We start from the raw sequence: 41,285 nt of genomic DNA, 5'->3' as shown, positions 1-41,285 counted from the left end.
CCGCGTCCAAGCCTCAAATGTGTAAACGATGTCCCCGGTTTCAGATGTAAACGATGTCTACGGTTCTACACCCCGATGGCAGTAGGTCAGTCACAACATCTGTGGCTGATATACCGTCATCGGGGGCAAGCCCCCTCCCACATTGGATCTTCAGTGGATCGGAGATTCAGCCCTCATCACCCTCGTCATCATCCCCACCATCGACCTTCATCCCCAGCTCCTTGATCTTGCGCGTCAGGGTATTACGGCCCCAACCCAGCAGCACGGCAGCGTCGCGACGGCGCCCGGCGGTGTGCTTCAGGGCGGTTTCGATCATGATCCGCTCAAACGCAGGCACGGCGCTGTCCAGCAGGTTCGACTGGCCGCGTGCCAGGGCCTGATCGGCCCATTGGCGCAGCGCCTGTTCCCAGTTGGTGACGGGGGCAGAGTCCTGCGGCAGGCTCAACAGCTCCGGCGGCAGGTCGCTGATGTGCACTTCGCGCCCGGACGCCATCACGGTGATCCAGCGACAGGTGTTCTCCAGCTGGCGCACGTTGCCCGGCCACGGCAGGTTCTTGAGGTATTCCTCGGTCTCGCTTTTCAGCAGCTTCGGCTCGACGGCCAGCTCCTGGGCGGCGCGGCTGAGGAAGTGGCGGGCGAGGGTCGGGATGTCTTCGCGACGGTCCGACATGCGCGGAATATGGATGCGGATCACGTTGAGGCGGTGGAACAAGTCCTCACGGAATTTGCCCGCGTGCACCAGGGTTTCCAGGTTCTGGTGAGTTGCCGCGATGATGCGCACATCAACTTTGACCGGCGTGTGCCCGCCCACCCGATAGAACTCGCCATCCGCCAGCACGCGCAACAGGCGGGTCTGGGTATCGGCCGGCATGTCGCCGATTTCATCGAGGAACAGGGTGCCGCCGTCGGCCTGTTCAAAGCGGCCGCGACGCAGGTTGGCCGCGCCGGTAAACGCCCCTTTCTCATGGCCGAACAGCTCGGACTCCATCAAGTCCTTCGGGATCGCCGCCATGTTCAGCGCGATAAACGGCGAGGCCGCCCGTGGGCTGTGACGGTGCAGGGCATGGGCCACCAGCTCTTTACCGGTACCCGATTCGCCGTTGATCAGCACGGTGATGTTGGAGTGGCTCAAGCGCCCGATGGCGCGAAACACTTCCTGCATCGCCGGCGCTTCGCCGATGATCTCCGGGGTGCGGGTCAGGGCGGGCGGAGCTTCTTGGTTCTGCTGCTCCTGGGCGTGCTGGTTGGCGCGCTTGACCAGCGCCACCGCCTCGTCCACGTCGAACGGCTTGGGCAGGTATTCAAAGGCGCCGCCCTGATAGGACGCGACAGCGCTGTCCAGGTCCGAGTGCGCGGTCATGATGATCACCGGCAAGCGTGGGTGCTGCTCGCGAATCCGCGCGAGGAGGTCCAGGCCACTGGCGCCGGGCATGCGGATGTCGGAGATGATCACGTCGGGCTGCTGGCGAGCCAGGCGGCTCATCACCCCGTCCGCGCTGTCGAAGCTCTGGGTGGTCATGCCTTCCTGTTGCAAGGCTTTCTCGAGGACCCAGCGGATAGAACGGTCGTCATCGACGATCCAGACGGTTTCACTACGGCTCATGTCGATGGGGCTCCTTGTTCCAGAGGCAAAAAGATCGAGAAGGTGGTGTGGCCAGGATGGCTCTCACATTCGATCAGACCCTGGTGCTGGCTGATGATGTTCTGGGTAATGGCCAGGCCCAGCCCGGTACCGTCCGGGCGGCCGCTGACCATGGGAAAGAAGATGGTTTCCTGGAGTTCCGCAGGAATACCTGGGCCGTTGTCGATGATCTCGACTTTGGTCACCAGGCGATGGCGCACATGGCCGATGGTGAACTGGCGCAGGGCGCGGGTGCGCAGGCTGATGCGGCCCAGGCGCAGCTCGTTCTGGCTGCTGATGGCCTGCATGGCGTTGCGCACGATATTGAGCACTGCCTGGATCATCTGTTCGCGGTCGATCAATACGTCGGGAATGCTCGGGTCGTAGTCGCGCACCAAGGTGATGCAGCCCTGGCTTTCGGCTTCTACCAGGTGACACACGCGTTCGAGCACTTCGTGCACGTTGGTCATCGCCAGCGATGGCAGCTTGTTGGAGCCGAGCATGCGGTCCACCAGGTTACGCAGGCGGTCGGCCTCTTCGATGATGACGTTGGTGTAGTCCTTGAGGTGTTCCTCTGGCAGCTCGCGGGCCAGCAGTTGTGCCGCACCACGAATGCCGCCCAGGGGGTTCTTGATTTCGTGCGCCAGGCCGCGCACCAGCATCTTGCTGGTTTCCTGCTTGGACAGTTGCGCTTCTTCCTTGGTGATGCGCAGCAGGCGGTCGCGGGGGTGCACTTCCAGCAGCAGCAAGGTCGCACCGTTGCTCAGGATAGGGGTCACGGCGTAGTCGACCGTCAGCGTCTGGCCGGTAAGCGCAGTGAGCATGGCTTCGCGCTTGGTGAACGGGTGTGCTTGCTCCACTGCCTGGCGCAATGAACTCAGGGCTTCGGCCGACTCGGTGAACAATTCACTGATGAACTGCCCATGGCTGCGCTGGCCGCTGATGGCCAGGAGCATCTCTGCCGCCGGGTTCATATACTCAAGGCGCAAGTCGTCATTGAGCAGGATGGTCGCGGTGGTCAGGTTGTCGAGTAGCAAACGGTGCAGTGCATCGCTGATGGTCATTGGGACCTCTTTTGGAGCAAGGCGCGGGCTTGAGGCACACGCTGATACAAGGAAAATGCAAAAACCAAACCAAGGCTCCGAAAAGAAGCGTGCAAGCCCTGAAATGGGGGATTTAGGCGCGAAACTGTGGCGTTCTGCCAGCTTGCTCGGGAAGTTTCGAACCAAAATGGGCTGACCAGGTGGGAAGGGTGCAGCCTATCGCACCAATATAGTGCGGTTTTATGAAGGTTGTTCAGGAAGTGGCGAGTGGATCGTTTTCGGGGCGCGGTGAAAACGATCCGGAGTGGGGGATGGATCAGTGTTGTTCGGAAAGTGGCATGCCCGGACGGCCCGCGTAAAAGACCAGCAGCTCGACCGGGGTGTTGCCGGTAATACCACGATGTTCAATGCCTACCATCTCGGCCAGGGTTTGCCCTTGCCTCAAGGTGCGCGTCAGTCCGCCCTTACGGGTTTCAACGGTTAGTTCTCCCGAAACGATGTAGGCGGCATTCGGCATTGGGTGAGTGTGCCAGGGCAATTGCGTGTGCGCAGGGATCTTGAGGCGTATGAGCGTCAGTTGCGGCGGACCTGAGGGGTAGGCTTTGTAAGGTGTGCCATCCCATGACGCGCTGCGTTCAAGCAACACCTCTTTTTCGATGTGTACGGCGTTCTTTGGGTGGGTGCCGCAGCCAAGCAACGACAAACCCACCGCTGCTGCAATCAAGCACTTGAGGGTGATCATGGTTCCATCCTGTTCGATAAATGAACAGTCAGGCTATGGCTACCGGCCTCGGTGAAGATGCAGGACGGGTCCTCAAATCAAGTAGGTCCAGTGCACAGTTCGGCCGTGGCGCGGATCATCGCCAGCTGACGCAACGGATCGTTCAGCGGCTCATGCACGGCCTCGGCCAACCATTGTGGGCACTGCGGGTCGGTACGCTGCGGGGTGAAGTCAGCCAATTGCTGCAGCAGGCGTTTCTGCAGCTCGTCCAATTGCGGGCGGATCTGTTTCACCAGGTCGGGGCGTGGATCGTCAGGTGCCTTGCCCTGGAATTGCCAGTCGGAGAGGTGGGTGTACTGCACCAGTTTGTTGGCTTCGATCTGCGCCGAGAAGAACTGCTCGGCAGCGCCAGGTGGCAGCTTGTAGCTCGGTGCCTGGGCGGCGACGCTGGCGATCACCTCTTGTTCGCGCTTTTTATCTTCTACAGGCTTTTTGCTGTCCCATTTGCTCAGTGCGACCTGATCGGCAATCTCCAAGCGTTCGGCGATGCTGTTGAGCAGCGGTTCGAGCGCGGGTGGCGCGGCACTCGCAGTGGCACTGACGAACAACAGAGCGAACACAAATCGAAACTTCAAGGGTGATCTCCTGTGGGAGGGGGCTTGCTCCCGGTGGGGGTGTATCAGTTGACCTCTATTTGACTGAACCACCGCCATCGGGAGCAAGCCCCCTCCCACATTTAGATTGGGTTTGCAGGTTTTGAGCGGCGTCAGTCAGAGGCTACCTTAACTTGCGTGGTTGCCTACAGGTGCGCCAGAATCTGCCGGCTTGTACGGCTGGCTTGTCGTCTCTAAGGTTGCTCGGTCGCTGCTCATCAGCGATCAGGTTTAGTAGCCTGAGGGTTAAGTTAAGCTCGTACCGCGCCGATCTTATGGCGGCTGTGTGCAGGGCATCTTCGGATGCGCCGGTTTTTGCTTAACTTCCCCGGTCTACTAACCTGCGCATAGCTGCCACCCCTATCGTTTAGTAGCGAGTCGATGGCGGCCTCATTCGAGGAAGTTAAGACATGTTCAAGCTGTGATAATCCCCAGGCAAAAAAAAGACCTCCCGAAGGAGGTCTTTTTTTGTCACGCCGCTCTAAGAAGCAGCGCTACCGGATCAGCAGCTGTAGTACAGCTCGTATTCCAGTGGGTGTACGAAGGTACGCACCTTGATTTCTTCTTCGCTTTTCAGGCCGATGTAAGCGTCGATGAAGTCGTCGCTGAATACGCCGCCTTTGGTCAGGAACGCACGGCCCTTGTCCAGCTCTTCCAGAGCTTCTTTCAGGCTGCCACACACTTGTGGGATCTCTTTGGCCTCTTCAGGCGGCAGGTCGTACAAGTTTTTGTCGGCGGCGTCGCCAGGGTGGATCTTGTTCTGGATACCGTCCAGGCCGGCCATGACCAGGGCAGCGAAGGCCAGGTATGGGTTGGCTGCTGGATCCGGGAAGCGGGCTTCGATACGGCGAGCACGAGGGCTGGACACGTAAGGAATACGGATCGACGCGGAACGGTTACGTGCCGAGTAGGCCAGCATTACCGGTGCTTCGAAACCTGGGACCAGACGCTTGTAGGAGTTGGTCGACGGGTTGGTGAAGCCGTTCAGGGCCTTACCGTGCTTGATGATACCGCCGATGAAGTACAGGGCAGTGTCGGACAGGCCGGCATAACCTTCGCCAGCGAAGGTGTTCTTGCCATCTTTGGCGATGGACAGGTGAACGTGCATACCCGAACCGTTATCGCCGTACAGAGGCTTAGGCATGAAGGTAGCGGTACGGCCGTAAGCAACGGCGGTGTTGTGTACGCAGTACTTCAGGGTCTGTACTTCGTCAGCCTTGGCAACCAGGGTGTTGAACTTCACACCGATTTCGTTCTGACCGGCAGTGGCCACTTCGTGGTGGTGCACTTCGATGACCAGGCCCATGTCTTCCATGGCGTTGCACATGGAGGTACGGATTTCGTGGTCGTGGTCGAACGGCGGAACTGGGAAGTAGCCCCCTTTGATACCTGGACGGTGGCCATGGTTGCCGCCTTCCACGTCTTGGTCGGACATCCAGGAGCCTTGTTCGGAGTAGATCTTGAACATGGAACCGGAGATGTCGGACTTGAACTTAACCTGGTCGAAGATGAAGAATTCTGGCTCTGGGCCCACGAATACGGTGTCACCGATACCGGTGGACTTCAGGTATTCCTCGGCACGCTTGGCGATCGCACGTGGGTCGCGGTCGTAGCCTTGCATGGTCGAAGGCTCGATCACGTCGCAGACGAGGATCAGGGTTGGCTCTTCGGTGAACGGGTCAAGTACGGCAGTGCTGTCGTCCGGCATCAGGATCATGTCGGAGGCTTCGATGCCTTTCCAGCCGGCGATGGAGGAACCGTCGAACATTTTGCCTTCTTCGAAGAAAGCATCATCCAGCGCATCGCGAGCCGGCATGGTCACGTGGTGCTGAGTGCCTTTGGTGTCCGTGAAGCGCAGATCAATCCATTTAACGTCATGATCTTTGATGAGTTGAACCGACTTCGACATAGTGTCCTCCGGGTGGCTTCGGGCTGGGGTAGTGGAGTTAGCCCTTAGAATGTGGGTGATGCCGGCGCGGATAGTCCGCCATGGCAACCTGCCTCACAAGAGAGCAAATTGCATGCCAGTGCGCCAACATGGGTTTTTTGCTCCAAAAACGCCCCTATAACGGTGCATTGCGACAAAAGCGCAAAAAACGCGCACCTCAATGTGGCGCAAAAGCGCGCAAATGCACCTATTTAGTGCGTAGCGCTTGTTGTGCATATTAACTGGTTAAACCTTGAGCGATTTCCGCTATAATCCGCGCCCCCCTTTTTCAGCAGGCCCGGCGCGCGCTGTTTCCATGAAATTAATCGTTAAAGTCTTCCCCGAGATCACCATCAAAAGCCGACCGGTACGGACGCGTTTCATCCGTCAGTTGGCCAAGAACATCCGTGCCGTGCTCCGCGATCTGGACCCGGCTGTGGTGGTGAACGGCGTGTGGGACAATCTCGAGCTGGAAACCCGTATCACCGAGCCCAAAGCCTTGAAGGACATGACCGAGCGCCTGAGCTGCATGCCGGGCATCGCGCATTTCCTGCAGGTGGATGAGTACCCGCTGGGCGACTTCGACGACATCACCGAGAAGTGCAAGCAGCACTATGGTCAGTCACTTGAAGGTAAGATTTTTTCGGTGCGCTGCAAGCGTGCCGGCAAGCACACCTTCAGCTCCATGGACGTCGAGAAATACGTCGGCAGCAAGCTGCGTCGCGAGTGCGGCGCCGCCGGAATTTCCCTGAAAGCGCCGCAAATTGAAGTGCGCATGGAAATTCGCGACCAACGGTTGTTTGTGATCCACAGCCAGCACGACAGCATCGGCGGCTACCCGCTGGGCGCCCTGGAACAGACCCTGGTCCTGATGTCCGGCGGTTTCGATTCCACGGTGGCGGCCTACCAGATCATGCGCCGCGGCCTGATGAGCCACTTCTGCTTCTTTAACCTGGGCGGACGTGCACATGAATTGGGCGTGATGGAAGTCGCGCACTTTATCTGGAAGAAGTACGGCAGCTCCCAACGCGTGCTATTTGTAAGCGTGCCCTTCGAGGAAGTGCTGGGCGAAATTCTCGGCAAAGTCGATAACAGTCATATGGGCGTAGTTTTGAAGCGTATGATGTTGCGCGCTGCGTCCCGGATTGCCGACCAGTTGCAGATTGATGCGCTGGTGACTGGTGAAGCGATCTCCCAGGTCTCCAGCCAGACGCTGCCGAACCTGTCGCTGATCGACTGCGTCACCGAAAAGCTGGTGTTGCGCCCGCTGATCGCCAGCCACAAGCAGGACATCATCGACCTGGCAGAAGAAATCGGCACCGCTGACTTTGCCAAGCATATGCCTGAATATTGCGGGGTCATCTCGGTGAACCCCAAGACCCACGCCAAGCGCAACCGCGTGGAGTACGAAGAACAACAGTTTGATATGGCGATTCTGGAGCGTGCGCTCGAGAACGCCAAGCTGGTCCCGATCGATCGCGTTATCGACGAACTGGGCCAGGATGTGCAGATCGAAGAAGTCAGCGAAGCCCTGGCCGGCCAGATCGTCGTCGACATCCGTCACCCGGATGCCGCCGAAGATGAGCCGCTGGAAATCGCCGGCATCGACGTACAAACGCTGCCGTTTTATGCATTGAACGCGCGTTTCAAGGAACTGGATAACAGCCGTCAGTACCTGCTGTATTGCGACAAAGGCGTGATGAGTCGCCTGCATGCCCACCATTTGCTCAGTGAGGGGTATGCCAATGTGCGCGTTTATCGACCGAGCTAAGAGCCCGGGGCTGTTTGCCTGTGGCCTGCGTCACCGGCCCCCCGACTCTGCCGTCAAGCTGTAACGGCAAGGCCTGACTCTACTGTTAATCGCTGCCACGACCTGTCAGCACACCGAATCCTCTGATCGAGATACACAAGTGATCGAAAATCTACGTAACATCGCCATCATTGCTCACGTTGACCATGGTAAAACCACCCTGGTAGACAAACTCCTGCGTCAATCCGGCACCTTGGAGCGCAACGAGCTCAACGACGAGCGCGTGATGGACTCCAACGACCAGGAAAAAGAGCGCGGTATTACCATCCTGGCTAAAAACACCGCGATCAACTGGAACGGCTACCACATCAACATCGTGGATACCCCGGGCCACGCCGACTTCGGCGGCGAAGTAGAACGCGTAATGTCGATGGTTGACTCCGTTCTGCTGCTGGTTGACGCTCAAGACGGCCCTATGCCGCAAACCCGTTTCGTGACCAAGAAGGCTTTCGAAGCCGGCCTGCGTCCGATCGTGTGCATCAACAAGGTTGACCGTCCAGGCGCGCGTCCGGACTGGGTTCTGGACCAGATCTTCGACCTGTTCGACAACCTGGGTGCCACCGAAGAACAGCTGGACTTCAAAGTCGTCTACGCCTCGGCCCTGAACGGCATTGCCGGTCTGGAACACACCGACATGGCTGAAGACATGACCCCGCTGTACCAGTCGATCGTCGACAACGTACCGGCTCCAAAAGTTGACCGTGAAGGCCCGTTCCAGATGCAAATCTCGGCACTGGACTACAACAGCTTCCTGGGTGTTATCGGCGTTGGCCGTATCGCGCGTGGTAGCGTCAAGCCGAACACCCCGGTTGTTGCTATCGGCGCCGACGGCAAGAAACGCAACGGTCGTATCCTGAAGCTGATGGGTCACCACGGTCTGCACCGTATCGACGTTGAAGAAGCGTTCGCCGGCGACATCGTGTGCGTGAGCGGTATGGACTCGCTGTTCATCTCCGACACCCTGTGCCAGCCGGACAACGTCGAGGCGATGAAGCCTCTGACCGTTGACGAGCCAACCGTTTCCATGACCTTCCAGGTAAACGACTCGCCTTTTTGCGGTAAAGAAGGCAAGTTCGTGACGTCCCGTAACATCAAGGAACGTCTGGACAAAGAGCTGCTGTACAACGTTGCTCTGCGCGTTGAAGAAGGCGACTCGGCCGACAAGTTCAAGGTTTCCGGCCGTGGTGAGCTGCACCTCTCGGTACTGATCGAAACCATGCGTCGGGAAGGCTTCGAAATGGGCGTTGGTCGTCCAGAAGTGATCATCCGTCAAGTTGACGGCGTGAAGCAGGAACCGTTCGAAAACGTCACCATCGACACCCCTGAAGAATCCCAGGGCAAGGTCATGGAAGAGATGGGCCTGCGTAAGGGCGACCTGACCAACATGGTGCCGGATGGCAAAGGCCGTGTACGTCTGGAATACAACATCCCTGCTCGCGGTCTGATCGGTTTCCGTAACCAGTTCCTGACCCTGACCAACGGTGCTGGCATCCTGACCTCGATCTTCGATCGCTACGACACCATGAAGTCCGGCGACATGTCCGGCCGTCAGAACGGTGTTCTGGTCTCGGTAGAAACCGGTAAGGCGCTGACCTACTCCCTGGAAACCCTCCAGGCGCGTGGCAAGCTGTTCGTTGAACACGGTCAAGAGATCTACAACGGCCAGATCGTTGGTCTGAACAGCCGTGACAACGACATGGGCGTCAACCCAACCAAAGGCAAGAAGCTCGACAACATGCGTGCTTCGGGTAAAGACGAAACCATCGCTCTGGTTCCACCTGTTCGCTTCACCCTGGAACAGGCCCTGGAATTCATCCAGGACGACGAGCTGTGCGAAGTCACGCCTAAGTCGATCCGCCTGCGTAAGAAAATCCTGGACGAAGGCGAGCGTACCCGCGCTGCCAAGAAAGCCAAGAACTGAGTTAACTCAGGCTGAATGAAAAACGCCCCCGGTCGAAAGGCCGGGGGCGTTTTTTTGTGCCTGCAGTTTATGTGCAGAGCGCGCTCTTGTAGTGAGCGGGCTTGCCCCGCGCTGGGTGGCGAAGCCGCCCCAAAACTTGATACCTCGTTCTAACTGGAGAAACGCTGTGCCTGGGTCGGGGCGGCTTCGCCCCCCAGCGCGGGGCAAGCCCGCTCACTACAGGGAATCAGAACTTATCGAGGGTCTTGAACTTGGTCTCGCGCACCACTTCCTTCGGCTTATACGCACAGTACCCCGGGCGCGGCCCGATTTTCGGGTGGTTGCGGCAGGTATCCGGGCGCTTGTCATAAATAGTGCAGAAGCGCGTCTTACGATCCAGGTACAGGCAGTCGTTGTTGCTCATGCGCTGCAGGGTAAAGATCTCGGATTTGGAATTGAAACGCTCGACGATGCCTTCCTTCTGCAACCGTTTGGCGATGTTCTTCGGCGGGTCGCCGCGCTCGAATTCATCGACGATGCCGATGCGGATCAGGTCCTTGATCTTCACTTCGACCGGCAGCGTGCAGCAGCTGGACACGCAACCACCGCACATATGCGCGGAATATTTCTGCCACGTTTCAAGACGGTCGAGTTCCGCGGCGGCGATCAATTGAGGCTTCATCAGGGTTCCAAAGGTGGGGCTGTATCCGGGCGCGCGATCATACCGGGATTGGTGATTTTTTGAACAATATTTTGCTGTTTTCAGCTCAAAGGTTTGCCGGCGGGCTGAACGGGCACGACCCCTGCATCTAATTCGCGTAAAGGTGAATGAGTTAAAAAACTGCCGAACCAGAGCGTCTACCGTCTGTCAGACCGTCTAGGCTCTAGCAACTCCTTCTATCTCGCCCGAGGTCGCAATTGATGTCTCAGGAACCACTTGCACGAGAAGCAGAGGTAGCCGCATTTCGCGATGCCGTCTTGACCAAACTCACCTACGCGGTGGGCAAGGACCCGGATCACGCCTTCGACCATGACTGGTTCGAAGCCATTGCCCTGGCCGCACGCGACCAGATGGTCGACCACTGGATGGACCATACCCGGCGGATTTACCGCAAAGGCCAGAAGCGGGTGTATTACCTCTCGCTGGAATTCCTTATCGGTCGTTTGCTCTACGACAGCCTGAGCAACCTTGGCGTGCTCGAAATCGCGCGCGAAGCACTGTCCGAGCTGGGCGTCGACCTGGAGCGCATCCGCCTGCTGGAGCCCGACGCGGCGCTCGGCAACGGTGGCCTGGGCCGCTTGGCGGCGTGCTTTATGGAGAGCATGTCGACCTTGGGCATTGCCGGCCACGGTTATGGCATCCGTTATGAACACGGCTTGTTCCGCCAGGCGATTGTCGATGGCTGGCAACAGGAGCAGACCGAACGTTGGCTGGATTTCGGCAACCCGTGGGAGTTTGAACGGGCCGAAGTGATTTACCCGATCGGCTTTGGCGGCAGCGTCGAAACGCTGCCGGATGCCGCCGGCAAGCAAATCCAAGTGTGGTCGCCGAGCGAAACCGTACGCGCCGTTGCCTACGACACGCCCGTCGTCGGCTGGCGTGGCGCCAGCGTCAACACCCTGCGCCTGTGGCGTGCTCGGGCGGTGGAAGACTTGCACCTGGAGCGCTTCAACGCCGGTGACCACTTGGGCGCTGTCGCCGAAGTGGCCCGCGCTGAAAGCATCTCCCGAGTGCTTTACCCGGCCGACAGCACCGAAGCGGGGCAGGAGCTGCGCCTGCGCCAGGAATATTTCTTCGTCTCCGCGTCCCTGCAGGACCTGCTGCGCCGCCACAAAAACATGCACGGCTCAGTGCTGAGCCTGGGCGAGCACGCCGCGATCCAACTCAACGACACCCACCCGTCGATCGCCGTGGCTGAGTTGATGCGCCAATTGGTCGACCTGCACGACATTCCATGGGAAGCCGCCTGGGATGTGACGGTCGAAACCTTGTCGTACACCAACCACACCCTGCTGCCTGAAGCGCTGGAAACCTGGCCGGTCGGCCTGATGGAACGCATGCTGCCCCGGCACATGCAGATCATCTACCTGATCAACGCCCAGCATATCGACTCGCTGCGCGCCAAAGGCATCCACGACTTTGATGTGCTGCGCGCCGTGTCGCTGATCGAAGAAGACAATGGCCGTCGCGTGCGCATGGGCAACCTGGCATTCCTCGGTTCCCACAGCGTCAATGGCGTGTCCGGCCTGCACACCCAGCTGATGCGCAGCACGGTGTTTTCCGAATTGCACAAGCTGTACCCGGACCGTATCAACAACAAAACCAACGGCATCACCTTCCGCCGCTGGCTGTACCAGGCCAACCCGAAGCTCACCCAGATGCTGGTGGAGGCATTGGGCCCGGATATTCTCGACAACATGGAAACCCGCCTGGGCGAATTGGAAACCTTCGCCGAGAAGCAGACTTTCCGCAAAGCCTTCGCCGACCAACGTTTGCACAGCAAGCGCGCGCTGGCCGACATCATTCACGAGCGCCTGGGGATTGCGATCAACCCGGCGGCGATGTTCGATGTGCAGGTCAAGCGCATCCATGAATACAAACGCCAACTGCTGAACCTGCTGCACACCGTGGCGCTGTACCAGGCCATTCGTGCCGAACCTGGCACCGATTGGGTGCCGCGCGTGAAGATCTTCGCGGGCAAGGCAGCGGCGAGTTATCACCAAGCCAAGTTGATCATCAAGCTGACCAACGACATCGCCCGCACCGTCAATAACGACCCGACGGTGCGCGGGTTGCTGAAGGTGGTGTTCCTGCCTAACTACAACGTCAGCCTGGCGGAAAGCATCATCCCAGCGGCGGATTTGTCGGAGCAGATTTCCACGGCCGGCTTTGAAGCCTCGGGCACCAGTAACATGAAGTTCGGCCTCAATGGCGCGCTGACCATTGGCACCATGGACGGCGCCAACGTGGAAATGCACGAGCGCGTGGGCGCCGATCACATGTTTATCTTCGGCCTCAGTGCGCAGCAGGTGGAAGCCCGCAAGCATGCCGGTGAATTCAACGCCGGGCCGGACATCGCCGCGTCCCATCGTCTCAACGATGTGCTGCAAGCGATCCGCGGCGGGGTGTTCTCGCCGGATGACCCGGGCCGCTATGTGGGCTTGATCGACGGGTTGATCGACTACGACCGCTTCCTGGTGTGTGCCGACTTCGATTCCTATTGGGATGCCCAGGCGCGGGTCGAAGCGCATTGGCATGACTCCAAGGCGTGGTGGCGTTCGGCGGTACTCAATACCGCGCGTATGGGCTGGTTCTCTTCGGACCGGACGATCCGCGAGTACGCTACTGAGATCTGGAAAGCGCTCGACTAAACACGGCTGATCCCAAGGTGTGGGAGGGGGCTTGCCCCCGATAGCAGAGTGTCAGTTTGCAGATATGTCGACTGGTGCACCGCTATCGGGGGCAAGCCCCCTCCCACATTGGGCCCGCGTCGATATACTGAGCGCCGGTTTGCCTAGGGAATATCGACCATGCAATGGATTTTCATGCTGATTGGCCTGGTGCTCGGCTGGACGCTCGATGAGTCGTTCAGTGATGCGGGCATCGGTGCGCTGCTGGGGTTGGGCATTGGCCAGGCGATTCGCCTGGCGAAGCTGTCGGCCCAGGCGGACCAGCAGGCTCGTCAGTTGGAAACCACGCAGAAATCCCTGATAGCCCTGGGTGAGCGCCTGCGCCAACTGGAAGTGCCCACGCCCACGCCTGCGAGCACTGCGTTTGCTGAACCCTCTATTGCGCAACCAACACCTGTCGCTAAGACGCCCGAGCTGGTGTGGGAACTGCCTGCCGAGCTGACGCCCGTCGCGGTGGTCGCCGAGCCGAGCCAACCGCTGCCGGACGATGTCTGGACGCCCGCCCCGACCCCGCGCCTGCAAGAGCCCGCCATTCCCCGTGGCCCCAACCTGATCGAGCGTGCCATCAGTGGCGCGCGCAACTGGCTGTTTGGCGGCAATACCGTGTTGCGGGTCGGCGTGGTGCTGTTGTTCCTCGGCCTGGCCTTCCTGCTGCGCTATGCCACCGAGGGCATGGTAGTGCCGATCGAGGTGCGCTACGCCGGCGTCGCCGCCGCTGCATTGGGCCTGCTCGGCCTGGGCTGGTGGCTGCGCCTGCGTAACAGCCATTATGGCTTGATGCTGCAAGGCACCGGTATCGCCGTGCTGTACCTCACGGTGTTTGCCGCGATGCGTTTGCACCCGCTGATTGATCCGAGCGCGGCGCTTGGGCTGCTGGTGGCGGTCACGGTGTTTTCGGCGATCCTGGCGATTACCCAGGATGCACTCGGGCTCGCGTGCGCAGCGGCGCTCGGCGGTTTTGCCGCACCGATCCTCACGTCGACCGGCGCCGGTAACCATGTCGCATTGTTCAGTTACTTCGCCCTGCTCAACGCCGGCATTCTTGCCATCGCCTGGTTCAAGGCTTGGCGGCTGCTCAACCTCATCGGTTTTGTCGGCACCTTTGGTATTGGCTTCGCCTGGGGCATGCGTTCCTACACACCGGAACTGCTGTGGAGTACCGAGCCGTTCCTGATCCTGTTTTTCCTGATGTACCTGGCCATCGGCCTGTTGTTCGCCCGGCGCAAATTGCTCGAGCTGCGCGACGCGCCTGAGGATGACAGCCGTGGCGCGCTGCTACGCTGGTCGGCGGCCAAAGGTGATTATGTCGACGGCAGCATGCTGTTCGGCCCGCCGCTCGTGGGCTTCGGCCTGCAGTTCGCCCTGGTGCAGCACCTGGAATTTGCCGCAGCGTTCAGCGCCTTGGGCCTGGGCATCCTCTACATGGGCCTGGCCCGACTGCTGAGCGGCGGGCGTGCCTTGCTGCTGGCGGAAACTTGCCTGGCCTTGGGCGTAATCTTTGCCAGCCTGGCGATCCCCCTGGGCCTCGACGCACGTTGGACGGCGGCGGCCTGGGCGGTGGAAGGTGCCGGCATCTTCTGGCTCGGCTTGCGCCAGCAGCGGCCATTGGCGCGGGCCTTTGGCGTGTTGCTGCAAGTGGGCTCGGCGCTGGCGTTCCTCAGTGAACTGCGCGTCGGTGAACAGGCGTTGCTCGACGGCGCTCCGCTGGGGGCGTTGCTGTTGGGCGCGGCGCTGTTGTTCAGCTTTGATCAGCTGCGTAAGGCTTCGCCCGAGCAGGCGGCGGATTGGGAGCGCAAAGGTCTGCCCGTGCTGGCGAGCCTTGGCTTGAGCTTTTTGTACCTGCTCGCGCCCTTGCTGTTGCAGACCCAAGGCACCGCCATCAGTTGGGCCATCGCTGGGCTGGTGACGCTGGTCATCGGTCTGCGCATCGGCTCGCGTACCTTCCTGTTCACCGCGTTTGCCGTGCAATTGTTGGGCGGCGCGTTGTTCCTGCTGCGATTGCAAGGTGGTGACGGGGTCGCTGTGTTCAATGCGGGCTGGAGTGGTTTGTTGACCGCTTCACTGATCGGCCTGGCCTTGATCGGCGGCATGCTGCTGGCGGCACGCGATGACAGGGTGCGCGGCGATGTCCGACTGCTGCGCGGGTTGTCGGTGGTGCTGCTGGCGGGTCTTGTACTGATCAATCTTGCCGTGTTGTTCGTGCTGCCATGGGAAAGCGCCAGCGGCGTGTGGGCGGCCAGCGGTTTGTTGATTATCTGGCTGAGCCTTTACCTGCAACAACGCGTCAGCTTTGTGTTCGGCTTGCTGCTGCAACTGATCGGCGGCGGGTCTTTCCTGCTGGCGGTACCCGAATTGCTCGGGCCATTAACCCGCGAGGGTTTGCGTCCGCTGGCCCACAGCGGTTTCTGGACGCCGATGGTGCTGGGCCTGGCCGCACTGGTCGGCGCCTGGCGCTTGCAGCGCGAACCGCATGCGCCGGTGTTTGCCGTATTGAAACTGCAACGCCTGTCCGACCTGCTGTTGGTGTGGGGCGCGGCGTGGTGGACGTTGGCGCTGGTCAGCGAAGTGTTGCGCTTTATCCCACAGGAATTGCAGGGAGCGTTCCTGCTGGGCGGCGCGGCGATCAGCGTGGCGATCTGGATGCTGCTGGCATCGCGTTTGAACTGGGCGTCGCTGGGCACATTGTGCACGTTGCTGATGCCGGCGGTGGGCGTGGTGTTGCTGGTGTGCGCGCATACCTATTACCACCCGGCGGCGCAGTACGGCTGGCTGGCATGGCCGGCGGTGTTTGCGGTGCATTTCATCTCGCTGCGGCGTTTGGCGGCGATCGCTCCCGCCAAGGCGCTGAGCGTGGCCCACGTGCTGGGCTGCTGGATGCTGATCGGCCTGTTGGCGCTGGAGTTGCGCTACGGTCTGCTGAGGCTGTCGGCCGAATACAACGCCTGGCGCTGGCTGGGGTGGGCGATTCTGCCAAGCCTGTATCTCGTGCTGGCTGCTGCGCCGCGCAATTGGCCATGGCCGGTGGCGGCGTATCCAAAGGAGTATCGAGTGTTGGCGGCCTTGCCATTGGCGGTGCTGATGCTCGGCTGGTTCTGGCTGGCGAACAGCTTCAGCGACGGCACGGCCAAGCCGCTGCCCTTTGTGCCGCTGATCAACCCGCTGGACCTGGGCCTGTTGTTCGCGCTGCTGGGTGTGTACCTGTGGTCCCGCAGTGTGGCGCCACAGCGCGGGCCGCGCGCCGAGCTGATCGCCCAGGGTGTCGCGGGCGTCTCGCTGTTTGCTTTCTTTACCGCGCTGGTGATGCGCACCGCCCATCATTGGGGCGGCGTGCCGTTTCACTTGGACGCGTTGCTTGAGTCCATGCTGGTACAGGCAGGCCTGTCGATCGTCTGGACCTTGATCGCCCTCGGCCTGATGATCGGCGGCCACCTGCGCCATCGTCGTGACGTGTGGCTGATCGGCGCGGCGCTGATTGCGGTGGTGGTGGCCAAGCTGTTCTTTGTCGAACTGAGCAACCGCGGCGGCCTGGCGCGGATCGTGTCGTTTATCGGTGTGGGCGGGTTGTTGCTGGTGGTAGGTTACTTTGCACCACTGCCGCCCAAGCGTGCCGAACCTGCGTTGGAAACTGAAGGAGCATCCTCTTGATCGGTAAGTTGAGCGTGGTCGTGGTCGGCTTGTGTACGGCCTTGTCAGTGTGGGCGCAGGAAACGCCTGCCGACTTCCCCACCCAGGTGCCACTGAGCATCAGCGGCAGTGGGCCCTGGTATCGCCTGGAACTGCCGCTGGCCGTGCAATTGAATGCGCGCCAGGCTGATCTCAGCGATGTGCGGGTATTCAACGCTGCCGGCGAGCCGCAAGCCTACGCGTTATCGCGTCAGTCCTCACAGCGCACCGAAAGCCGCAATGTCACCGACGTTAAGTGGTTTCCGCTGTACGCCGCCGACACCCAGCAAGCCTTGCCCGACGTGGTGATGAAGGCCACCACCGCAGGCACCCTGGTTGAAATCAAGCCGTCCACCGCGACGAAACCCGGCAAGCAAGTGTTGCGTGGCTGGGTGCTGGACGCCAGTGCAATCAAGGCGCCGCTGCAGCAACTGAGCCTGGACTGGAGCCGCGAGCAGGAGGGCTTCCAGCGTTTCAGCATTGAAGCCAGTGATGACTTGCAGCACTGGGACGCCTGGGGCGATGGGCAGGTGGCACGCTTGTCGTTCGCCGACGAACGGGTCGAGCAGCATGACGTGAGCCTGCCTGGGCAACCGGCGCGTTACTTGCGGCTGGTCTGGCAAGGCCAGGCGGCGCCATTGCTGACCTCGGCCAAGCTGGTGAGCGCGACCAGTAGCAGCTTGCCGCTGCCATGGGTCTGGTCGCAGCCGTTGGCAGGCATGCGGCTCAAGGCCGGTGAATACAGTTGGCAGTTGCCCATGGGGCTGAGTATCGAGCGGCTGCGCATCGAGTTGAAGCAACCCAACACGTTGGCGCCCGTGACGTTGGCGGGGCGCAGGGACAGCAAACAAGCGTGGCAGCCGCTGAGCAACGGTTTGCTGTATCGCCTGACCCAGAATGGCAAAGACGTGGTGCAGGATGAACTGCAGCTGCCGGGCCAACCGGTTGCCGAGCTGAAATTGCAGGTGGATGAACGCGGCGGTGGCCTGGGCGTTGAAGCCCCGGCGCTGCGTTTTGCGGTGCGCGCCACGCAATTGGTGTTTCTGGCTCGGGGTGAGCCGCCGTTTACGCTGGCGCTGGGGAGTGCGTCGGCCAAGGCGGCGAACCTTCCGCTTTCCACCCTGATCCCGGACTACAACGCCGAGCGTCTCAAGACAGTGGGGCAGGCCAAGGTTGTCGGTGAAGTGGTGGTCACGTCACCTGCCACCGCCGCTGCTGTCGAGGCCGGAACGGACTGGAAAAAGCTCGGCCTCTGGGCCGTGCTGCTGCTCGGCGTGGCGGCACTGGGCGCCATGGCCTACAGTTTGCTGCGCAAGCCGCCGGTGGCACGTTAAATAAAGTCCATGAACTCTATTGGGTTTAAATCCTCTGATAGGAGGAAATACGCCCCGACTCGCGCTAAACTGCGCGGGTTTTTAGCCCCCCATTCTCCGGAGCCTTCCATGTCCCGCGTTACCTTGAGTCGCTATTTGATTGAGCAGACCCGCAGCAACAACACGCCTGCCGATCTGCGCTTCCTTATCGAAGTGGTGGCGCGTGCCTGCAAGGAAATCAGCCACGCCGTGTCCAAAGGCGCACTGGGTGGTGTCCTGGGCAGCATGGGCACTGAAAACGTGCAAGGCGAAGTGCAGAAGAAGCTCGACGTCATCTCCAACGAGATCCTGCTCGAAGCCAACGAATGGGGCGGTCACCTGGCCGGCATGGCGTCCGAAGAAATGGACAATGCCTACCAGATCCCGGGCAAATACCCGAAAGGCGCGTACCTGCTGGTGTTCGACCCACTGGACGGCTCGTCCAACATCGACATCAACGCACCGGTTGGCACCATCTTCTCGGTACTGCGTTGCCCGAACGAATACCTGAGCCAGAACGAAGCCCTGAACGAAAAGGCCTTCCTGCAGCCAGGCACCGAGCAGGTCGCTGCCGGTTACGCCATCTACGGCCCACAGACCATGCTGGTGCTGACCCTGGGCGACGGCGTCAAAGGCTTCACCCTGGACCGCGAAATGGGCAGCTTCGTACTGACCCACGAAGACATCACCATTCCTGCATCCACCCAGGAATTTGCGATCAACATGTCCAACCAGCGCCACTGGGAAGAGCCGGTCACGCGTTACGTGGGCGAGTTGATGGCGGGCGAAGAAGGCCCGTTGAAGAAGAACTTCAACATGCGTTGGGTCGCCGCGATGGTGGCTGACGTGCACCGTATCCTGACGCGGGGTGGCTTGTTCATGTACCCACGTGACAGCCGCGAGCCGTCCAAGCCAGGCAAACTGCGCCTGATGTACGAAGCCAACCCAATGTCCTTCCTGGTCGAGCAAGCGGGCGGCGCGTCCACCGACGGCCACCAGCGCATTCTCGACATTCAGCCCGAAGGCCTGCACCAGCGTGTGGCGGTGTTCTTGGGTTCCAAGGAAGAAGTTGAGCGCGTGACGGCCTACCACAAGAAGTAAGTCTTCGCGATAAGTGATCGGCATTGTTGTGAGCCGGTTCACCCTTGAAGAAGCCCCGAAACGTTTCAGCGTTTTCGGGGCTTTTTTGTTTTTGCTCATCGGGAACCAGAAACCTCTTTTCCCTTCTAAGCTTCTGGCAGACCCCCATGCTGCTCAGTCCCTCCAGGAGTTTTTCCATGTCGTTACGCCGTCTCTCCCTGCTGGCTTTTTGCGTGCTGTTGGCCGCTTGCAGCAAGGTCAACCAAGAAAATTATCAAAAATTGTCGGCTGGCATGGCCAAGACAGAGGTCGAGTCGTTGCTGGGCAAGCCGACTGATTGTTCCGGCGCACTGGGCATGTCCAGTTGCACCTGGGGCGATAAAAACAGCTTTATCAGCGTTCAATATGCCGGTGACAAGGTTCTGATGTTTTCCGGGCAAGGCCTGAAGTAAACCGGGGCGAAAGCCTGCGGGAGAAGAAGAATGATCCGTTTTGTTTTGTTCCTTTGCGCCAGCCTGTTTTTGGCGGGCTGCGCCAGCCATTCTGGCGATGATCTGCAACCCAAGACCGCGAACAACGTCAACCTCAAGCGTTACCAGGGCACCTGGTATGAGTTGGCGCGATTGCCGATGTACTTCCAACGCAACTGCGCACAGTCCGAGGCGCGCTACACGCTGCTGCCGGATGGCGATATGTCGGTGTTCAACCGCTGCCTGACTACCGAATGGAAGTGGGAAGAAGCCAAGGGCACGGCCACGCCGCAAGTGCCGGGCAAGACCGACAAGCTCTGGGTGGAATTCAATAACTGGTTTACCGCCCTATTGCCGGGCGTTGCCAAGGGCGATTACTGGGTGCTGTACGTCAGCGATGACTACAAGACCGCGATTGTCGGCAGCCCGAGCCGGCGTTACATGTGGATCTTGTCGCGCACGCCGACGGTCAATGCGGACACCCGCGAAGACCTGCTGAGCAGGGCGCGGCAGCAGGGGTATGACACCACACGGCTGATCTGGCGCACGTCGGACAAGCAGATGGCGAAGACCTCGCAGTAGCTCTGGATCAGCGCCAATCCAATGTGGGAGGGGGCTTGCTCCCGATTGCAATGTGTCAGTCAGCACGTCTGAAACTGATACACCGCCATCGGGAGCAAGCCCCCTCCCACATGGGTTATGGGTTGCCGGTTAGCCCAGCAAATCCCTCAAGACCTGCGTGAACGCCCGGCCGCTTTCTTCCTCGCCGGCATGATGCCCGTCCCGCACCACCCACTTGCCGTTGACCAGCACATCACGCACTTGCCGATCACCGCCTGCGAACAGCCAGCGATTGAGAATCCCGTCCTCTGTCGCTGTCGCCAGGTAAGGGTCGTTACCGTCCAGCACAATCCAATCCGCACGCTTACCCACTGCCAACTGACCAATCGGTTGTCCCAATGCCTGGGCACCACCGTCCAGCGCGGCATCAAACAGCGTGCGGCCGACCATCGGTTGATCGCTGCGATACAAGCGATTGCGCCGTTGATCACGCAAGCGCTGCCCATATTCCAGCCAACGCAGTTCTTCCACCACGCTCAGTGATACGTGGCTGTCGGAACCGATGCCCATGCGTCCGCCCTGGGCGAGGTAGTCCACCGCCGGGAAAATCCCGTCACCCAGGTTGGCCTCGGTGGTCAGGCACAAGCCGGCAACTGCACGGCTCTTGGCCATCCGTGTCACTTCGTCTGCGTCGGCATGCGTGGCGTGCACCAGGCACCAGCGTTCATCGATGTCGACATTGTCATAGAGCCATTGCAGCGGGCGCTTGCCGCTCCAGGCCAGGCAGTCGTCGACTTCTTTCTGTTGTTCGGCGATGTGGATATGCACCGGGCACGCCTTGTCGCTGGCGGCTAGCACGTCACTGATTTGCTGTGGCGTGACCGCGCGCAACGAGTGGAAGCACAGGCCCAACTGCTGCGCCGGTTGCGCCGCGAGGACCGGCTGCAGGCGTGCTTGCAGGTCCAGGTAGTGTTCAGTGCTGTTGATAAACCGGCGCTGGCCCTCATTGGGCGCCTGGCCGCCAAAACCGGAATGGGTATAGAGCACCGGCACCAGCGTCAGGCCGATCCCGCTGCTGGCCGCTGCCTGGCTGATCTGGCGCGACAGTTCCGTGCGGTCGGCATACGGCTGGCCGCTGACGTCATGGTGCACATAGTGAAACTCGGCCACGGACGTGTAGCCGGCCTTGAGCATCTCGATGTACAGCTGGCGCGCGATCACCTGCAATTGATCCGGGTTGATCTTGCCCACCATGCGGTACATCAGGTCGCGCCAGGTCCAGAAACTGTCATTCGGGTTGCCGGCGACTTCGGCCAAACCGGCCATGGCACGTTGGAATGCATGGGAGTGCAGGTTCGGCATGCCCGCCAATACCGGGCCTCTCAGCCGTTCGGCACCCTCTGCGCTGGCATTGGCCTCAACCTGTGTCAGCAGCCCATCGGCGCTGACTTCAAGACGTACATAATTGGCCCATCCATTAGGCAGCAGCGCGCGTTCGGCAAAGAAAGCGGACATGATCAAGGCACCCCGGTCGTGTGTTTATTTGTATATACATATACAGACGTTTGCCTGCTCGGTAAACTCCGGCAATCTATGCATCTTTTCCCCCTGCAAGGATTCCCTGTGCCGACTCCGCCCGCCAAGTCTTCACTGGCTGCCCACATGGACGAAAGTCCGGCGCCCTTGTATGCCCGTGTCAAACAGATGATCAGCCAGCAGATCCTCAACGGCAACTGGCCGCCCCATTACCGCGTGCCGTCGGAGAGCGAACTGGTCAGCCAGCTGGGTTTCAGCCGCATGACCATCAACCGCGCCCTGCGCGAGCTCACCGCCGAAGGTCTGCTGGTGCGCATGCAAGGCGTGGGCACCTTCGTCGCCGAGCCCAAGAGCCAATCCGCGCTGTTTGAAGTGCACAACATTGCCGATGAGATCGCCTCTCGCGGTCATCGCCATACGTGCCAGGTCATTACCCTGGGTGAAGAGGCCGCCGGTTCCGAGCGCGCTGTCGCCCTGGAAATGCGCGAAGGCGGTCGGGTGTTCCACTCGCTGATCGTGCATTTCGAAAACGATATCCCTGTGCAAATCGAAGACCGCTTCGTCAACGCCCTGGTCGCGCCGGAATACCTGCAGCAGGATTTCACCCAACAGACGCCCTATGCCTATTTGAACCAGGTGGCGCCGCTGACCGAAGGTGAGCACGTGGTTGAAGCCATCCTCGCCGACGCCGCCGAATGCAAGTTGCTGCAGATCGAGCCTACCGAGCCATGCCTGTTGATTCGCAGGCGCACCTGGTCTGGCCGTCAGCCGGTGACTGCCGCGCGTTTGATCCACCCCGGTTCCCGTCATAGCTTGGAAGGACGTTTCAGTAAATGAGTGCAATAAGCGTCTGGCGCGCCGTCGATTACGTGCGCATGCCGTGGAAAAACGGCGGTGGCAGTACCGAAGAAATCACCCGTGATGCAGGCACTGGCCTGGAGGGCTTTGGCTGGCGCCTGTCGATTGCCGATATTGGAGAGTCGGGCGGGTTTTCCAGCTTCGCCGGCTACCAGCGCGTGATCACCGTGATCCAAGGTGCCGGCATGGTGTTGACCGTTGATGGTGAAGAGCAGCGCGGGTTGTTACCGCTGCAACCCTTTGCGTTCAGGGGTGACAGCAAGGTGTCCTGCCGATTGATCACGGGGCCGATCCGCGATTTCAACCTGATCTATTCGCCAGAGCGTTACCACGCGCGGTTGCAGTGGGTGGATGGCGTGCAGCGGTTTTTCAGCACGGCGCAGACGGTGTTGGTGTTCAGCGTGGCGGATGAAGTGAAGGTGTTGGGCGAGAAACTCGGCCATCACGATTGCCTGCAAGTGGACGGTAACGCTGGCTTGCTGGATATCTCGGTCACGGGCCGTTGCTGCCTGATCGAACTGACCCAGCGCGGTTAAAAAATGTGGGAGGGGGCTTGCCCCCGATGGCGGTGGATCAGTCGGTACATCTATGACTGAAACACTGCTATCGGGGGCAAGCCCCCTCCCACATTTGTTTTTGCGCTGTTTACATAATCTGTTTCCAGTCCTCGCACCAATTTGTTACCGAATGCCCCAGCGTGGCGCAAAACCTCGCTCTGGTGACAAACCTCCCTCGCCGTAAACCTGCCTCTTAAGAAATTTCATCATGCCTTGAAGCCTTAATTTCCAAGGCTTGCACGCACTTTCCAAAAAAATCCAAACACCTCGCCCGGAAAGTTGGCCGCTCGATTGCATATGCTTGTATGTACAAGTAAAGATGTGTGCGTAAGAGTCGTCTTCGCACTCACCAAGCATGCGCGTCGATCGCCGAGGAGTCCTAGCTGTGACCAAGCCTACAAAATACCGTGACGTCGAAATCCGTGCCGCCCACGGTAACAAGCTCACCGCCAAAAGCTGGCTGACTGAAGCGCCGCTGCGCATGCTGATGAACAACCTCGACCCGCAAGTGGCCGAGAACCCAAAAGAATTGGTGGTGTACGGCGGTATCGGCCGTGCGGCACGTAACTGGGAGTGCTACGACCAGATCGTCGAGAGCCTCACCCACCTGAACGACGACGAAACCCTGCTGGTGCAATCCGGTAAACCGGTCGGTGTGTTCAAGACCCACAGCAATGCCCCGCGTGTACTGATCGCCAACTCCAACCTGGTGCCGCACTGGGCGAGCTGGGAACACTTCAACGAACTGGATGCCAAGGGCCTGGCCATGTACGGCCAGATGACCGCCGGCAGTTGGATCTACATCGGCAGCCAAGGCATCGTCCAGGGCACCTATGAAACCTTCGTCGAAGCCGGTCGCCAGCACTACGATTCAAACCTCAAAGGCCGTTGGGTGCTCACCGCCGGTCTCGGCGGCATGGGCGGTGCCCAGCCGTTGGCTGCAACCCTGGCCGGTGCGTGCTCGCTGAACATCGAGTGCCAGCAGGTCAGCATCGATTTCCGCCTGAACAGCCGTTACGTCGACGAACAAGCCACCGACCTCGACGACGCCCTGGCGCGCATCGCCAAATACACCCAGGAAGGCAAGGCCATTTCCATCGCCCTGCTGGGTAACGCGGCGGAAATCCTGCCGGAACTGGTCAAACGTGGTGTACGCCCGGACATGGTCACCGACCAGACCAGCGCCCACGACCCACTCAACGGCTACCTGCCGGCCGGCTGGACCTGGGACGAATACCGCGCCCGCGCCAAGACCGAGCCTGCCGCCGTGATCAAGGCCGCCAAGCAATCGATGGCCGTGCACGTCAAAGCCATGCTCGCGTTCCAGAAACAAGGCATCCCGACCTTCGACTACGGCAACAACATCCGCCAGATGGCCCAGGAAGAAGGCGTGGAAAACGCATTCGACTTCCCAGGCTTCGTACCGGCGTACATCCGTCCACTGTTCTGCCGTGGCGTCGGCCCGTTCCGTTGGGCGGCACTGTCCGGCGACCCGCAAGACATCTACAAGACCGACGCCAAAGTCAAAGAGCTGATCCCGGACGACGCCCACCTGCACAACTGGCTGGACATGGCCCGCGAACGCATCAGCTTCCAGGGCCTGCCGGCGCGTATCTGCTGGGTTGGCCTGGGCCAGCGCGCCAAGCTCGGCCTGGCGTTCAACGAAATGGTGCGCAGTGGCGAGCTGTCGGCCCCGGTCGTGATCGGCCGTGACCACTTGGACTCCGGCTCGGTCGCCAGCCCGAACCGCGAAACCGAAGCCATGCAGGACGGCTCCGACGCTGTGTCCGACTGGCCGCTGCTCAACGCCTTGCTCAACACCGCCAGCGGCGCGACCTGGGTCTCGCTGCACCACGGCGGCGGCGTGGGCATGGGCTTCTCCCAGCACTCCGGCATGGTGATCGTCTGCGACGGTACCGACGAAGCGGCTGAGCGGATCGCCCGCGTACTGCACAACGACCCGGCCACCGGGGTGATGCGTCACGCCGATGCCGGCTACCAGATCGCGATCGACTGCGCCAAGGAACAGGGCCTGAACCTGCCGATGATCAAGTAACCCAGGGGGGAGGGGGCAAGCCCCCTCCCACATTTGATCTGCAGTGAACCAGAAAACAATCCATCAGAGGTTGAACAACATGGCTGCAAATGACACCACCCCGTTGATCGAAAGGCGTTCGATCGACTACATCCCGGAAGTGGAAAGACACGGTCGTCTGTTGAGCCAGTTCACCCTATGGATGGGCGCCAACCTGCAAATCACCGCGATTGTCACCGGGGCCCTGGCCGTGGTGCTGGGCGGTGATGTGTTCTGGTCGTTGATCGGTCTGTTGATCGGTCAACTCATCGGCGGCGGTGTCATGGCGCTGCATGCGGCGCAAGGTCCCAAGCTTGGCCTGCCCCAGATGATCTCCAGCCGGGTTCAGTTCGGCGTGTACGGCGCGGCCATCCCGATCGTGCTGGTGTGCCTGATGTACCTCGGTTTCACCGCCACCGGCACCGTGCTTTCCGGCCAGGCGCTGGGCCAGTTGTTTGGGGTCAGTGACAGCGTCGGCATCCTGATCTTCGCCAGTGTCATTGTGCTGGTCACCGTGCTGGGTTACCGGGTGATCCATTTCATCGGCCGCGTCGCCAGCGTCATTGGCGTGATTGCCTTTGTCTACCTGTTCAGTCGCCTGATGAGCCAGACCGACGTTGGCGCCCTCCTGCAAATCCGCCACTTCAGCTGGAGCAGCTTCCTGCTGGCGGTGTCGCTTGCGGCCTCCTGGCAGATCGCTTTCGGCCCTTACGTGGCGGACTATTCACGTTACCTGCCGAGCGCGACGTCTTCAGTGAAAACCTTCCTCGCCGCCGGCGCCGGTTCGGTCATTGGCGCGCAGGTGGCGATGGTCCTCGGCGTGTTTGCTGCGGCCATGTCCAACGGGCAGTTCGCCGGTCACGAAGTGGCCTACATCGTGGGTTTGAGCGGCACCGGTGCCACCGCTGCGCTGCTGTATTTCAGCATCGCGTTCGGCAAGGTCACCATCTCTACGCTGAACTCCTACGGCAGCTTCATGTGCATTGCGACCATCATCAGCGGCTTCCGTGGCCGCCTGGAGGTCACGCGCCTGCAGCGTCTGGTGTTCGTGTTGGTCATCGTCGGTACCGCGACCCTGATCGCGTTGCTGGGCCAGCACTCGTTCCTCGGTGCTTTCAAGTCTTTCATCCTGTTCCTGCTGGCGTTCTTTACGCCCTGGAGTGCGATCAACCTGGTGGACTACTACTGCATCACTCGCGAGCGTTATGACGTGCCGGCGCTGGCCGACCCGAACGGTCGCTACGGCCGCTGGAACCTGCTCGGTATCAGCGTCTATGTGTTCGGCGTGCTGGTGCAATTGCCGTTCATCTCCACCAAGTTCTACACCGGCCCCTTGGTGGCCGCGCTGGGTGACGTGGACATTTCCTGGATCATCGGTCTGGTACTGCCTGCAGCCCTGTATTACCTGTGTGCGAAAAAATGGCACGGCACAGTGCCCGATCACCTGATCCTGCCGGTAGAGCAGGGCGCTACACCAACAACAAACGGGCTGGCCGCACAAGCCTGATGGGACGTGGACAGGGCAGGATGCCTACTGACTGCCGTAATCCATTTCAAGATTGGGAGCGTCACAACAATGAAAATGCATAAGACCCTGCTGGCCACCTTGCTCTCTGCAGGTTTGCTGGCCAGCGCTGGCGCCCAGGCGGCCGGCTGGTGCGAATCTGGCAAACCAGTGAAATTTGCCGGCCTGAACTGGGAAAGCGGCATGTTGCTCACCGACATCCTGCAAACCGTGCTGGAAAAAGGCTACGACTGCAAAACCGACAGCCTGCCGGGTAACTCCATCACCATGGAAAACGCCCTGAGCAGCAACGATATCCAAGTGTTTGCCGAAGAATGGGTCGGCCGCAGTGAAGTCTGGAACAAGGCCGAGAAGGCCGGCAAAGTCGTCGGCGTCGGTGCCCCGATTGTCGGCGCCATCGAGGGCTGGTACGTGCCGCGCTACGTGATCGAAGGCGACGCCAAGCGCAAGTTGGAACCCAAGGCGCCGGACCTGAAGAACATCGCCGACCTGGCCAAATACGCCTCGGTGTTCAAGGACCAGGAAGAGCCGTCCAAGGGCCGCTTCTACAACTGCCCGGCCGGCTGGACCTGCGAGCTGGACAACAGCGAAATGCTGAAGAGCTACGGCCTGGAAAGCACCTACACCAACTTCCGCCCAGGCACCGGCCCGGCGCTGGATGCGGCGGTGCTGTCGAGCTACAAGCGCGGCGAGCCGATCCTGTTTTACTACTGGTCGCCCACGCCGCTGATGGGCCAGGTCGACCTGGTCAAGCTGGAAGAAAAACCCGGCGTGGATAAAAGCGTGAGCATCAAGGTCGGCCTGTCCAAGGCTTTCCACGAGCAAGCCCCGGAATTGGTGGCCGTGCTGGAAAAGGTCAACCTGCCCATCGACCTGCTGAACCAGAACCTGGGTCGCATGGCCAAGGAGCGAATTGAGTCGCCGAAACTGGCGAAAATTTTCCTCAAGGAACATCCTGAAGTCTGGCACGCCTGGGTGAGTGAAGACGCAGCCAAGAAAATCGACGCGGCCTTGTAGGTCAAGCGTGCCCGGCTACCCTGAGGGGCAGCCGGGCGCCTGGCCACAACCCACTGGATCGAGAGCACGCTATGTTTCCTGAGAGTTTTACGTTTTCCATCGCCGACTGGGTCAACGGTTGGGTGGACTCACTGGTCACCAACTACGGTGATGTGTTCCGGCACATCTCCGACACCCTGCTATGGGCCATCGTCAACCTGGAAGGGTTGCTGCGCGCTGCCCCCTGGTGGCTGATGCTGGCCATCGTCGGCGCGGTTGCCTGGCACGCCACCCGCAAGGTGGTGACCACGGCGGTGATCGTCGGTTTGCTGTTCCTGGTGGGCGCGGTTGGCCTGTGGGACAAGCTGATGCAAACCCTGGCGCTGATGATGGTCGCCACGGTGATCTCGGTGCTGATCGGCATTCCGTTGGGCATTCTGTCGGCGCGCAGCAATCGCCTGCGTTCGGTGCTGATGCCGTTGCTCGACATCATGCAGACCATGCCCAGCTTCGTGTACCTGATCCCGGTGCTGATGCTGTTCGGCCTGGGCAAGGTCCCGGCGATTTTTGCCACGGTGATCTACGCCGCGCCGCCGCTGATCCGCCTCACCGACCTGGGCATTCGCCAAGTTGACGGCGAAGTCATGGAAGCGATCAACGCCTTTGGTGCCAACCGCTGGCAGCAACTGTTCGGCGTGCAGCTGCCGCTGGCGTTGCCGAGCATCATGGCCGGCATCAACCAGACCACCATGATGGCGCTGTCGATGGTGGTGATCGCCTCGATGATCGGCGCCCGTGGCTTGGGTGAAGACGTACTCGTCGGCATCCAGACCCTCAACGTTGGCCGAGGCCTCGAAGCCGGGCTGGCGATCGTGATTCTCGCCGTGGTCATCGACCGCATTACCCAGGCCTATGGTCGTCCACGACACGAGGCGAGCAAATGACTACTGTCAGTAAAATCGAAGTTAAAAACGTCTTCAAGATCTTCGGCGCGCGCTCCAAGGATGCGCTGGCCATGGTCGGGCAGGGCAAGACCAAGGACCAGGTCCTGGCCGAGACCGGTTGTGTGGTCGGCGTGAACGACCTGTCCCTGAGCATCGGCACCGGTGAGATCTTCGTGATCATGGGCCTGTCGGGCTCGGGCAAATCCACCTTGGTGCGCCACTTCAATCGCTTGATCGACCCGACCAGCGGCGCGATCCTGGTGGATGGCGAAGACATCCTGCAACTGGACATGGAAGCCCTGCGCCAATTCCGTCGGCACAAGATCAGCATGGTGTTCCAGAGCTTCGGCCTGCTGCCCCACAAGAGCGTGCTCGACAACGTCGCCTACGGCCTCAAGGTGCGTGGTGAAACCAAGCAGGTGTGCGCCGAACGCGCCCTGCACTGGATCGAAACTGTGGGCCTCAAGGGCTACGAAAACAAATACCCGCACCAGCTTTCCGGCGGCATGCGCCAGCGTGTGGGCCTGGCTCGCGCACTGGCGGCCGACACCGACATCATCCTGATGGACGAAGCCTTCAGCGCCCTCGACCCGCTGATCCGCGCCGAGATGCAGGACCAGTTGCTGGAGCTGCAAAAGACCCTGCACAAAACCATCGTATTTATCACCCACGACCTCGACGAGGCCGTGCGCATCGGCAACCGCATTGCGATCCTCAAGGACGGCAAGCTGATCCAGGTCGGCACGCCTCGGGAGATCCTGCATTCGCCGGCGGATGAGTATGTGGATCGGTTTGTTCAGCGGCGGGCGGCGGTGGTCTGACCTGGATTTGTTGGTGAGGCTGATGGCCTCATCGGGTGCAAGCCCCTCCCACATTGGCCCTGTGTTAACCCGATCAAAGGTGGGAGGGGGCTTGCCCCCGATAGGGCCGGTAAGGCTGCACAAGAATTGAAGAGAGTATGAAGATGTCCCAGGCAACAACAATCACCCTCGCCGACACTCCAATGCGCTGGCAGGACGTAGTCGCCGTCGCCCGCCACGGCGCGGTGCTCGAGCTCTCGGGCCAGGCCTGGGCGCGCATCGACAACGCCCAGGCCATCGTGCAGCGCATCGTCACCCGCGGTGAGCGCGCCTATGGCGTGAACACCGGCCTGGGCGCGCTGTGCAATGTGTCGCTCAAGGGCGAGCAACTCAGCCAGCTGTCGCGCAACACCTTGCTCAGCCATGCCTGCGGCGTCGGCCCGGCATTGAGCGACGAGCAGACCCGCGCGATCATCTGCGCGGCCATCATCAACTACAGCCACGGCAAATCCGGCCTGCATCCGCAAGTGGTGCACGCGCTGCTGGCGCTGCTCAACCACGGCATCACACCGCAAGTGCCGTCCCAGGGCTCAGTGGGTTACCTGACCCATATGGCCCACGTCGGCGTGGCCTTGCTGGGTGTGGGCAATGTCAGTTACCGCGGTCAGATCGTTCCCGCTCAAGAGGCATTAAGTGCGGAAGGCTTGCAGCCGGTGGTGCTCGGCGCCAAGGACGGCCTGTGCCTGGTCAACGGCACGCCGTGCATGACTGGCCTGAGCTGCCTTGCCCTGGCTGATGCGCATCACTTGCTGCAATGGGCCGACGTGATCGGCGCCATGAGTTTCGAAGCCCAGCGCGGGCAGATCGATGCATTCGATGAAGAAATCATCGCACTCAAGCCGCACCCTGGCATGCAGCACGTGGGGATGAACCTGCGCGCCTTGCTCGATGGCAGCGAAGTGATCGCCAGCAGCAAAGGCATTCGCACCCAGGACGCCCTGAGCATCCGCTCGATCCCGCAGATCCACGGTGCGGCGCGCGACCAGGTGGCGCACGCCACCCGTCAAATCGAGACCGAACTCAACAGCGCCACCGATAACCCGTTGGTGCTCGGCACACCGGACAACTATCGCGTGGTGTCCCAAGCCAACCCGCATGGGCAATCCGTGGCGTTGGCGGCGGACATTCTGGCGATTGCCATGGCTGAAATCGGCTCAGTGGCCGAACGCCGCCTGGATCGCCTGATCAACCCGCACGTCAGCGGCCTGCCGGCGTTCCTGGTGAGCAACCCCGGGGTCAACTCCGGGATGATGATCGTGCAGTACGTCGCCGCTTCACTGTGTGGGCAAAACCGCCAACTGGCGCAACCGGCGGTGCTCGACAACTTCGTCACCTCGGGCCTGCAGGAAGACCACCTGAGCATGGGCACCAATGCCGCGCTCAAGCTGCATCAGGTATTGGCCAACGTTACTCAGATCCTCGCCATCGAGTATTTGCTGGCGGCCCAGGCGTTCGAATTTTTGAAAGACCAGCACTTCGGCGTGGGCACCGACCGCGCCTGGCGCCTGTTGCGTGAAGTGGTGCCGGCTTATGAACAGGACCGCTGGCTGGCGCCGGACATTGCGGCGGCTGCCCAGGTGCTCAAAGACACCGCATTACCCAATTTGCACTGAAGACTTATTCAACAGAAGTATTCAAAAAGAACAATTCACAAGGAGTATGAATGTGACTGCGCTAAACCTGATTCCAGGCCAGCTGAGCCTTGCCCAACTGCGCGCCATCTACCAGCAGCCGGTAACCCTCCGCCTGGATGACAGCGCCACGGCGCAGATCGAAGCCAGTGTGGCCTGCGTGGAGCAGATTCTCGCCGAGAACCGCACCGCCTACGGCATCAACACCGGTTTTGGCCTGCTGGCCTCGACCCGCATCGCCAGCGAAGACCTGGAAAACCTCCAGCGTTCGCTGGTGCTGTCCCACGCCGCCGGCGTCGGTGAGCCGATCAGCGATGCGCTGGTGCGACTGGTCATGGTGCTCAAGGTCAACAGCCTGAGCCGTGGGTTCTCCGGGATCCGCCGCCAGGTGATCGACGCGCTGATCGCGCTGATCAACGCCGAGGTGTACCCGCACATCCCGTTGAAAGGTTCGGTCGGCGCGTCCGGCGACCTGGCGCCGCTGGCGCACATGTCCCTGGTGCTGCTCGGCGAAGGCAAGGCGCGTTACAAAGGCGAATGGCTGGAAGCGACCGAAGCGTTGAAAGTCGCGGGCCTGACGCCGCTGACCCTCGCCGCCAAGGAAGGCCTGGCGCTGCTCAACGGCACCCAAGTATCCACCGCCTATGCCCTGCGTGGCCTGTTCGAAGGCGAAGACTTGTTCGCCGGCGCCCTGGCCTGCGGCGGCCTCACCGTGGAGGCGGTGCTGGGTTCGCGTTCGCCGTTCGATGCGCGCATCCACGCGGCTCGCGGCCAACGCGGCCAGATCGATTCCGCTGCGGCCTATCGCGACCTGCTGGGTGAAAGCAGCCAGGTGTCCCAGTCGCACCAGAACTGCGACAAGGTCCAGGACCCGTACTCCCTGCGCTGCCAGCCACAAGTCATGGGCGCGTGCCTGACCCAGTTCCGCCAGGCTGCTGACGTGCTGGTGGTCGAAGCCAACGCCGTGTCGGATAACCCGTTGGTGTTCGCCGCTGAAGGCGACGTGATTTCCGGCGGCAACTTCCACGCCGAACCCGTGGCGATGGCTGCCGACAACATGGCGCTGGCCATCGCCGAAATCGGTTCCCTGAGCGAGCGTCGTATCTCGCTGATGATGGACAAGCACATGTCGCAACTGCCGCCGTTCCTGGTCGGCAATGGCGGGGTGAACTCCGGTTTCATGATCGCCCAAGTGACCGCCGCCGCACTCGCCAGCGAGAATAAGGCACTGGCTCATCCCCATAGCGTCGACAGCCTGCCGACTTCCGCCAACCAGGAAGACCATGTGTCGATGGCCCCGGCTGCCGGCAAACGCCTGTGGGAAATGGCCGAGAACACCCGTGGCATTCTCGCCGTGGAATGGCTGGCCGCGTGCCAGGGCCTGGACCTGCGCGAAGGTCTGAAAACCTCACCGAAGCTGGAAAAAGCGCGTGGGATTTTGCGCGACAAAGTGGCGTTCTACGACAAGGACCGCTTCTTCGCCCCGGACATCAACGCCGCCAGCGAATTGCTCGCCACTCGCTGCCTGAATGAGCTGGTGCCGGCCAGTCTCCTGCCGAGCCTGTAACCGCAACAACCTGTAGTGAGCGGTCTTGCCCCGCGCTGGGCTGCGCAGCGGCCCCAAAACCCGCCGTCGCGTTCTGTCTGAAGACATGCGGTGGCCATTTCAGGGCTGCTTCGCAGCCCAGCGCGGGGCAAGCCCGCTCACTACAGTTGTCAGGCGCCAGGTTTGGATTTTTCTCAGGATAAAAATAATTAAGGACGAGAAATGCACCAGCAAGAAAAGGGTTTGAAACGCGGGCTCAGCGCCCGACATATTCGCTTCATGGCACTCGGTTCCGCGATCGGCACCGGGCTGTTCTATGGCTCGGCCTCTGCGATCCAGATGGCGGGCCCCGCTGTGCTGTTGGCCTACCTGATCGGCGGCGCCGCCGTGTTCATGGTGATGCGCGCTCTCGGCGAAATGGCCGTGCACAACCCGGTCGCCGGCTCCTTCGGCCAGTACGCCAGCACCTACCTGGGCCCAATGGCGGGGTTTATCCTCGGTTGGACCTACGCCTTTGAAATGATCATCGTCTGCCTGGCCGACGTCACCGCCTTCGGCATCTATATGGGCTTCTGGTTTCCCGATGTCGCGCGCTGGGTCTGGGTCCTCGGCATTGTGTTTCTGATCGGCGGCCTGAACCTGTGCAACGTCAAAGTGTTTGGCGAAATGGAGTTCTGGCTGTCGCTGCTCAAGGTCGGCGCCATCGTCGCGATGATCCTCGGCGGTTTCGGCATCATGCTGTTCGGCATCCATTCGGCCGGTGACACCCAGGCCAGCGGTCTCAGCAACCTGTGGGCCCACGGCGGCTTCATGCCCAATGGCATCGGCGGCCTGATTGCCTCGTTCGCGGTGGTGATGTTCGCTTTTGGCGGCATTGAAATCATCGGTATTACCGCCGGCGAAGCCAAGGACCCGCAACGCGTGATCCCCAAGGCGATCAACGCGGTGCCGCTGCGTATCCTGTTGTTCTACGTGCTGACCTTGTTTGTGTTGATGGCGATCTACCCATGGCCGCAGATCGGCAGCCAGGGCAGCCCGTTCGTGCAGATCTTCAGCAACCTGGGCATCGGCTCGGCGGCGACCATCCTCAACATCGTGGTGATCTCGGCAGCCGTCTCGGCCATCAACAGCGACATCTTCGGCGCCGGCCGCATGATGTACGGTCTGGCCCAACAAGGGCAGGCGCCCAAGGGCTTTGCGCAGTTGTCCAAGCACGGCGTGCCGTGGATGACCGTGGTGGTGATGGGCGCGGCGCTGCTGGGCGGTGTGGTGCTCAACTACCTGATCCCGGAAAACGTGTTCCTGCTGATCGCCTCGATTGCGACCTTCGCCACTGTGTGGGTCTGGCTGATGATCCTGTTCACCCAGGTCGCGATGCGCCGCTCGATGACCCAGGAACAAGTCGCCGAGCTGAAATTCCCCGTGCCGTTCTGGCCTTATGCGCCAGCGGCCGCCATCGTCTTCATGCTGTTCGTGTTTGGCGTGCTGGGTTACTTCCCGGACACCCAGGCCGCTTTGCTGGTCGGTGCCGTGTGGATCGTGCTGCTGGTGGTTGCCTACCTGTTGTGGGTCAAGCCTGCAGCCGGGCAAGCGGCCAAGGTGCACTACGACCCGGCTTTGTCTCATCGTTAATTTAGGGAGGCGTTGATGAAAACGCTTTGGCAACACTGCCACGTCGCAACCATGGCCCAGGGCAAATACTCGATCATTGAGGACGCCGCCCTGGTGACCGCCGGTTCGGTCATCGAGTGGGTCGGCCCCCGCAGCCAGGTACCGACGGCGGATTACGCCCAGGTGCATGACCTGCACGGCGCGTGGGTCACCCCCGGGCTGATCGACTGTCACACCCACACGGTGTTCGGTGGCAACCGCAGCGGCGAATTCGAGCAGCGCCTCGAAGGTGTCAGCTACGCCGAGATCGCCGCCAAGGGCGGCGGTATTGCCAGCACCGTGCGTGCCACCCGCGCTGCGACGGAAGATGAGCTGTTTGCCAGCGCTGAAAAGCGCTTGCGCAGTCTGCTGCGCGACGGCGTCACCACGGTGGAGATCAAGTCCGGCTATGGGCTGGACCTGGTCAACGAACGCAAAATGCTGCGCGTCGCTCGTCGCCTCGGCGAGGCGTTGCCGGTCAGCGTGCGCGCCACGTGCCTGGCGGCCCACGCGTTGCCGCCGGAGTACAAGGACCGCGCCGACGATTACATCGACCACATCTGCACCGAAATGCTGCCGGCTTTGGCGGCCGAAGGCTTGGTGGACGCGGTGGATGCGTTCTGCGAATACTTGGCGTTCTCCACCGAGCAGGTGGAGCGCGTGTTCAAAGTCGCCCAGCAACTGGGCCTGCCGGTGAAGCTGCACGCCGAACAGCTTTCGTCGCTGCACGGCTCCAGCCTCGCAGCGCGTTACCACGCGTTGTCGGCGGACCACCTGGAATTCATGACCGAAGAAGACGCCATCGCCATGGCCGCCTCCGGCACCGTCGCGGTCTTGCTGCCCGGCGCGTTCTACTTCCTGCGCGAAACCCAGTTGCCGCCGATGGAGGCCTTGCGCAAACACGGTGTGAAAATTGCCATCGCCAGCGATCTCAACCCCGGCACGTCCCCAGCGCTGTCGGTGCGCCTGATGCTCAACATGGCCTGCACGCTGTTCCGCATGACCCCGGAAGAAGCCCTCGCCGGTGCTACGCAACATGCCGCCACTGCGCTGGGCATGGGCGACACTCATGGTTCGTTGGAGGTGGGCAAGGTTGCGGACTTTGTGGCCTGGCAGATCGATCGTCCTGCCGACCTGGCCTATTGGCTGGGTGGCGAGCTGGATAAACGCGTCGTGCGCCACGGCGTCGACGTCACTGTTTGAGGAGTATTGCTTGTGGATAAGGTTCTGAACTTCACACAAGGCCGCGTGCCGCTGCTGATCAGCATGCCCCACGCCGGCCTGCGCCTCACACCCGCCGTCGAGGCAGGGTTGATCCCCGAGGCGCAAAGCCTGCCGGACACCGACTGGCACATCCCCACGCTGTATGACTTCGCCGAAGCCCTGGGTGCCAGCACCCTGTCGGCCGAATATTCGCGGTTTGTGATCGACTTGAATCGGCCCTCCGACGACAAGCCACTGTATGCCGGTGCCACCACCGGCCTGTACCCGGCCACGTTGTTCGAGGGTGTGCCGTTGTTCCGTGAAGGGCTGGAACCGAGCGAGACCGAGCGCGCCAGTTACCTGCAAAAGATCTGGGGCCCCTATCACCGCACGCTGCAAGAAGAACTGGCGCGGCTCAAGGCCGAGTTCGGTTATGCCTTGCTGTTTGACGCGCATTCGATCCGCTCGGTGATCCCGCACCTGTTCGACGGCAAGTTGCCGGACTTCAACCTTGGCACCTTCAACGGCGCTGCCTGTGATCCAGGGCTGGCCAGCCAGTTGGAGGCCATCTGCGCCACCCATCCGCAGTACACCCATGTACTCAACGGACGTTTCAAGGGCGGCCATATCACCCGGCATTACGGTGACCCGGCGCAGGATATCCATGCTGTGCAGCTGGAGTTGTGCCAGAGCACTTACATGGAAGAGGTTGAGCCGTTCCGTTATCGCCCGGACCTGGCCGAGCCGACGCGGGTGGTGCTCAAGCAATTGCTGGAAGGGGTGTTGGCTTGGGGGCAAGCGCACTATCGGTGAGTGGTGGTGTTGCTGAAATAGCTATCGGGGGCGAGCCCCCTCCCACATTGAAGCGCGGTCATCCAGACAAAACGCGGGCAAGTGTGGGAGGGGGCTTGCCCCCGATGACGGTCTCACTGTCGCTCCTTTGCCGGCAGGCTCTACACGCCGCGGGCGTATCCACTCTGTTGTACCCCGATGGCCTGGGGAGAGAAGTGCTGACACAGGTCTAAGCGCGCAAGGACATGCTCATTGCACAATTCGGGTTTATAGTGCCAGACGGCAAAATAAAAGACGTCCCCCCAGGGATGAACCCGACCCCTTACGGAGCGCGCAATGCAGACTTGGTACCCGCAGATCAAACCCTACGCCCGGCACGATCTGGCAGTCGATGACACCCACACGCTGTACGTCGATGAAAGTGGCTCCCCCGAAGGCTTGCCCGTCGTATTCATCCATGGTGGCCCTGGCGCAGGTTGCGACGCACAGAGCCGCTGCTATTTCGACCCGAACCTGTACCGCATCGTCACCTTCGACCAGCGTGGTTGCGGGCGCTCCACCCCTCGCGCCAGCCTGGAAAACAACACCACCTGGGACCTGGTCGCCGACCTGGAGCGCATCCGCGAGCACCTGGGCATCGACAAATGGGTGCTGTTCGGCGGTTCCTGGGGCTCGACCCTGGCCCTGGCCTACGCGCAAACCCATCCAGAGCGTGTGCATGGCCTGATCGTGCGTGGCATTTTCCTGGCCCGCCCGCAGGATATCGAATGGTTCTACCAGGCCGGTGCCAGCCGCCTGTTCCCGGATTACTGGCAGGATTACATCGCGCCAATCCCGGCGGAAGAGCGCCACGACATGATCGCGGCCTATCACAAGCGTCTCACCGGCAACGACCAGATCGCCCAGATGCACGCGGCCAAGGCCTGGTCCGGCTGGGAAGGCCGCATGCTGGGGCTGTGCCCGAGCCCGCAGCACGTGGAGCGGTTTTCCGAGCCGCAGCGCGCGCTGTCCATCGCGCGTATCGAATGTCACTACTTCACCAACAACTCCTTCCTGGAGCCCAACCAGCTGATCCGCGATATGCACAAGATTGCGCATCTGCCTGGCGTAATCATCCACGGTCGCTACGATATGATCTGCCCGTTGGATAACGCTTGGGAGCTGCATCAGGCGTGGCCCAACAGCGAGCTGCAGGTGATTCGCGAGGCTGGCCATGCGGCGTCGGAGCCCGGTATTACCGATGCGCTGGTCCGCGCGACCGCTGAAATGGCACGGCGCCTGCTTGATCTGCCGCCTGAAGAAGCATGAAGGGCCTGTTGCAACGGGTGCGAGGCGCCCGGGTCGAGGTGGCGGGCGAAATCGTCGGCGCCGTCGATCAGGGGTTGCTGGTGCTGGTGGCTGTCGAGCCTTCGGATACGCCGGAGAGTGCCGATAAACTGCTGCACAAGCTGCTGAACTACCGGGTATTCAGTGACGACGAAGGCAAGATGAACCTATCGCTCAAGGATATCGACGGCGGTTTGTTGCTGGTGTCGCAGTTCACCCTGGCGGCGGATACCAAGAGCGGGCTGCGGCCGAGCTTCTCCACAGCGGCCCCGCCGGCCCTGGGAGCGGCGCTTTTCGATCATTTGCTGTTACAAGCGCAACAATTGCATGGCAAGGTGGCGTCGGGGCGTTTTGGCGCCGATATGCAGGTGCATTTGGTCAATGACGGGCCTGTCACCTTCCTCTTACAGACGTGAATGTATTAAAAACGACTTTTAATGCCTAAAAACGTAGGGTTTCGCTACAAATACTTCGTTATCCCTGATGCGTTGTTTCGCGGGCTACTAGATAATCGCGCGCTACGGGGATCAGCGTTGTTTGGTCCATTTTTGACTTAGGTAGAGACTTGTCCGACAACCGATGGGGAATCATTTTGCCCAAGGGGAGTCGGAACAATGCTCGCCAACCTGGCATATAGATAGCTGGCCGTTGGTTTTTTGATCTGTTTTCGGCGAGGGTTGCTCGTGATTGTTAGTCCCTGTAATGCACCAAAATTGTCAGCCAAACGGTTACGAAACGCACTGGTGACGGGCTCTGCCCTGTTTTGCCTGTTCGGCGCGGGTCAACTGTGGGCATTCAGTCTGGATGATGTGTCGGCCAAGGCAAAAGAGCTGGCCGGGCAGAAATACGAAGCTCCGCGTAGCAATCTGCCGAACGAATTCCGCGAAATGAAATTCGCGGACTACCAGAAGATTCGTTTCCGCAACGAAAAAGCCGAGTGGGCCGATCAGAACACCCCGTTCAAGCTGTCCTTCTATCACCAGGGTATGCACTTCGATACACCGGTGAAAATCAATGAAGTCACCGCCGACAGCGTCCAGGAAATCAAGTACGACCCGACGCGTTTCGATTTCGGCGATGTGAAGTTTGATCCTAAAGCCACCGAACAGCTGGGTTATGCCGGCTTCCGTGTGCTGTACCCGATCAACAAGGCCGACAAGCAAGACGAAATCATGACCATGCTCGGCGCGAGCTACTTCCGCGTGGTCGGCAAGGGTCAGTCGTATGGCCTGTCCGCCCGTGGCATGGCGATCGATACTGCATTGCCGTCCGGCGAAGAATTCCCGCGCTTCACCGAGTTCTGGATCGAACGTCCAAAGCCGGGTGAGAAACAACTGGTGATCTTTGCCCTGTTGGACTCGCCACGCGCTACCGGCGCTTATCGCCTGATCCTGCGTCCGGGCACCGACACCATTGTCGATGTGAAATCCCAGATGTTCCTGCGCGACAAGGTCACCAAACTGGGCGTAGCCCCGTTGACCAGCATGTACCTGTTCGGTGCGAACCAGCCGTCCAAAGTGCTGAACTACCGTCGCGAGCTGCACGATTCCAGCGGCCTGTCGATCCATGCCGGCAATGGCGAGTGGATCTGGCGTCCGCTGAACAACCCTAAACACCTGTCGGTCAGCAACTTCACCGTAGAGAACCCGAAAGGTTTCGGCCTGCTGCAACGCGGCCGCGACTTCAGCCACTACGAAGACCTCGACGACAACTACGACAAGCGCCCAAGCGCCTGGATCGAGCCTGAGGGCGACTGGGGCAAAGGCACCGTCAACCTGGTAGAGATTCCGACCGCCGATGAAACCAACGACAACATCGTTGCCTTCTGGAGTCCGGAAAAACTGCCGGAAGTGGGCCAGCCGCTGGACGTTTCCTACCGCCTGCACTGGACCATGGACGAGAAAGCCTTGCACCCGGCCGACAGCGCCTGGGTCAAGCAGACCCTGCGCTCCACCGGTGACGTGAAGCAATCCAACTTGATCCGCCAGCCTGACGGCAGCGTGGCCTACCTGGTCGACTTCGAGGGCCCGTCCCTCAAGGCGCTGCCGGCGGATGCCCCGGTGCGCAGCCAGGTCAGTGTCAGCGACAACGCCGAGCTGGTTGAAAACAGCGTGCGCTACAACGAGCACACCAAAGGCTGGCGCTTGACCCTGCGCATGAAGATCAAGGACGCAGGCAAGCCGACCGAAATGCGCGCGGCGCTGGTGCAGGATGTTGCACCGCCGGCCCCTGAGCAGGACTCGAGCCACGTGCTCAAGGCTGACAAGGTCCTGGCCAAGCAACACGAGAAACAGGCCAAGAAAGACGCGAAAGACAAGGAAGCCAAGCAGCCAGAAGCTGCCCCAGCCACGCCGGAGCCGATCAAGACCGAACAAGTCCTGACCGAAACCTGGAGCTATCAGTTGCCTGCCGATGAGTAATTCTCAAGTAACGCCTGAGACTCTGTCCGAGTACCTGGCGCATCTACCGATGACCGCTGAGCAGCGCGCCGAACTGGCGGGCTGCACATCCTTCACCGAGTTGCACGAGCGTTTGTCGTCGTCGGCGTTCGACGCGCCCACCGACGCCGCCCAGGCGTCGGTAGGCCGCCGTTTGACCCTCAACACGGCCGAAGAGCTGCAAGACGCCGAAATGTTGGTGCTGGATGCCAGCGGCCGTGTGTGCCTCAAGGCCACGCCGCCGATTCGTCGTACCCGTGTGGTGCCGGAACCCTGGCGTACCAATATCCTGGTGCGCGGCTGGCGTCGTCTCACCGGCCGCAGCAACCCGCCGGCCCCGCCGAAGGATGAGCGCGTATTGCCGGCCGCCCGCTGGCGCACCGTGGGTTCGATCCGCCGTTACATTCTGCTGGTGCTGATGCTCGGCCAGACCATCGTCGCCGGCTGGTACATGAAAGGCATCATGCCGTACCAGGGCTGGTCGCTGGTCGACTTCGACGAAATCCGCAACCAGACCTTGTTGCAAACCGCTACCCAGGTACTGCCTTACGCCCTGCAAACCAGCATCCTGATCATGTTCGGGATTTTGTTCTGCTGGGTCTCGGCGGGTTTCTGGACCGCGTTGATGGGCTTTCTGGAGCTGCTCACCGGCCACGATAAATACCGGATCTCCGGTAAGAGTGCCGGCGACGAGCCGATTCCGAAAGACGCCCGCACCGCGTTGGTGATGCCGATCTGCAACGAAGACGTGCCGCGTGTATTCGCGGGTCTGCGCGCGACGTTCGAGTCGGTCGCCGCCACCGGTGACCTCGACCGCTTCGACTTCTTCGTGCTCAGCGACAGTAATGACGCCGACATCTGCATCGCCGAACAGCAAGCCTGGCTCGACGTGTGCCGTGAAGCGGGTGGTTTCGGCAAGATCTTCTATCGCCGCCGTCGCCGTCGCGTAAAGCGCAAGAGCGGCAACCTCGACGACTTCTGCCGTCGTTGGGGCGGTGACTACAAATACATGGTCGTGCTCGACGCCGACAGCGTCATGAGCGGCGAATGCCTGACCAGCCTGGTGCGCCTGATGGAAGCCACGCCGGACGCCGGGATTATCCAGACCGCGCCGCGTGCGTCGGGCATGGACACCCT

The 41,285-nt window shown here is 61.0% G+C and carries 31 protein-coding genes; 24 read left to right on the top strand and 7 right to left on the bottom strand.

Translation table 11 applies throughout. From position 1 onward, the window contains the following. Positions 1-166: 166 nt before the first annotated feature. From ntrC to glnA, 5 genes are all read right to left on the bottom strand, one after another. Entirely contained in the window at positions 167-1,603 is a 1,437-nt protein-coding gene (gene ntrC, locus AC3ZU9_RS27020) for a nitrogen regulation protein NR(I) (protein ID WP_003218003.1), read from the bottom strand. Next, on the bottom strand, positions 1,600-2,685 hold the full coding sequence (gene glnL, locus AC3ZU9_RS27015; RefSeq protein WP_046034638.1) for a nitrogen regulation protein NR(II): 1,086 nt from the start codon (positions 2,683-2,685) through the stop codon (positions 1,600-1,602). The genes ntrC and glnL overlap by 4 nt, the downstream gene beginning before the upstream one ends. Before the next feature lie 295 nt (positions 2,686-2,980). Beyond that, entirely contained in the window at positions 2,981-3,406 is a 426-nt protein-coding gene (locus AC3ZU9_RS27010; protein ID WP_012721759.1) for a cupin domain-containing protein, read from the bottom strand. Positions 3,407-3,483: 77 nt separating this feature from the next. After that, positions 3,484-4,020, bottom strand: coding sequence for a chorismate mutase (locus AC3ZU9_RS27005; protein ID WP_490091583.1), 537 nt, complete (start codon positions 4,018-4,020; stop codon positions 3,484-3,486). A gap of 520 nt (positions 4,021-4,540) precedes the next feature. Next, on the bottom strand, positions 4,541-5,947 hold the full coding sequence (glnA, locus tag AC3ZU9_RS27000) for a type I glutamate--ammonia ligase (protein WP_064054085.1): 1,407 nt from the start codon (positions 5,945-5,947) through the stop codon (positions 4,541-4,543). A gap of 334 nt (positions 5,948-6,281) precedes the next feature. On the opposite strand from glnA, the gene thiI reads away from it, so the two are divergent. Then, positions 6,282-7,736, top strand: coding sequence for a tRNA uracil 4-sulfurtransferase ThiI (gene thiI / locus AC3ZU9_RS26995; protein WP_012721763.1), 1,455 nt, complete (start codon positions 6,282-6,284; stop codon positions 7,734-7,736). 139 nt (positions 7,737-7,875) lie between these two features. After that, entirely contained in the window at positions 7,876-9,696 is a 1,821-nt protein-coding gene (typA, locus tag AC3ZU9_RS26990) for a translational GTPase TypA (protein ID WP_003217997.1), read from the top strand. Positions 9,697-9,922: 226 nt separating this feature from the next. Here the strand turns inward: typA and AC3ZU9_RS26985 are convergent, their stop codons facing one another. After that, a complete protein-coding gene (locus AC3ZU9_RS26985) occupies positions 9,923-10,357 on the bottom strand; it encodes a YkgJ family cysteine cluster protein (RefSeq protein WP_017529542.1) in 435 nt (144 codons plus the stop codon). 239 nt (positions 10,358-10,596) lie between these two features. Here AC3ZU9_RS26985 and AC3ZU9_RS26980 point away from each other — a divergent pair, with 239 nt between their 5' ends. The 6 genes from AC3ZU9_RS26980 to AC3ZU9_RS26955 all read left to right on the top strand — a co-directional run bounded on the left by AC3ZU9_RS26980 (position 10,597) and on the right by AC3ZU9_RS26955 (position 20,233). Further along, the gene (locus AC3ZU9_RS26980; protein WP_046033996.1) at positions 10,597-13,047 is read left to right on the top strand and encodes a glycogen/starch/alpha-glucan phosphorylase; all 2,451 of its coding nucleotides are present in this window, start codon (positions 10,597-10,599) and stop codon (positions 13,045-13,047) included. 159 nt (positions 13,048-13,206) lie between these two features. Continuing rightward, positions 13,207-16,731 (top strand): DUF2339 domain-containing protein, encoded by a 3,525-nt coding sequence (locus tag AC3ZU9_RS26975; RefSeq protein WP_490091582.1) that lies wholly within the window; start codon positions 13,207-13,209, stop codon positions 16,729-16,731. Further along, a complete protein-coding gene (locus AC3ZU9_RS26970; protein ID WP_490091581.1) occupies positions 16,728-18,083 on the top strand; it encodes a DUF3999 domain-containing protein in 1,356 nt (451 codons plus the stop codon). The genes AC3ZU9_RS26975 and AC3ZU9_RS26970 overlap by 4 nt, the downstream gene beginning before the upstream one ends. Positions 18,084-18,191: 108 nt before the next feature. Next, a complete protein-coding gene (locus AC3ZU9_RS26965) occupies positions 18,192-19,202 on the top strand; it encodes a class 1 fructose-bisphosphatase (protein ID WP_003237460.1) in 1,011 nt (336 codons plus the stop codon). Positions 19,203-19,378: 176 nt separating this feature from the next. Beyond that, a complete protein-coding gene (locus tag AC3ZU9_RS26960) occupies positions 19,379-19,633 on the top strand; it encodes a hypothetical protein (protein WP_012721768.1) in 255 nt (84 codons plus the stop codon). 30 nt (positions 19,634-19,663) lie between these two features. Continuing rightward, positions 19,664-20,233, top strand: coding sequence for a lipocalin family protein (locus AC3ZU9_RS26955; RefSeq protein WP_012721769.1), 570 nt, complete (start codon positions 19,664-19,666; stop codon positions 20,231-20,233). Positions 20,234-20,362: 129 nt separating this feature from the next. Here AC3ZU9_RS26955 and AC3ZU9_RS26950 read toward each other — a convergent pair whose 3' ends face one another. Further along, a complete protein-coding gene (locus tag AC3ZU9_RS26950) occupies positions 20,363-21,727 on the bottom strand; it encodes a formimidoylglutamate deiminase (protein WP_490091580.1) in 1,365 nt (454 codons plus the stop codon). A gap of 147 nt (positions 21,728-21,874) precedes the next feature. Here AC3ZU9_RS26950 and hutC point away from each other — a divergent pair, with 147 nt between their 5' ends. The 16 genes from hutC to AC3ZU9_RS26870 form a co-directional block, all read left to right on the top strand. Continuing rightward, the gene (gene hutC / locus AC3ZU9_RS26945) at positions 21,875-22,585 is read left to right on the top strand and encodes a histidine utilization transcriptional repressor HutC (RefSeq protein WP_224265956.1); all 711 of its coding nucleotides are present in this window, start codon (positions 21,875-21,877) and stop codon (positions 22,583-22,585) included. Continuing rightward, complete coding sequence (locus AC3ZU9_RS26940) at positions 22,582-23,142, top strand: HutD/Ves family protein (protein WP_490091579.1); 561 nt, start codon at positions 22,582-22,584, stop codon at positions 23,140-23,142. The genes hutC and AC3ZU9_RS26940 overlap by 4 nt, the downstream gene beginning before the upstream one ends. Before the next feature lie 406 nt (positions 23,143-23,548). Further along, positions 23,549-25,219: a urocanate hydratase gene (gene hutU / locus AC3ZU9_RS26935; protein WP_012721773.1), complete on the top strand. Its 1,671-nt coding sequence runs from the start codon at positions 23,549-23,551 to the stop codon at positions 25,217-25,219. 79 nt (positions 25,220-25,298) lie between these two features. After that, positions 25,299-26,744, top strand: coding sequence for a purine-cytosine permease family protein (locus AC3ZU9_RS26930; RefSeq protein ID WP_490091578.1), 1,446 nt, complete (start codon positions 25,299-25,301; stop codon positions 26,742-26,744). Between the two features lie 69 nt (positions 26,745-26,813). Continuing rightward, positions 26,814-27,779, top strand: coding sequence for an ABC transporter substrate-binding protein (locus AC3ZU9_RS26925; RefSeq protein ID WP_012721775.1), 966 nt, complete (start codon positions 26,814-26,816; stop codon positions 27,777-27,779). A gap of 71 nt (positions 27,780-27,850) precedes the next feature. Continuing rightward, positions 27,851-28,702: an ABC transporter permease gene (locus AC3ZU9_RS26920; RefSeq protein WP_012721776.1), complete on the top strand. Its 852-nt coding sequence runs from the start codon at positions 27,851-27,853 to the stop codon at positions 28,700-28,702. Then, a complete protein-coding gene (locus AC3ZU9_RS26915) occupies positions 28,699-29,523 on the top strand; it encodes a quaternary amine ABC transporter ATP-binding protein (protein ID WP_005783958.1) in 825 nt (274 codons plus the stop codon). Before AC3ZU9_RS26920 ends, AC3ZU9_RS26915 begins: the two co-directional genes overlap by 4 nt. Positions 29,524-29,666: 143 nt before the next feature. Further along, positions 29,667-31,175, top strand: coding sequence for a histidine ammonia-lyase (hutH, locus tag AC3ZU9_RS26910; protein ID WP_490091577.1), 1,509 nt, complete (start codon positions 29,667-29,669; stop codon positions 31,173-31,175). Positions 31,176-31,221: 46 nt separating this feature from the next. Next, positions 31,222-32,760 (top strand): histidine ammonia-lyase, encoded by a 1,539-nt coding sequence (gene hutH, locus AC3ZU9_RS26905; protein ID WP_102059967.1) that lies wholly within the window; start codon positions 31,222-31,224, stop codon positions 32,758-32,760. 201 nt (positions 32,761-32,961) lie between these two features. Beyond that, positions 32,962-34,371 carry an amino acid permease gene (locus tag AC3ZU9_RS26900; protein ID WP_046034002.1) on the top strand — a complete coding sequence of 470 codons (1,410 nt, stop codon included), beginning with the start codon at positions 32,962-32,964 and terminating at the stop codon, positions 34,369-34,371. A gap of 15 nt (positions 34,372-34,386) precedes the next feature. Next, a complete protein-coding gene (gene hutI, locus AC3ZU9_RS26895; protein WP_490091576.1) occupies positions 34,387-35,592 on the top strand; it encodes an imidazolonepropionase in 1,206 nt (401 codons plus the stop codon). A 12-nt stretch (positions 35,593-35,604) separates the two neighbouring features. Next, on the top strand, positions 35,605-36,405 hold the full coding sequence (gene hutG, locus AC3ZU9_RS26890; RefSeq protein WP_046034004.1) for an N-formylglutamate deformylase: 801 nt from the start codon (positions 35,605-35,607) through the stop codon (positions 36,403-36,405). 315 nt (positions 36,406-36,720) lie between these two features. Further along, the gene (pip, locus tag AC3ZU9_RS26885; protein ID WP_012721782.1) at positions 36,721-37,692 is read left to right on the top strand and encodes a prolyl aminopeptidase; all 972 of its coding nucleotides are present in this window, start codon (positions 36,721-36,723) and stop codon (positions 37,690-37,692) included. Continuing rightward, positions 37,689-38,126, top strand: coding sequence for a D-aminoacyl-tRNA deacylase (dtd, locus tag AC3ZU9_RS26880; protein ID WP_012721783.1), 438 nt, complete (start codon positions 37,689-37,691; stop codon positions 38,124-38,126). The genes pip and dtd overlap by 4 nt, the downstream gene beginning before the upstream one ends. A gap of 267 nt (positions 38,127-38,393) precedes the next feature. Beyond that, complete coding sequence (locus AC3ZU9_RS26875) at positions 38,394-40,130, top strand: glucan biosynthesis protein G (protein WP_043206109.1); 1,737 nt, start codon at positions 38,394-38,396, stop codon at positions 40,128-40,130. Beyond that, a partial coding sequence (locus tag AC3ZU9_RS26870; RefSeq protein WP_490091575.1) for a glycosyltransferase occupies positions 40,123-41,285 on the top strand: 1,163 nt, incomplete at its 3' end. The genes AC3ZU9_RS26875 and AC3ZU9_RS26870, both read left to right, overlap by 8 nt.

This window comes from Pseudomonas sp. A39, assembly GCF_058145955.1.
Note: the sequence above shows the minus strand (reverse complement) of the source record. Positions and strands in the feature narration are given on the sequence as shown.

Excerpts from the sequence above, each read along its gene's own strand:
- AC3ZU9_RS26920 (WP_012721776.1), top strand. The coding sequence starts at position 27,851 with ATGTTTCCTGAGAGTTTTACGTTTTCCATCGCCGACTGGGTCAACGGT.
- AC3ZU9_RS26940 (WP_490091579.1), top strand. The coding sequence starts at position 22,582 with ATGAGTGCAATAAGCGTCTGGCGCGCCGTCGATTACGTGCGCATGCCG.
- ntrC (WP_003218003.1), bottom strand. The coding sequence starts at position 1,603 with ATGAGCCGTAGTGAAACCGTCTGGATCGTCGATGACGACCGTTCTATC.
- glnL (WP_046034638.1), bottom strand. The coding sequence starts at position 2,685 with ATGACCATCAGCGATGCACTGCACCGTTTGCTACTCGACAACCTGACC.
- AC3ZU9_RS27010 (WP_012721759.1), bottom strand. The coding sequence starts at position 3,406 with ATGATCACCCTCAAGTGCTTGATTGCAGCAGCGGTGGGTTTGTCGTTG.
- thiI (WP_012721763.1), top strand. The coding sequence starts at position 6,282 with ATGAAATTAATCGTTAAAGTCTTCCCCGAGATCACCATCAAAAGCCGA.
- hutH (WP_490091577.1), top strand. The coding sequence starts at position 29,667 with ATGTCCCAGGCAACAACAATCACCCTCGCCGACACTCCAATGCGCTGG.
- AC3ZU9_RS26975 (WP_490091582.1), top strand. The coding sequence starts at position 13,207 with ATGCAATGGATTTTCATGCTGATTGGCCTGGTGCTCGGCTGGACGCTC.
- AC3ZU9_RS26955 (WP_012721769.1), top strand. The coding sequence starts at position 19,664 with ATGATCCGTTTTGTTTTGTTCCTTTGCGCCAGCCTGTTTTTGGCGGGC.
- AC3ZU9_RS26900 (WP_046034002.1), top strand. The coding sequence starts at position 32,962 with ATGCACCAGCAAGAAAAGGGTTTGAAACGCGGGCTCAGCGCCCGACAT.
- hutI (WP_490091576.1), top strand. The coding sequence starts at position 34,387 with ATGAAAACGCTTTGGCAACACTGCCACGTCGCAACCATGGCCCAGGGC.
- dtd (WP_012721783.1), top strand. The coding sequence starts at position 37,689 with ATGAAGGGCCTGTTGCAACGGGTGCGAGGCGCCCGGGTCGAGGTGGCG.
- AC3ZU9_RS26965 (WP_003237460.1), top strand. The coding sequence starts at position 18,192 with ATGTCCCGCGTTACCTTGAGTCGCTATTTGATTGAGCAGACCCGCAGC.
- AC3ZU9_RS26915 (WP_005783958.1), top strand. The coding sequence starts at position 28,699 with ATGACTACTGTCAGTAAAATCGAAGTTAAAAACGTCTTCAAGATCTTC.
- hutC (WP_224265956.1), top strand. The coding sequence starts at position 21,875 with ATGGACGAAAGTCCGGCGCCCTTGTATGCCCGTGTCAAACAGATGATC.
- glnA (WP_064054085.1), bottom strand. The coding sequence starts at position 5,947 with ATGTCGAAGTCGGTTCAACTCATCAAAGATCATGACGTTAAATGGATT.
- AC3ZU9_RS26985 (WP_017529542.1), bottom strand. The coding sequence starts at position 10,357 with ATGAAGCCTCAATTGATCGCCGCCGCGGAACTCGACCGTCTTGAAACG.
- hutH (WP_102059967.1), top strand. The coding sequence starts at position 31,222 with ATGAATGTGACTGCGCTAAACCTGATTCCAGGCCAGCTGAGCCTTGCC.
- AC3ZU9_RS26950 (WP_490091580.1), bottom strand. The coding sequence starts at position 21,727 with ATGTCCGCTTTCTTTGCCGAACGCGCGCTGCTGCCTAATGGATGGGCC.
- AC3ZU9_RS26925 (WP_012721775.1), top strand. The coding sequence starts at position 26,814 with ATGAAAATGCATAAGACCCTGCTGGCCACCTTGCTCTCTGCAGGTTTG.
- AC3ZU9_RS26930 (WP_490091578.1), top strand. The coding sequence starts at position 25,299 with ATGGCTGCAAATGACACCACCCCGTTGATCGAAAGGCGTTCGATCGAC.
- AC3ZU9_RS26980 (WP_046033996.1), top strand. The coding sequence starts at position 10,597 with ATGTCTCAGGAACCACTTGCACGAGAAGCAGAGGTAGCCGCATTTCGC.
- AC3ZU9_RS26960 (WP_012721768.1), top strand. The coding sequence starts at position 19,379 with ATGTCGTTACGCCGTCTCTCCCTGCTGGCTTTTTGCGTGCTGTTGGCC.
- pip (WP_012721782.1), top strand. The coding sequence starts at position 36,721 with ATGCAGACTTGGTACCCGCAGATCAAACCCTACGCCCGGCACGATCTG.